We start from the raw sequence: 57312 nt of genomic DNA, 5'->3' as shown, positions 1-57312 counted from the left end.
GCTGGGACGCGACGGTCAGGAGCGGGATCGACACGGCCGGGATCCCGGCGATCGCGACGGGCGTGGTCATCCCGAGGGTCGCGGCGCGCACGGCGTCGACGCGCGCGCCGTCCGACGTGCGCATGGGCGCCGGCCCCGGCACGGTCGGCAGGAGCAGCTGCGCGTCGGCGACGAGGGCGTCGATGCGCTCCTTGAGCAGCGCGATCGCCGCTCGCGCGACCCGCTCGTCCTCCGGCGTGACCTCCGACGCGGCGCGGAACCGCGCGGCGACCGCGGCGCCCAGCGCACCCGGGTGTTCCCGGATCCACTCGCCGTTGTTCCGCCACGCCTCGGCGCCCTGGACGACGCGGAACGGCTCCTGGTACTCGGCGAGGGCGCCGATTGACACCCGCTCGACGGGCGCGTCAAGCGCCTCCAGGAAGCGCTCGAACGCCTCCCGCGTGGCCGGCTCGGCGGCGTCAAGCGCCTCGAGGGGGACAACGAAGCGGCGGGGCAGGTCGGCACCCGAGGCGCCGTACACGCGCTCGGTCGAGTCGGACCCGTCGTACGACAGGCACCAGTCGGCGACCCGCTGCAAGGTGTCGCCGTCTCGCGTGATCCAGCCGACCGTGTCGAACGACTGCGCGAGCGGGAGGAGCCCCTGGCGCGGCACGAGGCCGTGCGTCGTGCGGAGGCCCCAGAGCCCCTGATACGACGCGGGGACCCGCACTGATCCGGCAGTGTCGGTCGCGAGCCCGATGTCGGCCTGTCCGGTGGCGACGGCGCTCGCGGGGCCCGACGAGGATCCGCCAGGGAGCGCGCCCGGGAGCGCGCCGTTCGGGGGCGTGCCGTAGTGCGGGTTGTCGCCCGCGATCGAGTACGCGAACTCGTCGGTGCGCGCGATGCCGCGCAGGGACGCCCCCGCGCGCAGCAGGTCGCTGATGGCCGAGGCGGTGCGCGGCTCGGGCGCGACGGAGTCGACGTAGGTGGGGTTGCCCGCGCCGATGCGGTAGCCCTTCAGGGCGAACAGGTCCTTGACGGCGACCGTGCGGCCGGCGAGCGGGCCGTCCCAGGATCCCTGGAACAGCGGGTCTCCGACGGTGCGCCACATCGCGCGGTCGAAGGGACGCGGGCGGCCCGACACGTGGGCCGCGGCGATCCGCCACCCCTCGCCCGTACGCCGCCACAGCTGCGTCTGCAGGCCGCGGCCGCCGATGAGGAACCGCGACACGGACACGACGAGCGCCTGGTCGTCGCCGAGCGGGCGGTACTCGATCCGCTCGATCTCGCGTGCGGCGACGCCGCCGCGCAGCCCGCGGAACGCGCTGATCGCGTCGTGCCCGACGAGCAGGCCCGCGTCGTCGCCGCGCAGCGTGTCGGGCGCGTCGATGAACCAGCGGTCGAGCTCGTCGAGGTCGTTCGCGAGGATCGCCCGCTCGTAGGCGAGGAGCGCCTCGAGCAGCTCGGCGGGGACGGTGTCCGCCCCCGGGATCGTGTCGGTCATGCGAAGTCGGCCTCTCGGATGCGGGCGTGAACGCCGCAGGTGATGTCGACCACCTGCGAGATGTCGAAGTCGGCGGCGGCCGACAGGTAGGCGTAGGCGAGGTGTTCGTCCATCCCCCAGCGCGCCTGGAGGAGGTCGAGCGCTGCGCGGACGGCCTTCTTCATCGCCTCGCGCAGGTCGGGGTCCAGCCCCGTGGGCACGAGGAACTCCGGCGTACGCACGAGCGGGCCCGCGACCTCGCCGAACTCGCGCAGCGCCTCCTCACGCGGCACGACGTCGAACGTGAGCGTCGCGCGCAGCGACGCCTCGAGCGCCGTCAGCGCCACCTCGCCGTCGCCCTGCGCGAAGTGCGGATCCCCGACGTACGCGAGCGCCCCGTCGACCTGCACGGGGAGGAAGAGCTCCGTGCCCTCCACGAGCAGGCGGATGTCGATGTTCCCGCCGTACTCGGCCGGCGGGACGGAGTGCGGGCGCTCGTCGCGGGCCGGCGCGACGCCCATCGTCCCGAGGAACGGCGCGAGCGTGAAGGCGACGTCGCGCGGCCCGCCCTCCGTGCGCGGCAGGGTGCCGACGAGGGATCCGCCCCGTTCTTCGACCGCGGCGAACACGCTGACCGTCTCGCCCGACCGCGGCAGCACGCCGGGCAGCGCGCCCTTGCCGTGGCGGTTGCTCACGACGCCGTAGGGCACGCGCGGCACGAGGCGATCCACGCGGATCCGGAGGAGATCGCCGGGCCGGGCGCCCTCGACCCGGATGGGGCCCGTGACGACGTGCGGTCCGTCGGCGGCCGCGTCGCGCGGGCTCGTCGCCGCGATCTGCCGCGCGTCCTCGAGGACGGCGGCGGCCGGGACGCCGTGGCCGGCGAAGAAGGCGGCCGGGTCCTGCCCCTGATCCGGCAGGATCCCCTCGTGGCTGACGGTGTCGATGACGACCTGGTCGCCGGCCGCGATCGTGAGGACGGGCGCGTCGGCGCGGCTCGGCAGGCGACCCCAGAGGACGTGCTCGGGGCGCGCGCTGAGGTAGGTCGCGCCGTCGGGAACGCCCGCGTCGGGCTGGAGGATCTCGAGGCCGGCGAAGTCCGGCGCGCCCGCCGACGTGCCGAAGCGGTTGCGCGCCAGGGCGTCGGAGGTCATCGGGCGTCCGTCCCGGTCATGAGGCCCGTGCCGAGCTCGAGGACGCCCTCGAGCTCGCCGTCGCCGTCGTGCGGGAACACCTCGCGCCCGGCGCGGGCGGCGAGGCCCGCGCCGCGCGTGTAGACGCGCTCCCCCGCGAGGTAGGTCTCCTCGACCACGCCCGCGAGCTCGGCCCCGAGCCACGGCGAGGTGCGGTTGCGGTAGGCGAGGTCGTCGGCCTCGAGGGTGCGGGTGGCCTCGGGGTCGAACACGACGAGGTGCGCGGGAGCGCCGCGGACGATCTCGCCGCGCGCGAGGCGCACGATCCGGGCGGGGCCCGTCGTGAACAGGGGGAGGATCCGCTCGAGCGCGATGCCGCGGCGACGCGCCTCGGTCCACACGGCGGCGAGGCCGGTCTGCAGCCCCGCGATGCCGCCCCAGGCCGCGCCGAGGTCGGAGACGTTCTTCATGTCGAGCGTGGCGGGCGAGTGGTCGCTCACGATCGCGTCGATCGTGCCGTCGAGCACGCCCTCCCACAGCGCGTCCTGGTTCGCGGCGTCGCGGATGGGCGGGCAGCACTTGAAGCGCCCCTCCCCGTCGGGGACGCGCGCGGCATCGAGCGCGAGGTAGTGCGGGCACGTCTCGATCGTGATCCGCACGCCCTCGGCCCGCGCGGAGCGAACGAGGGCCAGCGTCTCCGCGGCCGACACGTGCACGATGTGGGCGCGCGCGCCCGTGCGGCGGGCCGCCTCGATCACGAGGCGCACCGCCTCGACCTCGGCCGCCGGCGGGCGCGACGCGACGAAATCGGCGAACACGGGGCCCGCGGCCTCGCCCAGGTGCTCGGCGAGCTCGGCGTGCGCGATGAGCAGACCGTCGACCGCGGCCAGTTCGGCGAGCGCGCGCTCGAGCTCGTCCGCGGAGAGGTGCCCGAACTCGTCGATGCCGCTCGGGGCCAGGAAGCACTTCACGCCGACGACACCCGCGTCGAGGAGCGCCGCGAGGGATCCGAGGTTCTCGGGCACGGCCCCGCCCCAGTAGGCCACGTCGACGGCCAGCTGGCCCGCGGCCGCCTCGCGCTTCGCAGCGAGCGCCGCGGGCGTCGTCGTCACCGGGACGGAGTTCAGCGGCATCTCGACGAGGGTCGTCACGCCTCCCGCCGCGGCGGCGGCCGTTCCCGTGGAGAAGCCCTCCCAGGACGTGCGGCCGGGCTCATTGAGGTGGACGTGCGAGTCGACGAGCCCGGGCAAGAGGACGTGCCGGTCGTCGACGACCACCTCGGCGTGCGGATCGAAGCGGCCGATCCCCGTGATCCGCCCGTCCGTGATGCGCACGGTCGCGGGCCGGAAGGAGTCGCCGACGAACGTGCGTCGGGCGGCGACCGAGGTCGAGGTGGGTGTATCTGGGCTCACGACCCCCACGGTACTTGGCGCGTGTGACGAACAAGAGACGGCGGGCGCGCCCCCGCCGCAACACCCGCGAAACGCGCCGCGGCATAGCCTGGACCCATGCTCCTCGACGACTTCCACCGGCTCCCCGCCGCCGAGGCGCGGGAAATCGTGCGCGTGTGGGCCGATGTCCCGGGCTGGGCCGACGCCCTCGTCGCGGGGCGGCCGTACGCCGACGTCGCCGCGCTCGCCCGCCGCGCCGACGAGCTCGCCGGCGCCTGGACCGAGGCCGACCTCGACGGCGCGCTGGCGCACCACCCGCGCATCGGGGACCGCGTGCCGTCCGCCGGCGCAAACGCCGACCACTCGCGCCGCGAGCAGTCGGCGATGCGGGACGCCGCGAGCGACGTGGCCCGGCGGATCGCCGAGGGCAACGCCGCGTACGAGGAGCGCTTCGGCCGCGTCTTCCTCATCCGCGCGGCGGGCCGCTCGCCCGAGCAGATCCTCGCCGAGTTCGAGCGCCGCCTGGGCAACGACGCGGACGCCGAGTGGCGCGAGGCCGCCGGCCAGCTCTCCCAGATCGCCCAGCTCCGCCTCGAGGAAGCGCTGGACGATGACGCGACCCCGGAGGCGCCCTGACATGCCCCACCTCACGACCCACGTGCTCGACGCGGCGAGCGGATCCCCCGCCCCGGGGATCCCGCTCACGCTCACCGCACCGGACGGATCCGTCCTCGCTCGCGCCGAGACCGACGCCGACGGGCGCGCCGGCCTCGGGCCGGACGTGCTCGCCCCCGGCGACTACACGCTGCGCTTCGACACGCGCGGCTACTTCGATGCCCGCGGCACCGCGGCGTTCTACCCGTTCGTGTCGGTCACCTTCACGGTCGCGGACGAGCGGCACTACCACGTGCCGATCCTCCTCAGCCCGTTCGCCTATTCGACCTACCGGGGAAGCTAGATGAAGATCATCGTCATCGGCGCGGGCATCGGAGGCACGAGCGCCGCGATCGCGCTCCAGCGCCTCGGGCACGACGTCACGATCTACGACCGGATCCGCGAGAACAAGCCGGTCGGCGCGGCCCTGTCGCTCTGGCCGAACGGCGTGAAGGTCCTCAACTGGCTCGGGCTCGCCGACGAGATCGCCGCGCTCGGCGGGCGCATGGACAAGATGGCCTACCTCGACGGCCGCACCGGCGAGACCATGACGCAGTTCAGCCTGGACCCCGTGACGGAGCTCACGGGTCAGCGGCCCTACCCCGTCGCGCGCGCCGAGCTCCAGCAGCTGCTCATGGACCGGTTCGGCATGGATCGCATCCGCCTCGGCATGACGATGGTCGGCATCGACCAGGACGACGACGGCGCCACGGTCACCTTCGCCGACGGGACGACCGCCACGGCCGACGTCGTCATCGCCGCCGACGGCGCGAACTCCCGCGCCCGCGCCTACGTGACGGGCGAGGACCACGCGCGCCGCTACTCCGGATACACCAACTTCAACGGGCTCGTCCCCGTCGACGAACGCGTCGGGCCCGCCGACCAGTGGACCACCTACGTCGCGGACGGCAAGCGCGTCGCCGTCATGCCCGTCGCGGGGAACCGGTTCTACTTCTTCGTCGACGTCCCGCAGCCCGCGGGCACGCCCTACGACCGCGCGGACGGCACGGCGCCCCTCGAGGCCGCGTTCGCGGGCTGGGCCCCGGGGGTCGCCGCGCTCCTCGAGGCGATCGACCCCGCCACGAGCCTCAACCGCGTCGAGATCTGGGATCTGGATCCGTTCCACACCTGGGCGCGCGGGCGGGTGGCCATCCTCGGTGACGCCGCGCACAACACGACGCCCGACATCGGCCAGGGCGCCTGCTCGGCGCTCGAGGACGCGTTCGTCCTGGGTCTCATGTTCGCGACCCACCACCTCAGCCCCGCCGACACCCTGAGCCGCTACGCGAAGGCGCGCTCGGAGCGCGCCGGCGAGCTCGTGCTGCGGGCGCGCAAGCGCGCGACCGAGACCCACGGCTTCGAGCCCGGCGTCACGGAGGCCTGGTACGACGGACTCCGCACCGAGACGGGCGAGAACATCCTCCGCGGGCTGGTCGGAAACGTCACCGGCAGCCCCACCTCGTTCGGGCTCTGAGAGCGAGGCGGCCCGGGGCCCGCACGCCATGGCGTGCGGGCCCCGGGCCGTCCGAGCGGGCAGGTCAGCGCGCGATGCCCGCGCGGCGCTTGTTGTAAATGTCGAACGCGACCGCGAGCAGGAGCACGAGGCCCTTGACGATCTGCTGCGCCGACTGCGGCACGCCCATGAGCGACATGCCGTTCGACATGACCGCCATGACGAGGCCACCGACGAGGGCGCCGGTCACCCGGCCGATGCCGCCCGTCGTCGAGGCGCCGCCGATGAAGCAGGCCGCGATGACGTCGAGCTCGAACATGTTTCCCATGCCGGGCTGCGCGCCGTTCGAGCGGGCGGAGAAGACCGCGGCCGCGACGCCCGTGAGCATGCCCATGTTCACGAAGATCCAGAAGTTCATCTTCACGACGTTCACGCCGCTGAGCTTGGCCGCGGCCAGGTTGCCGCCGACCGCGTAAACGCGGCGGCCGAACACGGTGCGGTTCGTCACGACCTGGTAGGCGAGAATCAGCACGCCCAGGATGATGAGGACGATCGGGAAGCCGCGGTTGTACGCGAGCGCGAAGGCGAAGGCGATGACGACCGCCGCCACGACGACGAGCTTGATGACGAACAGGGGCAGCGACTCGACCTGCTGCAGGTAGGCGACGCGCGCGCGGCGGTCCCGGACCTGCATCGTGACGAAGCCCGCGACCGCGAGCACGCCGATGAGCATCGTGAAGATGTCGAGGGTCTGCGGCTGCGCGAGCAGCCCGGATCCCTGTCCGATCACGATCTCGCCGAAGACGCCGTTGACGAAGCCCGAGGCCACGTCCTGGTAGGCGTGCGGGAACGGCGACAGCGACACGTTCTCGAGCACGGTCCAGGTCAGGCCGCGGAACAGCAGCATGCCCGCGAGGGTGACGATGAACGCCGGGATCCCGACGACCGCGACCCAGAAGCCCTGCCACACGCCGACGACGATGCCGGTGGCGATCGCCGCGATGACGCCGACCCACCAGGGCATGCCCAGGCGGATGACGAGCACGGCCGACACCGCCGCGGCGAACGCGAGCACGGATCCGACCGACAGGTCGATGTGCCCCGCGACGATCACGAGGATCATGCCGAGCGCCATGATGAGGATGTGCGCGTTCTGCAGCACGAGGTTCGTGACGTTCTCGGGCGCGAGCAGCGTCCCGTTCGTCAGGATCGTGAAGAGGATGATGATCGCGACGAACGCGATGTAGATGCCGGAGGTGCGCAGGTTCCGCGTGAGGAGGTCCTTCGCCTCGACGAAGACGTTGTTCATGCCGCGGCCTCCGTGCCGGTGTTCTCGATGGTCATGAGGGTCATGAGCTTCTCCTGCGTCGCGTCCGCGACGTTCATCTGGCCGGTGATGCGGCCGTACGCGAGGGTGTAAATGCGGTCGGCGATGCCGAGCAGCTCGGGCAGCTCGCTCGACACGACGATGACCGCCTTGCCCTCGGCGGCGAGGGCCTGAATGATCTCGTAGATCTCGTACTTGGCACCGACGTCGATCCCGCGCGTCGGCTCGTCGAGGATCAGCACGTCGGGATCCGTGAACAGCCACTTCGACAGCACGACCTTCTGCTGGTTGCCGCCGGAGAGGTTGCCAACGTTCTGCATGACCGTCGGCGTCTTGATGTTGAGGTCCTTGCGGTACTGCTCGCTGACACGGATCTCCTCGTTGGCGTTGACGAGAGAGAGTTTGTTGCTCAGCTTCTCGAGCGCGGCCGAGGTGATGTTCGTGCGGATGTCCGTGACGAGGTTGAGGCCGTAGTGCTTCCGGTCTTCCGACACGTAGGCCAGGCCGTTCCGGATCGCGTCGGGCACGGTGCGGGTGGAGATCTCCTCGCCCCGCAGCTTCACGGATCCGCTGATATCGCGGCCGTACGAGCGCCCGAAGATGCTCATCATGAACTCGGTGCGCCCCGCGCCCATGAGGCCCGCGATACCCACGATCTCCCCCGCCCGGACCGAGATCGAGGCGTTGTCGACGACGACGCGGCCCGCCTGCGCGGGGTGATACACGGTCCAGTTGTCGACGCGGAAGACCTCCTCGCCGATCTGCGGCGTGCGCTCGGGGAAGCGGTTGTCGAGCGACCGCCCCACCATGGCCCGGATGATCCGGTCCTGCGAGGCGTCCGGCGCGTGCATGTCGATCGTCTCGATCGACTCGCCGTCGCGGATCACCGTCGTCTTGTCGGAGACCGCCTCGATCTCGCCGAGCTTGTGGCTGATGATGATCGAGGTGATGCCCTCGTCGCGCAGCGAGCGCAGGAGACCGAGCAGGTGCTCGGAATCGTTGTCGTTAAGCGCCGCCGTGGGCTCGTCGAGGATGAGGAGCTTCACGTCCTTCGTCATCGCCTTGGCGATCTCGATCAGCTGCTGCTTGCCGACGCCCAGCTGGCCGACGAGCGTCGTCGGGTTCTCGTGGAGGCCGACGCGCTCCATGTACTTCGCGGCCTCGTGGTTCGTGCGGTTCCAGTCGACGAGACCGCGGGTGCGGCGCTCGTTGCCGAGGAAGATGTTCTCGGCGATCGACAGGTCCGGCACGAGCGCCAGCTCCTGGTGGATGATGACGATGCCGATGCGCTCCGAGTCGCGGATCGACCCGAACTGCACGGTCTCGTTGTCGAACCGGATGTCGCCGCCGTACGTGCCATGCGGGTAGACGCCCGACAGCACCTTCATGAGCGTGGACTTTCCGGCGCCGTTCTCGCCGCAGATCGCGTGGATCGCGCCGCGCTCGACCTCCAGGTCGACGCCCTTGAGCACCTTGACGCCGGGGAAGTCCTTCGTGATGCCGCGCATCTCGAGGATGACTTCGGACATGGTGTCCCCTTCAATGTGTGTGGGGATGGGCGCCCACGCACGGCGGGCGCCCATCCTGCCGCCTGGTGTCGTTACTCCGCGACGCCCGCGGCGATCTCGTCCTCGGTCCAGTAGTCCGTGTCGATGAGGAGCTCCTGGATGTCATCCGCCGTGACGATGTCCGACTCGAGCAGGAACGACGGGACGACCTTGGTGCCGTTGTCGTACGTGTCGGTGTCGTTCGCCTCCGGCTCCTCGCCCGAGGCGTAGGAGGACGCGGCGTCGACGGCCTGCGTGGCGAGCTTGCGGGTGTCCTTGAAGATCGTGGCGTACTGCACGCCGCGGTCGATCATGGACACCGACGCGATCTCGGCGTCCTGGCCGGAGACGACCGGCAGGCCGTCCTCGATCGTGTCGCCGTAGCCGGCGTTCTGCAGCGCCGTGATGATGCCGCGCGAGATGCCGTCGTAGGGCGAGAGCACGCCGTCGAGCTGGCCGGATCCGCCGCCGTAGGTCGACGTGAGCAGGTCCTCCATGCGCTTCTGGGCCGTCGCCTGGTCCCAGCGCAGCGTCGCGACCTGGTCGAGCTCGTCCTGCCCGGATCCGATCGTCAGGCGACCGTCCTCCAGGTACGGGGCGAGCGTGTCCATCGCGCCGCCGAAGAAGAAGCCCGTGTTGTTGTCGTCGGGCGAGCCGGCGAACACCTCGATGATCTTCTCCTCGTCGAGGCCCGTGTCCTCGTAGTTCTCGTCGAGGTAGCCGAGGCCGCGCAGGAGCGACTGCGCCTGCTGGACGCCGACCTGGTAGTTGTCGAACGTGACGTAGAAGTCGACGGCCTCGGTGCCGTTGATGAGGCGGTCGTAGGCGATGATCGGGATCCCCTTGTCGGCGGCCGACTCGAGCTGGCTGGCGAGGGCCGTGCCGTCGATCGACGCGACGATGAGGATGTCCGCACCGTTCGTGATCATCTGCTCGATCTGCTGCTGCTGGGTGGGGATGTCGTCGTTGGCGAACTGGAGGTCGACCTCGTAGCCGGCCTCCTCGAGCTGCGACTCGACGGCGTCGCCGTCGGCGATCCACCGCTCGCTCGTCTCGGTCGGCATCGCGACGCCGACGCGGATGTCTTCCGCCGCCGCCTCGCCGCCCGAGCCCTCGGATCCGCCATCGCTCGCGCAGCTCGCGAGGCCGAGGCCGAGTGCCATGGCGCCCGCGACGCCGACTGCTCTCAGGACAGTGCGCTTCATTGCTGTGTCTCTCTTCGTTGAGTGTCGGAGCGCTCCCACGCCAGGCACATCGGGATGTGCCGCGCGCCGGGACCGCATCGTGCCCGGCGGAGGTCCGCCGCACGTGAGTGTGGGGCTGGCGCCCGCCCCGTCCTCGGGGTGTGGGCGACCGGTGAACCTGACCGCTGACAGGAAGAATACATATTGCGGGGCCTGCGGACAAATAGTTTTCGCCTACCATCAGGTCACGGTGTGGCAACGACTTCGCCGCCCGCACGAACCACCGGCGTCGTCCGCGATTCAGAGAGGAACGCCCCGTCCATGCCCGCACCGGTCCTCAGCATGTCGCGGATCACGAAGCGCTTCCGGGGCGTGACGGCCCTCGACGACGTGTCGCTCGACGTGCTCCCGGGCGAGGTGCACGCGATCTGCGGCGAGAACGGCGCGGGCAAGTCGACGCTCATGAACGTGCTGAGCGGCGTGCACCCGGCCGGGTCGTACGAGGGCGCGATCCGCCTGGCCGGCGAGGACGTCGCGTTCCGGTCCGTCGCCGACAGCGAGGCCGCCGGGGTCGTGATCATCCACCAGGAGCTCGCGCTCAGCCCCTACCTCTCGATCTCCGAGAACATCCACCTCGGCAACGAGCTGCACCGCCGGGGGTTCCTCGACCGCCGGGCCGAGGCCGAGCACACGGCCGAGCTGCTTCGGCGCGTGGGGCTCGACGAGAATCCCGCGACGCCCGCCGGGGAGCTCGGCATCGGCGCGCAGCAGCTCGTCGAGATCGCGAAGGCCCTCGCCAAGGACGTGCGCGTGCTCATCCTCGACGAGCCGACCGCGGCGCTCAACGACGCCGACTCCGACCGCCTCCTGGGCCTCGTCGACGAGCTGCGGTCCTCCGGGGTGACCGCGATCCTCATCTCCCACAAGCTGCGCGAGGTGATGCGCGTCGCCGACCGGATCACGGTGCTGCGCGACGGGGCGACGATCGACACGATGGACGCGGCGGATCCCGCCACGAGCGAGGCGCGCATCATCCGCGCGATGGTCGGCCGCGACCTCGACAGTCTCTTCCCCCCGCGGGATCCGGACATCCGCGAGGAGGTCCTGCGCGTCGAGCGCTGGCGCGTGCACCACCCCTCGGATCCGCGGCGCGTCGTCGTCGACGACGTCGATCTGTCCGTGCGGGCGGGCGAGATCGTCGGGCTCGCGGGCCTCATGGGCGCGGGGCGCACGGAGCTCGCCATGAGCATCTTCGGGCGCTCGTACGGCGCCGACATCTCGGGGCACGCGTTCGTGCGCGGCGAGGAGGTCGACATCAGCACACCGGCGCGGGCGATCGCGCACGGCATCGCCTACGCCACAGAGGATCGCCGCGCCTACGGCCTGAACCTCGCGGCCGACATCCAGACGAACATCTCCTCCGCCGCGCTCGAGCGCCTCGCGCGCTTCGGCATCGTCGACCGGCTCGGCGAGCGCAAGGTCGCCGACGCCTACCGCGACAAGATGAACATCAAGGCGCCGAGCGTGGCGAGCGGCACGGCGGGCCTCTCGGGCGGCAACCAGCAGAAGGTCGTGCTCGCGAAGTGGATGTTCACGAACCCCGACGTTCTCTTCCTCGACGAGCCCACGCGCGGCATCGACGTGGGCGCGAAGTACGAGATCTACGGGATCATCAATCAGCTCGCGGCGCAGGGCAAGGCGATCGTCGTCATCTCGTCGGAGCTGCCCGAGGTACTCGGCCTCTGCGACCGGATCTACGCGCTCGCGCGGGGGCGCGTGACGGGCGAGGTGCGGCGCGAGGACGCGTCGCAGGAGACCCTCATGCGCTTCATGACGGCGACGGCGTGAGGGACGAAGCGATGACGAGGGTCCCCGAGACGACAGGGCGCGGCCCGGCCGCGCGCGCCGCCGTGCGGACGACGAACGAGGAGGTCCGGCAGCAGAACCTGGCGACGGTGCTCGGGCTCGTCCGCGCCGAGGGCCCGCTCTCGCGCTCGCACATCGGATCCGCGACCGGCCTGAACCGCTCGACCGTCACGGCGCTCGTGACCGAGCTCCTCGAGCTCGCCCTCGTGCGCGAGGCCGACACGGCGCCGACGGGCCGCGTGGGCCGCCCCTCCCTCGGCGTCGCGGCCGACGACACCGTCGCCGCCCTCAGCATCCGGGCCGAGCCCGACGCCGTCTCGGTCGCGCTCGTCGGGCTCGGCGGCGCGGTCCACTCGCAGCTCAAGCACGACCTCGCGAGCGCGCCGAGCCCCCGGCGCTTCGCCCAGGTCGCGGCGTCCCTCGTCGACGCCATGCGGGCCGACATCGAGCGCCACTACCGACTCGTTGGGGCTGGCCTCGCGGTTCCCGGCCTCGTCGACGCGACCGGATCCGTCCTCGTCGCCCCGCCCCTGGGCTGGCGCCGGGAGGCGGTCGCCTCGCGGCTCTCGTCCGCGCTCGGCACGCCGGTCGCCGCCGGCAACGACGCGTCGGTGGGGGCGATGGCGGAAGCCCGGTTCGGGATCGCGCGCGGCACGGAAAACCTGCTCTACCTCAGCGGATCCGCGCACGGCGTCGGCGGCGGCCTCATCATGGACGGCACCCTCGTGCGGGGCACGTCGGGGTTCGCGGGCGAGCTCGGCCACACGGTCGTCGATCCCCGCGGCCGCCCGTGCGCCTGCGGGCGGCGCGGCTGCCTGACCGTCGAAGTAAACCCGGAGCCGCTGCTCGGCCTCCTCGGGCGGCGCAAGCTCGACGAGGACGACCTCGACATCGAGCTCGGGGTCTCGCGCAACGCCCGCGTCCGGGCCGAGCTCGAGCGCCAGGTCGAGGTGCTCTCGCTCGCCCTGACGAACTTCGTCAACGCGTTCGCGCCCGAGAAGGTCGTCCTCGCCGGATACCTCGGGGTGCTGCTCGCCGCCAGTCGCGAGCGCCTGTCGGAGGCCGTGCGCGTGCACCCCGTCGGGTCCGACGGGCGGGCGATCCGGCTCGAGCGCGCGCAGATGCGCTCGCGCCTCATGCAGATCGGGCCCGCGGAGCTCGCCTTCGCGCGACTCCTCGCGGATCCGGCCGGCCGCGCCCCGCGGGCCTGACGCCCTACTGCTTCGTCGTGCGCTCCACGCGCCCGGATCCGCGGGCCGGGGTTCGTCAGTGCGCGCCGGGTTCCGGCTCGGGGTCGGGGACGACGACGTGCGCCGCGACCGGGTTGCCGTCGGCGTCGACGGTCTCGAGAGCCGCCCCGTCCTTGCCGAGGATCTGCACGGGGATCAACCCCGTTCCCGTGGCGTCGGGGTGCACGAGGGCGGCGGCCGCCGGCCCGCGCAGCCCGTCGTACGTCGGCAGCGCCGGGTCCTTCCCGTATCGGGAGCTCGCGCCGCCGAGCAGGAGGTTGAGGAGGATCGCGCTGATCGCGCCCGCCGAGATGCCCGAGTCGAAGATGAGCTGGAACCATGTGGGCATCTGGTGGTAAATGTTCGGCGACACGGTCGGGAGCAGCGCGATCCCGACCGACAGCGCGACGATGAGGATGTTGCGGTTGTCGAAGCGCACCTTCGTGAGCGTCCGGATCCCGCTGGCCGCCACCATGCCGAACAGGGCGATCCCCGCGCCGCCGAGGACTGCGCGCGGCACGCCCTCCACGACCGCCGACACCTTCGGCAGCAGGCCGAGGATCACGAGGATCACGCCCGCCATCGTCGCGACGAACCGCGAACGCACCCCCGTCAGCGAGACGAGCCCGACGTTCTGCGCGAACGCCGTGTAGGGGAACGTGTTGAACACGCCGCCGAGCATCGTGCCGAGCCCGTCGGCCCGCAGGCCGTCGGCGAGCTGGCGGCGCGTGACGGGCTTGTCGACGATCTCGCCCACGGCGATCATGTCGCCCGTCGTCTCGGTCATAATCACGACGCCGACAATGAGCATCGACAGGATCGGCACGATCTCGAAGGTCGGCACGCCGAAGTGGAACGGGGTCACGACCGCGAACCACGCCGCCTCCCCCACCCCGGAAAAGTCGGTCATTCCCGGCACGAACGCGGCGATGATCGTCCCGATCACGAGGCCGAGGAGCACGGAGACGCGGGCGAGGGCAGGCGGTGCGAAGCGCTCGATGAGGACGATGAGCGCGAGCGTACCCGCCGCGAAGGCCAGCTGCAGGCCCGAGGCGGATCCGTCGGCGGATCCGTCCACGATCCACCCGGCCGCGACGCTCATGAGCGACAGGCCGATGATGAGGATGACGGTGCCCGTCACGATCGGCGGGAAGAAGCGCAGGAGCTGCGCGAAAAAGGGCGCGACGAGGACCATGAACAGACCGCACGCAATCGTGGCGCCGAACACGGCCGTGATCGGATAGCTCTGCCCGATCGCGACCATGGGCCCGACGGCGGCGAAGGTGACACCCTGCATGAGCGGCAGCCGCACGCCGAAGCGCCAGAAGCCGATGGACTGCACGATCGTCGCGATTCCCGCGATGAACAGGTCGGCGCTGATGAGGAACGCCAGGTCCTCCCCGGAGAACCCGAACGCACCGCCCACGATCAGCGGCACCGCGACGGCGCCCGCGTACATCGCGAGCACGTGCTGCAGCCCGAGCGGGAACAGCCGCGCGAACGGGGGAATCGTGTCGACGCCGTTGGCGCCCGTGCGGGTGGAGCTCATGCCGCGACGCTAATCGCGCCGCGTTGCGCGCGTGTTTCCGCGCGCGAACGGATCCGCGCCCCGCGTCAGGCGGTGAACAGGGCGTGCACGTCGTCGCCCGCGTGCGCGCGACCGCCGAGGCCGTCGAGCTCGAGAACGACGGCGGATCCGGCGGTCTCGGCCCCGAGGTCGGCGATGATCTGGCGGGCCGCCGCGATCGTGCCGCCGGTCGCGAGCACGTCGTCGACGAGGAGGACACGCGCGCCGGGCTGCAGCACGCCGGGCGCCTCGATCGTCGCCGTGCCGTACTCGAGCGCGTAGGAGACGGCCGCCGCGGGCTTCGGGAGCTTGCCGGCCTTACGGATCGGCAGCATGCCCACGCCCTCCGCCGCCGCGATGAAGCCCGCGATCAGGAAGCCGCGCGCCTCGATGCCGCCGACGATGTCGAACCGGCCGCGGAACGGCTCGGCGAGGGCCTCGCCCACCGCGCGCAGCGCGGCGGCGTCGGCGAACAGCGGCGACAGGTCGCGGAACAGCACGCCGGGCTCGGGGTAATCGGGCGTCGTGGCGATGAGCGATTCGGCGCGGGCGAGATCGGGGGAGGTCACGGCCACGAGCGTACCGGGCGGCGCTGGGAGATGCGGAGCCCGCCGGATCCGCCCGGCGCGGGCGGTCGCGGGCCCGGCGCCCCTACCCTGGAGGCATGAGCGATCACCTGCAGGCCGACGCCGACCCCGAACGCTGGGTGCCCCTGCGCGGATCCGGCCTCGGCAGCGGGCGCCGCCGCCGCGCCGCCGTGCGCATGCTCATGACGACGGCGGGGATCGCGCAGGGGCAGCCCGGATCGGGCCTCATGAGCTTCATCGCCGGCCGCGTCGTCAAGGCCGGCCTCAAGAACGCGGACGGCCGCTACCTCGCGTGGTCCTGGAAGGAGGACGCGCACGCGCTCGCCGCGCTCGCGCAGGTCCAGGCGCTCACGCCGCAGGTGCGCACGGCCCGGGCGATGATGCCCATGGAGTACGACGACACCGAGGACTTCTCGAACCCGCACCTCGGATCCGGCGAGAAGCTCGTCATGGACGCGCCCACGCGCCCTGGCACCCCGCCGTTCGCGATGTACACCTGGGACACCGGCACGCACCTCGTCACCCTGCAGGCCGTCAGCCCCGACCGCGAGCGCTTCCTCACCTTCCTGCCGCACATCGACGCGCTCGCCCGCACGGTCCGCTTCGTCGAGGACCTCGAGGTCGGCGAGTCGAACGTGCTGCGCCTGCCGCCGGCCTAACGCGTCACAGTCCGTCACAGACGGCGCCACCGTGGGCGAGACGGGCTTACCGTCGATCGCATGTCCCCGCTTCTCGCCGCCGCCCTCGTGATCGGGGTGCTCGCCGTGGCCGCGCTCGCCGGCGCGTGGATCCGGCGCCGCGATGGCCGCGCCCGCGCCACCGACGCCCGGGCGATCACGCCCGACATGCTCGCGGCGGATCCCGGATCCTTCGGGGATCGCGCCACCCTCGTGCAGTTCAGCACCGAGATGTGCGCGCGGTGCCCCGGCACCCGACGCCTGCTCGGCCAGCTCGCGAGCGAGACCGACGGCGTGGGCTACGTCGACGTGGACCTCACCCACCGCACCGACATCGCCCGCGCCTTCGACGTGCTCCAGACCCCGACCGTGCTCGTGCTCGACGCCGCGGGCATCCAGCGCACCCGCATCGGCGGCGCGCCCCGCCGCGAGGACGTTCTCGCCTCCCTCCCCGCCGCCGGAGAGCCCGCCCGTGTCTGAGCGCGGCCTCGACCCGCGCGGCCCGCGCTTCGCCGCGGGCATCACGACCGTGCTCCTCGTCGTGGCGCTCTTCCTCGCGCTGAGCGGCACCGCCGCGGCCCCCGCGGGGACGACGACGCTCGCGGAGCGCGCGGCGGATCCCGGGTTCCTCCTCCTCGCGGTGATCGCGGCGCTGTTCCTGTGGGGCGTCGCGTCGCCGGCGACCGCGCCGTGGGGCGTGCTGTTCCGCCGCGTGATCGCGCCGCGGCTGACGCCGCCTGCCGAGCGCGAGGATCCGCGCCCTCCGCGGTTCGCGCAGGGCGTCGGCCTCGCCGTCACGGTGGTGGGCATCGTGCTGCACCTCGCGGGCGTCCCGTGGGCGCTGCCGATCGCCGCCGCCGCGGCGCTGGTCGCGGCCTTCCTCAACGTGGCCTTCGGCGTCTGTCTCGGCTGCATGATGTACCTCGGCCTCGCGCGCCTGCGCGGCTGATCAGCGCGCCGGGCGCAGCCACACCGTCGCGAGCGGCGGCACCGTGATCTCCGCGTGCGCGGGGAAGCCGTACCACTCCCCGCCCACGGCGTCCACGCCGCCGAGGTTTCCCATGCCGCTGCCGGCATAGGCCTCGGCGTCGGTGTTTACGACCTCGTCCCAGCGCCCGGCGTGCGGGAGGCCGACGCGGTAGCCCGTGCGGGGCACCGCCGAGAAGTTCGACACGCATACCAGGGCGGATCCGTCCGGCGCGGTGCGGAGGAAGACGAACACGTTGCTCGCCGCGTCGTCCGCGTCGATCCACCGGAACGACGCGGGGTGCGCGTCCCCCGCCCAGAGCGCCGGGGTGTCCCGGTAGGCGCGGTTGAGGTCGCGGATCGCGGCATGCACGCCGCGGTGCTCGGGGTGGTCCAGGAGCCACCAGTCGAGCTCGCGCGACTCGGCCCACTCGGCGTCCTGCGCGAACTCCCCGCCCATGAAGAGCAGCTGCTTGCCGGGGTGCGCCCACATGAAGGCGAAGAACGCCCGGAGCGTCGCGAGCTGCCGCCACCGGTCCCCCGGCACCCGGCGGAGGAGGGATCCCTTGCCGTGCACGACCTCGTCGTGCGACAGCGGCAGCACGTAGTGCTCGCTCCACGCGTAGGACGAGGCGAACGTCATCTCGTGGTGATGATGCGAGCGGTGCACGGGATCCCGCGAGACGTACTCGAGCGAGTCGTGCATCCACCCCATGTTCCACTTGAAGCCGAAGCCCAGCCCGCCCGTGTCGGTCGGGCGGGTCACGCCGGGCCACGCGGTGGACTCCTCCGCGATCATGACGATCCCCGGCACCCGGCGGTAGGCCGTCGCGTTCGTCTCCTGCAACAGCGCCACGGCCTCGAGGTTCTCGCGCCCGCCGTGCACGTTGGGCGTCCATTCGCCCTCCTCGCGCGCGTAGTCGAGGTAGAGCATCGAGGCGACGCCGTCGACCCGCAGGCCGTCGGCGTGGAACTCCTCGAGCCAGTACAGCGCGTTGGCGTAGAGGAAGTTGCGCACCTCGCGGTGGCCGAAGTCGAAGATGTGGGATCCCCACTGCCGGTGCCAGCCGCGCTGCGGGTTCGGGTCCTCGTACAGGGGCTGGCCGTCGAACAGCGACAGGGCCCACGGGTCCGTCGCGAAGTGCCCCGGCACCCAGTCGAGGATGACGCCGATGCCCGCCTGGTGCAGGCGGTCGACGAGCAGACGGAAGCCGTCCGGATCCCCGAACCGGCTGTCCGGCGCGTAGTACCCCGTCACGTGGTAGCCCCAGGATCCGCCGAACGGGTGCTGCATGACGGGCATGAACTCGACGTGCGTGAAGCCGAGGTCGGCCACGTACGCGACGAACTCGTCGGCGAGGTCGGCGTAGCTGCGGCCGCGGCGCCACGAGCCGAGGTGGACCTCGTAGATCGACATCGGCTCGTCGAGCAGGCGGCGCTCCTGGCGATCCGTCATCCACTCCGCGTCGCCCCACGCGTACGCCGAGTCGTGCACGATGCTCGCGGTGGCCGGGGGGCGCTCCGCGAACCGGGCGAGCGGATCCGCCTTCTCGTGCCACGCGCCATCGGCCTGGAGGATCGCGAACTTGTAGTGCGCGCCGGCGCCCACCCCGGGGACGAAGAGCTCCCACACCCCGGACGTGCCGAGCTGGCGCATCGGGTGCTCGCGGCCGTCCCACGCGTTGAAATCGGCCTTCACCCGCACGCCCCGGGCGCGCGGGGCCCAGACGGCGAAGGACACCCCGGTGACGTCGGGGTTCCGGCCGAGCCCGTCGAAGGTGCGCACGCGGGCGCCGAGCACGCGCCACAGGTGCTCGTGGCGCCCCTCACCGATGAGGTGCAGGTCGACCTCGCCGACCGACGGCAGGAAGCGATAGGGGTCGTCGGCCGTGTGCGCGAGACCGTCGGCGTAGGTCGTCACCAGGCGGTAGTCGGGCACCTCGTCGGTCTCGACGACGCCCGCCCACACGCCGAATCCCTCGTGGAGGAGCGGCACCTCGCCGCCCGCGTACCGCACCGCGACGGAGTCGGCCAGCGGGCGCAGCGCGCGCACCGTCACGCCGTCGGCCGACGGGTGAGCGCCGAGCACGGCGTGCGGATCCCCGTGGCGGCCGTCCGCGATCATCTCGAGGACCTCGGCGGGAAGGGGGCGGGGGCGAGGGGTCATGCGGTCTCCTCCTCGTGGCCGAGGCGCGCGATCGCCTCGAGCGGAATGGCGATCCAGGTCGGCCGGTTGCGCGCCTCGTAGACCGCCTCGTACACGGCCTTGTCGGCGACGTAGGCGTCAACGAGGAGGGCGTCGGCGGCGCCGGGGGTGCCCGCCTCCTCGGCGTACGCGGCGAGGAACGCGGCGCGCGCGGTGGCGGCCCAGGCCGCGCACTGCGCGGCCGCCTCCTCGCCGTCGGTTCCCTCGCCGGGGCTCAGGCGCACGACGCCCGGCGCGTAGTCGAAGGAGCGCAGCATGCCGGCGACGTCGCGCCAGGCGCTGTCGGGGCGAAGGCGATCGACGAGCGGGCGGGCCGGCTCCCCCTCGAAGTCCACGATCCGCCACCCGCGGGAGGTGCGGAGGCTCTGGCCGAGGTGGAGGTCGCCGTGCACGCGCTGCACGCGGAGTCCGGAAAGCTCCGCGACGCGCGCGAAGAGCCCGCGGATCCGCGGGGCGTGCGCGTCGAGCTCGGGGACGGCGAGGATCGCCTCGTCGAGGCGCTGCCGCATCGCGTCCGCGAGCGCCACGGCCGCCTCGGGGCCGCGCTCCTCGGCGCCGAACGCCTCCGCGAGGCGCGCGTGGATCCGGGCGACCGCGCGGCCGAGCTCGGCGGCCTCACCCGCATAGGCGGCCGGGTCGCCGCCGGGCTCCGCGATCATCGCGCGCACGCTCGACATCGCCAGCTCGAAGCCGTCGGTGGCCGTGCGCAGGTACTCCTGGATCATCCCGAGCCGCAGCGGTACCCCCGCGCCGCGCGAGGTGATCCAGCCGTACAGGGGTGCGACGTCGTCGCTGCCGGCCGCCGTGAGGGCGCGGTGGATCTCGATGTCCGGGTTCTCCCCCGGGGTGACGGTGCGGAAGAGTTTCATGATCGCCTGGTCGCCGAAGCGGACCGACGAGTTCGACTGCTCCCCCGTCAGCGGCGCGGCCGCCCCTGCGTCCGCCAGCTCCTCCGGATCCGCGCGAAAGAAGCGCATCCCCGGCACGTCGGCCGGGTGCTCGGGGGTCGCCGAGGCGAAGGCGTCAAGCCACAGCGCCATGGCCTCGCGGTCGTGCACGGCGTCGTAGACCCACCCCTCGTGCCCCGACACGAGCGCGTGCTCGACGCGCGCGACCGCCTCCGCGTACCAGGACAGCGGCACCTGATACACCTCGGATCCGCCGGCCGCGTCGTCGTACGCGACCGTCACGAGATGCACGGCCACGACCGGGGAGCCCCCGACGCCGGCGAGGCGGGCGATCTCGCGCACGGAAGCGACGCGGAAGTCGCGCCCCTTGCCCGCGAACCACCTCGTCCGCGGCAGGTAGGCCGCGAACTCCTCCGGCGCCGGCGACCTCACAGCAGGCCGCCCTCGGATCCCGTCGGCGGTGCCTGCATGCGGAACCACAGGAACGCGTGCCCCCCGAGCGTGAGGAAGTACGGCAGCTCGCCGACGGCGGGGAACGGGACCCCGCCGAGGATCTCGACCGGCACGAGGCCCTGGAATCGACGCAGGTCCAGCTCGACCGGCTGCGGGAACTGCGAGAGGTTGTTGACGCAGAGGACGATCTCGGTCGTGCCGTCGCCCTTCTCGTGCTCCCGCGAGAAAGACAGCACCGAGGGGTTCGAGCCGCCGAGGTCGTTGAACCCGCCGAGGCCGAACGCCGGGTGCCGGCGACGCGCGCTCATCATGTGGCGCGTCCAGTTCAGCAGGCTCGAGTGGTTGTCCTGCTGCGCCTCGACGTTGACCGACTGGTAGCCGTAGACGGGGTCCTGCACGAGCGGCAGGGCGAGCTTGCCGGGCGTCGCGCGCGAGAACCCCGCGTTGCGGTCGCTCGACCACTGCATGGGGGTGCGCACCCCGTCGCGGTCGCCGAGCCAGATGTTGTCGCCCATCCCGATCTCGTCTCCGTAGTAGAGCACGGGCGATCCGGGCAGGCTCAACAGCAGGGCCGTGAACAGCTCGATCTGGTCGATATCGCCGTCGAGGAGCGGGGCGAGCCGGCGACGGATCCCGATGTTCGCCTTCATGCGCGGATCCTTCGCGTACTCCGACCACATGTAGTCGCGATCCTCCTCCGTGACCATCTCGAGCGTCAGCTCGTCGTGGTTGCGGAGGAACACGCCCCACTGGCACCCGGAGGGGATCGACGGCGTCTCGGCGAGGATCTCGCTGATCGGGAAGCGCGACTCGCGCCGCACCGCCATGAAGATGCGCGGCATGACGGGAAAGTGGAAGCACATGTGGCACTCGTCGCCACCCGTCTCCGGATCCCCGAAGTAGTCCACGACATCGGCGGGCCACTGGTTCGCCTCCGCGAGCAGGACCCGGCCCGGGTATTCCGCGTCGACGATCCGCCGGATCTTCTTGAGGAAATCGTGGGTCTCGGGGAGGTTCTCGCCGTTCGTGCCCGGGCGCTCGAACAGGTACGGCACGGCGTCGAGGCGGAAACCGTCGAGCCCCATGTCGAGCCAGAACCGCATCGCGTCGATGACGGCCTCGCCCACCGCGGGGTTGTCGTAGTTCAGGTCGGGCTGGTGGTGGAAGAAGCGATGCCAGAAGTACTGCCCGCGCACCGGATCCCAGGTCCAGTTGCTCGGCTCGGTGTCGACGAAAATGATCCGCGCGTCCTCGTAGAGCTCGTCCGTGTCGCTCCACACGTAGAAGTCGCCGTAGGGGCCGTCGGGATCCGCGCGCGACGCCTGGAACCACGGGTGCTCGTCGCTCGTGTGGTTGACGACGAAGTCGATGATGACGCGGATCCCGCGCTCGTGGGCCGCCGCGATGAACGCCCGGACGTCGTCGGTCGAGCCGACGGCGGGGTGCACCCCGGTGAAGTCAGACACGTCGTATCCCCCGTCGCGCAGCGGCGAGGGGAAGAACGGCGGCAGCCAGACGCAGTCGATGCCGAGCCACTGGAGGTAGTCGAGCTTCTCGGTCAGGCCGCGGAAATCGCCCTGGCCATCCCCGTCGCTGTCGTGGAACGAGCGCACCAGCACCTCGTAGAACACGGCCGTCTTGAACCACTCCGGCTCGGATGCCGCGCCCGGGGTATCCGGGAACGGCTCGTCGGAGATGACGGGGATCGAGGTCGTCAGGGGGAAGGAATCCGAGCTCATGCGGCGCTCCTCACGGTGAGAACATGGGCGACCTCGCGGCCGGGATCGAGCACGACGTCGTTGTGCTCACCCCACCACCAGTCCGCACCGGTGAGGTGCTCGTGCACGGCGAAGCGCTCGGGGAGGCCGAGCGCCTGCCAGTCGAGGTGCACGGTCGTGGCGCGCGCGCCGTGCGGGTCGAGGTTCAGCACGACGATGACGGTGCCGTCGCCGTGGCCCTTCGTGAACACGAGGACGTGGTCGTCGTCGGACCAGTGCACGCGCAGGTCGCGGAGGCCCCGCAGCGCGGGGATCTCGCGGCGCAGCGCGTTCAGGCGCGCGATGAAGGGCGCGATCGTGCGGCCCGCCGTGGCCGCGCCGTCCCAGTCGCGGATCCGGATCTGGAACTTCTCGCTGTCGAGGTACTCCTCGGATCCGGGCCGCACCGCGACGTGCTCGCAGAGCTCGAAGCCCGCGTACATGCCCCAGGTCGGCGACGCGAGCGCGGCCAGCGCGGCGCGGATCCGGAAGGCGGCGGGGCCGCCGTCCTGCAGGAACGCGTGCAGGATGTCGGGCGTGTTCGGCCAGAACGCGGGGCGCAGGAGGTGGTCGGACGCGGTCGCGACCTCGCGGAGGTAGTCCTCGATCTCGCCCTTCTGGGTCCGCCAGGTGAAGTACGTGTACGACTGGTGGAACCCGGCCGCGCCGAGCGCGTGCATCATCGCGGGGCGCGTGAAGGCCTCGCTGAGGAAGACCACGTCGGGATCCGTCTCGCGGATCCGCCGGAGCAACCACTCCCAGAACGCGACCGGCTTGGTGTGCGGGTTGTCGACGCGAAAGATGCGGATCCCGCGCGCGATCCAGAACCGCAGGATCCGCTCGGCCTCGGCGAAGATGCCGGCGGGGTCGTTGTCGAAGTTGATCGGGTAGATGTCCTGGTACTTCTTCGGCGGGTTCTCGGCGTAGGCGATCGTGCCGTCGGCGCGCGTCGTGAAGAACTCGGGGTGCTCCGACACCCACGGGTGGTCCGGAGCCGCTTGCAGCGCGAAGTCCATCGCGACCTCGAGCCCCAGCGACGTCGCCTTCTTCACGAACGCGTCGAAGTCCTTCAGCGTGCCGAGGTCGGGGTGGATCGCGTCGTGGCCACCGTGGCGCGATCCGATCGCCCACGGGGATCCCACGTCGTCGGGTGCCGGGTCGAGCGTGTTGTTCGCGCCCTTGCGGTGCACCTCGCCGATCGGGTGCACGGGCGGCAGATACAGCACGTCGAAGCCCATCTCCACGACACGCGGGAGGCTCTTCTGGGCCGTGCGGAAGGTGCCGCTTTCCACCCGGCCGCCTGCTCCCACCCGGGCGCCCTCGCTGCGGGGGAAGAACTCGTACCAGGCGCCGACGAGCGCGCGCTCGCGGTCGACCTGCAGCGGAAAGGGCCCCGCGACGGTGAGGAGGTCGCGCAGCGGCTGGTCACGGAACGCCCGGCGCACCTCGGGCGAGGTGAGGGCGGCGAGCCGGGCCTCGGCGGGCCGCGCCTCGTCGACCGCGGCGGCGCGGGCGGCGGCGAGCGCGTCGGACGGGCCGTACTCCGCGGCCACCCGGTCGAGGAGGATCCGCGCCTCGAGGAACATCAGCTCGACGTCGATGCCCGCGCGGATCTTGATCTCGGCGTCGTGCAGCCAGGTCGCGAGCGGATCCGCGTACGCCCGCACCTCGAACGCCGCGTCCCCCGGGGCGCCGGTCGTCACCCACGCCTCGTAGCGGTCCGTGCCACGCGCGATCTCGCGCATCCGCACGGGCGTGGCGCGGGACCCGTCCGGGCCGATCAGGACGACCTCGGCGCCGAGCCGGTCGTGGCCCTCGCGGAAGACGGTCGCGCGGATCGGCTGCGCCTCGCCCTCGGCCGCCTTCGCCGGCCTCGCCCCCTCGTGGACCAGGGGATGAACATCGACGATGGGGATGCGGCCGACCATGCAGTCACCGTAGACTGGCGGCACGCGGGGCGAAAGGGGCGGGCGCGAAGGGTTCACGCGCGCTTAACGTGGCGTGCGTTTTCACCCCCGCCCCGACCTCCCCCCACGGCGCCCGCAAACACAACGCAGTCAATTTTCGGCCGCGTGCCCGGCGATCGGCGGAATCCGGATTCGGACACCGACTTGTGACGGCGTTGCGTCGGGGGGGTGGTGACGGCGGATGACGGCCGCACGAGATAACTTGCACAGTGTTGTGCACATTATTATGCTGGCGGCATGACTTCTCCCCGCCGGCGCGACGCCGTCGCCAACCGCGAGGCGCTCCTCGAGGCCGCCGCCCGCGTCCTCCGGACCGCGCCCGACGCCTCGATCGACGCGATCGCGGCCGAGGCCGGTCTCAGCCGGCGCGCAATCTACGGCCACTTCCCGTCCCGCGACGCGCTCGTGTCCGAGCTGCTTGCCCGGGGCACCGAGCGCGTCTCCGCGGCGGTCGCGGACCTCGCGGATCCGGATCCGGCGCGCCTGGTCGCACGGCTCGGCTTCGCGCTCTGGCGCGAGGTCGCGCACGTCCGGCTCGTCGCGCGCTCGCTCGTGACGGGGCCGTGGGAGGCCGACGTCGCGGCGGGCATGGCGCCCGTGCGCCGCTCGCTGCGCGAGGCCCTGGCGCGCGGGCGGGACGCCGGCGTGTTCCGCCGCGACGTCGATGTCGACGTCACGGCGCGCCTCATCGAGGAGACCGCGATCGCGGTTCTGGACGTCGCCGTCGACGGCGCGCTCGGCGATGACGAGGCGGCCCGCCTCGTCGCCGTCAGCGCCCTCGGCCTCGCCGGGCTCGGGGCCGAGCAGGCGGCCGCCGTGGCGGAGGACGCACGCGCGGCCGATCGCGGGGAGATCGCATGATCCTCGCGGCCGAGGCCGTCGCGAAGGGCCCGCTCGAGCACACCTCGCTCGTCGTCCGCGCGGGCGAGGTCGCGCTCGTCGCGGTCCCGGGCGGGCAGCGCCCCACGCTGCTCGGCCTCGTGCTGTCCGGGCGCATGTCGCCCGCCCAGGGCGCCGTCACGCTCGACGGGGCCGCGGATCCGCGCGCCCTCCGCCGCCGCGTCGCACTCGTCGACAGCCCCGAGGCCTCCGCGCCGCACGACGGGATCCGGCTCGGCGCGGTGGTGCGCGAGGAGCTCGTCTTCGCCGGCATCCGCCGCCCGCGCCGGGCCGCCCCTCGCCTCCTCGCCGACGAGGGCCTGTCCCCGCGCGCGCGGCTCGGCGACCTCGCGCCCGCCGAGCGCACCCGCGTCCTCGCCCGCACTGCCGCCGCGCGCGCGGGCGTCGACGCGCTCGTGTTCGTCTCCCCCGAGCGCCACGGCGGCGACGCGGCCGCCTGGCTCGACACGGCGCACGCATGGGCCGCGCGCCGATACGCTGTCGTCGTGATCGCGTCGGCCGCCGCGGTCCGCCAGGCGGAAGAAGGCGAGCGGGCATGAGGCGGATCCAGACCCTCGTCGCGACCGAGCTGCGGCGCCTGACGGCCTCACCCATGGCGACCCTGGCGCTCGTCGCCCTCATGATCGTGCCCGTCATCTACGCGGGGCTCTACCTGTGGGGAAACGACGACCCATACGGGCGCCTCGAGGAGGTGCCGGCCGCGCTCGTGGTCACCGACGAGGGCGTGACAAGGGACGGGGAAACGACCAACTACGGCGCGGAGGTCCGCGACCAGCTCGTCGAGGACGGCGCCCTGGAATGGCACGTGACGGGCGCGGACGAGGCCGCCGACGGGTTGCGCGCGGGCACCTACGACTTCGTCGTCACCTTCGGGCCCGACTTCTCGCGCCACCTCGCCTCGATTGACGACGACGACCCCGTGCAGGCCGAGGTGGAGCTCACGACCAACGACGCCAACAGCTACCTCGCCGGGACGATCGCCGACACCGTCACGGAGACCGTCCGCGCGGGCCTCGCCCGCGAGGTCGGCGAGGAGTCCGCCCGGACGCTCCTCGACAGCGTCGCGACGATCCGCGCGGGCCTCGTGGACGCCGCCGACGGCGCGGGCGAGGTGGCGGACGGCGCGGCGACCGCGGCGAGCGGCGCTACGGCCCTGGCCGACGGATCCCAGACGGCGCGGACCGGCGCCGACGACCTCGCGGCGGGCCTCGCGGAGCTGCGGGATGGATCCGCCGACCTGCCCGAGCAGACCGCGTCGCTCGCGGACGGCGCGCGCCAGGTCGCCGACGGCAACGCCCAGCTCGAGGACGCGGTGACGCCCGCAGCCGAGGCGATAGACGACGCGGTCTCGGACCTCCCGAGCGAGGCCGAGCTGCGGAGCGACCTCGAGGAGGCGGGCCTCGCGAGCGACGAGATCGATCGCGTGCTCGAGCTCGTCTCGCCCCTCCACGACGACATCGAGGCCGCCAACACCGACGTGCAGGCGGCCGCGGCCGCGGTCGCGCAGCTCGCCGACGGGTCGGGCGCGGTCGCCGACGGCGCGTCCCGGCTCGCGGACGGCGTCCCCGACCTCGCGAGCGGCATCGCCGAGGCCGCGACCGGATCCGAGACCCTCGCCAGCGGCGTGACCTCGCTCGCCAACGGATCCGCCGACCTCGCCGACGGGCTGGGCGACCTGGACGCGGGCTCGGCCGAGCTCGCGGACGGGCTCGCCGACGCCACCCAGGACATCCCCGACCAGACGGCCGAGGAGCGCCAGACCGCCGCGCGCATGGTCGCGGATCCGGTCTCCGTCTCGGAGGACGCCACGAGCGCCGCGTCGTCCTACGGCGCCGGCATGGCGCCGTTCTTCATCAGCCTCGCGGCCTGGATCGGGATCTACGCGCTGTTCCTCATCGTGAAGCCGTACTCGGCGCGCGCCGTGACGGCCCTGCGCCGGCCGCTCGCGATCACCCTCGGGGCCTGGGCCACGCCGGCGCTCCTCGGGATCGCGCAGATGCTCGCCGTCTTCGCGATCGTGCGGTTCGCGCTCGGCTACGACGTCGCCCAGCCCGCCGCGATGCTCGCCTTCCTCGCGCTGACGTCGGCGACGTTCGCGGCGATCGTCCTCGCCCTCAACGTCCTCCTCGGCAGCGTCGGGCAGTTCCTCGGCCTCATCCTCATGGTGCTCCAGCTCGTGACGGCGGGCGGCACGTTCCCGTATCAGACCCTGCCGGCGCCGCTCCGGATCCTCCACGAGGCGCTCCCCATGAGCCACGCGGTCGACGGGATCCGCCAGCTCATGTACGGCGGGGATGCGGGCCGCGCCTGGGCCGCGGCGGCCTTCCTGGGGGTCTGGCTCGCGGCGGCACTCGGCGTCACGCTCGCCGCGCTCTGGCGCATGACGCGCACCCGCACGCTGCGCGACCTGCGCCCGTCGCTCATCGGGTAACCCCTGCCCCCCGACACAACGCAGTCAATTTTTCGCGCGGCGGGCCGCGATCCGTGGCGCCTCGTCGCGGGGACCGAAAATTGTCTGCGTTGTGTTTCCCCGGCGAACCGGCCGGCACCCGCTCGCCGCCGATGACTGCGTGTGAACCCCGCGTGAAAACCTCGCGCCGCGTGGGGTCCGCGGTCTACTCTCGGCGCTATGCGCGCCATTCGACGCTTCACCGTCCGCCCCGTCCTCCCCGAGCCCCTCGCCGCCCTCGGCGCGCTGGCGGCGAACCTGCGCTGGTCCTGGGACCCCGCGACGCAGGACATCTTCGCCGAGGTCTCGCCCGAGGTCTGGGAGCGCCGGAAGGATCCCGTCCGGGTCCTCAGCGACGTCCCCGCCGCGCGGTGGGGGGAGCTTGAGCGCGACGAGGGCTTCCTCGCCCGGCTCGCGTCGGCGGCGACGGGCCTCGAGGCCTACCTCACCGAGGACCGCTGGTACCAGCGCGCGTGCCCGGACGGGCCCGCCCAGGTCGCGTACTTCTCCCCGGAGTTCGGCATCGCCGCCGCGCTGCCCCAGTACTCCGGCGGGCTGGGGATCCTCGCGGGCGACCACCTGAAGGCCGCGAGCGACCTGGGCGTGCCGATCGTCGGCGTGGGCCTGTTCTACGCCCACGGCTACTTCAAGCAGTCGCTCTCCCGCGACGGCTGGCAGGTCGAGTCCTACCCCGTGCTCGACCCGAACGAGCTGCCCGTCCGGCCGCTCCGCGAGGCCGACGGCACCCCGGCGACGATCTCGATCGACATGCCCGGCGGGCCCGCCCTGATCGCGAAGATCTGGGTCGCGCACGTGGGGCGCGTCCCGCTGCTCATGCTCGACACGGACCTCGAGGGCAACCCGGACCACTACGTCGCGGTCACCGATCGCCTCTACGGCGGCGGCGGCGAGCACCGCCTGCGCCAGGAGATCCTGCTGGGCGTGGGCGGGGTGCGGGCGCTGCGGGCGTTCAGCCGCATCACGGGCGCGCCGGTCCCCGAGGTGCACCACACGAACGAGGGCCACGCGGGGTTCCAGGGCCTGGAGCGGATCCGCGAGCTCACGGATCCCTCCGGGGCCGGGCTGAGCGTCGACGAGGCGCTCGCGATGAACCGGGCCTCGACGATCTTCACGACGCACACGCCCGTGCCCGCCGGCATCGACCGCTTCGACCGCACCCTCATCGAGCAGTACTTCGCGACCGAGGGCGGCGCGACGCCCGGTGTCCCCGCCGAGCGCGTCCTCGCCCTCGGCGCCGAGAGCTACGACGGCGGCGATCCGGGCGTGTTCAACATGGCCGTGCTCGGCTTCCGGCTCGGCCAGCGCGCGAACGGGGTGAGCGAGCTGCACGGCCACGTCAGCCGCGACATGTTCCACGGCCTGTGGCCCGCGTTCGACGAGGCGGAGGTGCCGATCGGATCCATCACGAACGGCGTGCACGCGCCGACCTGGGTCGCGCGCGAGCTGCGCGAGCTCGTCACGGCGCTCGGCGCCGACGCCGACGGCGATCCGGAGGAGTTCGCCCGGTCACTCGAGGGCGCCGACTTCGCGCGGGTCTGGGAGATCAAGCGCGTCCTCCGCGAGCGCCTCGTGCTCGACGCGCGCCGCCGGGTCCGGCGCGCGTGGCAGAAGCGCGGCGCGGCGGAGGCGGAGCTCGGCTGGATCGACGACGCCCTCGACCCCGACGTGCTCACGATCGGCTTCGCGCGGCGCGTGCCCTCGTACAAGCGCCTGACGCTGATGCTCCGGGATCCGGCGCGCCTCAAGGCGTTGCTGACGGATCCGGAGCGCCCCATCCAGCTCGTCATCGCCGGCAAGGCCCACCCGAACGACGACGGCGGCAAGAAGCTCATCCAGGACATGGTGCGCTTTGCGGACGACCCCGAGGTGCGCCACCGCATCGTGTTCCTCCCCAACTACGACATCGCCATGGCGCAGCCGCTCTACCCGGGCTGCGACGTGTGGCTCAACAACCCGCTGCGCCCCTACGAGGCGTGCGGCACGAGCGGCATGAAGGCCGCGCTCAACGGCGGCCTGAACCTGTCGATCCTCGACGGCTGGTGGGACGAGTGGTTCGACGGCGAGAACGGCTGGGCGATCCCGTCGGCCGACGGGCTGCCGGATCCGTCCGCGCGCGACGACCTCGAGGCCCAGGCCCTCTACGAGATCCTCGAGCGCGAGGTCGTGCCGCGGTTCTACGACCGCGACGAGCGGGGCCTCCCGGCGCGCTGGCTCGAGATGATGCGGCACACGATCGAGTCGCTCGGCCCGAAGGTGCTCGCCACGCGCATGGTGCGCGATTACGTCACGGCGCTGTACCTGCCCGCGGCCGCCAGCACGCGCGCGCTCGGATCCGACTACGCGGGCGCCCGCGACCTCGCCGCGTGGGAGGAGCGCGTGGGCGCGGGGTGGGGATCCGTGCGGGTCGAACACGTCGAGTCGGCCGGGGCGGGCGACGTCGCCGAGGTCGGGGCCGCGCTCTCCGTGCGCGCCTTCGTCGGCCTGGGCGAACTGGCGCCGAGCGACGTCGCGGTGCAGCTCGTCCACGGCCGCGCCCGCGGCGACGACGAGATCGCCGACGCCCAGGTGACGACGCTCGCGGTGTCCGAGTCGTACGAGGGCGGGCGGTTCTGCTTCACGGGGACCCACACGCTGGAGCGGCCGGGCCCCTTCGGGTACACCGTGCGCATCGTCCCCGCGCACGCCCACCTCACGAGCCCGGCCGAGACCGGCCTCGTGGCCTTCGCCGACGCGCCCGAGGTGCCGGAGGGGTAGCCCCTCAGGCCGCCCGCGCCACGACGATGCACCGGGCCGTGATCGTGTCAGCCTGACCGACGACCGCGGACGAGCCGAGGGGGATCCGCGGATCCGTCGACAGCACGACCTCGCCCTCCGGCATGAACTCGGCGACCGCCGAGGCGACCTCGACGTCCTCGTCGGCCGCGTTGATCCAGACGATGAACGAGCGGTCGATGACCTGTTCGCCGCGCAGGCCCGGCTCGCGCAGCGGCCCGCCGGAGAGGAAGAAGCCGAGGGTGCGGAGGCCCGGATCCGCCCAGTCCTCCTCCGTCATCCGCCGCCCCGCGGGGTGCAGCCACGCGAGGTCGTCCGGGCCACCCTCGAGCGTCGGCTCGCCCTGGAACCAGTGCCGCTGCCGCAGCACGGGGTGGTCGCGCCGCAGCTGCAGGGCGCGTCGGGTCTGCTCGTAGACGTCGAGCCATGCGTCGTCGGCAGACCAGTCGACCCAGCTGATCTCGTTGTCCTGGCAGTACGCGTTGTTGTTGCCGCCCTGCGTGCGCCCGCGCTCGTCGCCGGCCGTGATCATGGGGACCCCGTTCGACAGGGCGAGGGTCACCATGATGTTCGCCGCCTGTCGGCGCCGGACCGCGACGATCTGCTCGTCGTCCGTCTCCCCCTCGACGCCGTGGTTGTTCGAGCGGTTGTCGTCGGATCCGTCGCGGTTGTCCTCGCCGTTTTCCTCGTTGTGCTTGTGCGCGTAGCTCACGAGATCGCGCACCGTGAAGCCGTCGTGCGCCGTGACGAAGTTCACCCCCGCGTACGCCCAGCGCCCGTCGTCGCGGTACAGGTCCGAGGATCCGGCCACGCGCGTGGCCACCTCCGACATGTTGCCCTCCCCGCGCCAGAGGTCGCGGATAGCGCCGCGGTACTGGTCGTTCCACTCGACCCACGGCGCCGGCATCTGCCCGACGAGGTACCCGTCCATCGACGCGTCCCACGGCTCCGCGATGAGCTTGACGTGACGCAGGACCGGATCCTGATCCACCGCCGTGAGGAAAGAGCACGCCATGTCGATGTCGTACCCCGTGCGGGTGAGCGCGCTCGTCAGGTCGAACCGGAACCCGTCGACGTGCATCTCGTTGACCCAGTACCGGAGCGAGTCCATGATGAGGCGCAGCATCATCGGCTCCGAGGTGTCGACGGTATTGCCGCAGCCCGTGACGTCCCAGTAGCTGTCGTCGAACGCGTCGTCGGAGTGCGGCACGATGCGCTTGTACGCGCCGCGATCGTCGAGCCCGCGAAACGACAGGACGGGGCCCGCGGATCCCGCCTCGGCCGTGTGGTTGTAGACGACGTCGAGGATCACCTCGAGGCCGGCGGCGTGGAAGGCCCGCACCATGTCCTTGAATTCGGCGACCTGGCCGCCCCGGTCGCCGCGCGAGGAGTACGCGCCGTGCGGCGAGAAGAACGCCGCCGTGTTGTACCCCCAGTAGTTCGTCGCGCCGCGCTCGAGCAGGGCCGGCTCCGAGAAGAACTGCTGCGTCGGCAGCAGCTCGACGGCCGTGACCCCGAGGTCCTTGAGGTAGTCGATGACGTGGGGGTGGGCGAGCCCAGAGTAGGTGCCGCGGATCTCCTCCGGCACGCGGTCGTGCAGCTGCGTGAAACCCTTCACGTGCAACTCGTAGACGACGGTGTCGCGCCACGCCGTCTTGGGCTGCTCGTCGTCGCCCCAGTCGTAGGAGCGATCCACGACAACGCTGCGCGCGGTCACGGGGGCCGAGTCGTCGTCGTTGCGGGCGCCGTGATCGTCCCACTCGTGCGCGAACAGCGGCTGTTCCGGGACGATCTCGCCGCTCGTGGCGTGGGCGTACGGATCCAGGAGCAGCTTGTGGATGTTGAACCGGTACCCGTTCTCGGGATCCCACGGCCCGTCCGCCCGGAATCCATAGAGCTGGCCCGGCTCGACCCCAGGCAGGGCCCCGTGCCAGATGCCGAGGTCCTTCTCCGAGAGCGGGACGCGCCGCTCGGCGCCGGACTCGTCGAACAGGCAGACCCACACGCCCGTCGCGTCGGGCGCGTAGACGGCGAAGTTCGTCGCCTCGGGGTGCCAGGACGCGCCGAGCGGCCAGTTGCGTCCGGGCCAGACGGCGGTGGTCTCGCCGACGTGATTCCAGGTCTTCGGGCTCATGGCCACATCATGCACGGTCCGGGCCGAACGAGGCGGCCCGGACGCGAGGAATTCTCGAAGCCGTCACACGGGGGCCTCAGTCCTGACGCGGGGGCCGCCACAGCACGACGTCGGTCTGGCGGCGGATGCGGGTTGTGCCCGTCAGCGTGACGACGCCGCCCGCCGCGTTCGTCGCGAACACACGGGCGCCGGGGCGCGTGGCGCGCTCCTCCCGGAGCTCGCTCGCGAGGGTCCGCACCTCGTCGCGCAGCGCCTGCACCTCGTTCTCGAGGTCGAGCATGCGCTGGATGACGGCAAGCGGCACGCCCTCGGCCGACAGCCGCTGGACCTCGCGCAGCTGCGCGATGTCGATCGCGGAGTACCGACGGGATCCGCCGCGCGTGCGGCCCGGGACGACGAGGCCGATCCGGTCGTACTGCCGGAGAGTCTGCGGATGCATGCCCGACAGCTCGCTCGCGGCCGCGATCGGGAAGATCGGGTCGCTCGGGCTCACGCCGTCTGGCAGCTGCATGTCACGTTCCTTCGCGGTCTCGTCGTCTCACTCTGGCAAATGCCGGGGCCGGATCAGTGGAACAGGCCCGCGCGCGGGTTTTCGCCCGACTCGAGGTCGCGGAAGCGCTCGAGCGCCTCGCGCTGCGCGTCGGAGAGGTGCGTCGGGACGGCGATCTCCAGCTCGGCGAGGAGGTCGCCCGTGCCCTTGGCGGTCGCGATCCCGCGGCCCTTGACGCGCAGTATGCGGCCGGACGGCGTGCCGGGTGCGACGCGCAGGCGCACGGGCTCACCCTCGAGGGTCGGCACCTCGATCGTCGCGCCGAGCACGGCCTCGGTGAAGGTCACGGGCACGGTGAGCCGGAGGTTCCGGCCGTCGCGCGTGAAGACGCGATGCGGGCGCACCGACACCTCGACGACGATGTCGCCGTTCTCGCCGCCGTTCGCCGACGGGCGGCCGCGACCGCGCAGCCGGATCTTCTGCCCGTCGCCTACGCCCGCGGGGATCTTCACCTTGAACGGCTTGCCGTCCTCGCCGCGCAGCGAGATCGTCTCGCCCTTCGCGGCCGTCGTGAAGTCGATGGTCGTGCGGGCGCGCACGTCGGCGCCCTTCTGGGGGCCGCCGAAGCCGCCGCCGTACCCGCCGAAGCCGCCGCGCGGCCCCCCGCCGGTCGAGGCGTTGAACATCGAGAAGATGTCGTCGAAGTCGGGATTACCGCCCCCGCCGCGCGAGAAGCGGCTGAAGACGTCCTCAAAGCCGCCGGCGCCGGATCCGCCCGCCGTGAAGCGCGCCCCGGATCCCATCGCCCGCAGCTCGTCGTACTCCTTGCGCTGCTCCGGGTCGGAGAGCACCGAGTACGCCTCGCTGATCTCCTTGAATTTCGCCTCGGCCGCCTGGTCTCCGGGGTTGGAGTCCGGGTGGTACGTGCGGGCGAGCTTGCGGTAAACCTTCTTCAGCTCGGCCTCGCCGACGTCCTTCGAGACGCCCAGGACGGTGTAGAAGTCCTTATCGAACCAGTCCTGACTGGCCATGTGCATCCTCCTGCTCGTGTGGCGGCGGCGCGGACCCTCGTGGATCCGCGCCGCCGCCGGGGAGAAATTCGCTCCTACTCGGCGGGAACCGCGACGACGACCTTGGCCGGCCGCAGCTCGACGTCGCCCAGGCGGTACCCCACCTCGACGACCTCGAGAACGGTCGAACCGGTCGCGCCCGGGGTGGGCTGCTGGAAGACGGCCTCGTGGCGCTGCGGGTCGAACTCCTCGCCCGCCTCGCCGTAGGCGACGACGCCCGTGCGCTCGGCGACGCCGCGCATCTTCTCGGCCACGAGCGCGAACGCCGTGCCCTCCTCCAGGTCGCCGTGCTTGGCGGCGCGGTCGAGGTCGTCGAGCACGCTCAGCATGCCCTTGGCGACCTCGCCCTTCGCGCGGTCGATGTCGACCTGGCGCTGCTCCTCGGTGCGGCGACGGTAGTTGGCGTACTCCGCCTGGATCCGCTTGAGGTCGTGCAGGAGCTGCGTCTCGTAGTCGCTCTTCTCCTGCTCCGCCGCCTCGTCGGTCTGCTCGGCGTCGAGGATCTCGTCGACCGTCAGGCCGTCGTCCTCCGTCGACTGGTCGCCAGCGGGTGCGCCCTCGGCGGGGGCAGCGTCTGCCCCCGCCTCGGCGTCCGGCTGGACCTGGTCGTCGCCGTTCGGCTCGATCGGGTCCTTGTCCGTCATTACTTGTTCTTCTCGTCCTCGTCGTCGACGACCTCGGCGTCAATGACGTCCTCGTCGTCCGAGGATCCGTCGGCCGGGGCCTCCTGCGCGCCCTCGGGAGCCTCCTGCTGCGCCTGCGCGTAGAGCGCCTCGCCCAGCTTCGTCTGGCTCTCGTTGAGCTTGTCGAACGCCGCCTTCACGGCGTCGTCGTCCTCGCCCGCGAGCGCGGTCTTGAGGGCCTCGACGTCGGTCTTCACCTCGGTCTTGACGTCCTCGGGCAGCTTGTCGTCGTTCTCCTCGATGAGCTTCTCGATCGAGTAGGACAGCGTCTCCGCCTGGTTGCGGACGTCGGCGGCCTCGCGGCGCTTCTTGTCCTCCTCCGCGTGCTCCTCGGCCTCGCGGACCATGCGGTCGATGTCCTCCTTGGCGAGCGAGGATCCGCCCGTGATGGTCATCGACTGCTCCTTGCCCGTGCCCTTGTCCTTCGCCGAGACGTGAACGATGCCGTTCGCGTCGATGTCGAACGTGACCTCGACCTGCGGCAGGCCGCGGGGCGCGGGGGCGATGCCCGTGAGCTCGAAGGTGCCGAGCGGCTTGTTGTCGCGGGTGAACTCGCGCTCGCCCTGGAAGACCTGGATCGCGACCGAGGGCTGGTTGTCCTCCGCCGTCGTGAAGGTCTCGCTGCGCTTGGTCGGGATGGCCGTGTTGCGCTCGATGAGCTTCGTCATGATGCCGCCCTTGGTCTCGATGCCGAGGGACAGGGGCGTGACGTCAATGAGCAGGACGTCCTTGCGCTCGCCCTTCAGCACGCCGGCCTGGAGGGCGGCGCCGACGGCGACGACCTCGTCCGGGTTGACGCCCTTGTTGGCCTCCTTGCCCGTCTCGCGCTTGACGAGCTCGCTCACGGCGGGCATGCGGGTGGATCCGCCGACGAGGACGACGTGGGCGATGTCGCTCAGCTTGACGCCCGCCTCACGGATGACGTCGTCGAAGGGCTTCTTCGTGCGCTCGAGGAGGTCCTTGGTAAGGTCCTCGAACTTGGCCCGCGTGAGGGTCTCGGACAGCGACGCCGGGCCCTGCTCGGTGAGCGAGAGGTACGGGAGGCTGATCGTCGTCGAGGCCGAGCTCGAGAGCTCCTTCTTGGCCTGCTCGGCGGCCTCCTTGAGGCGCTGCAGCGCGATCTTGTCGCCCGAGACGTCGACGCCCGAGGTGTTCTTGAACTGCGTGATCAGCCAGTCGACGATCCGCTGGTCCCAGTCGTCGCCACCGAGGCGGTTGTCGCCGGCGGTGGCGCGGACCTGGATCGTGGAGAAGTCGTCGTCCTTGCCCACCTCGAGCAGCGAGACGTCGAACGTGCCGCCACCGAGGTCGAAGACGAGGATGAGCTCGTCCTCCTGGCCCTTGTCCAGGCCGTAGGCGAGGGCCGCCGCGGTCGGCTCGTTGACGATGCGCAGGACGTTCAGGCCCGCGATCTCGCCGGCCTCCTTCGTGGCCTGACGCTCGGCGTCGTTGAAGTAGGCGGGGACCGTGATGACGGCGTCGGTCACGGTGTCGCCGAGGTACTGCTCGGCGTCGCGCTTGAGCTTCATGAGGATGCGCGCCGAGATCTCCTGCGGCGTGTACTTCTTATCCTCGACCGTGAAGGTCCAGTCGGTGCCCATGTGGCGCTTGACCGACGCGATCGTGTGGTCGACGTTGGTGACGGCCTGACGCTTGGCGGTCTCGCCGACGAGCACCTCGCCGTCCTTCGCGAAGGCGACGACCGACGGGGTCGTGCGCATGCCCTCGGCGTTGGCGATGACCTTCGGCTCGCCACCCTCGAGGACGGACACGACCGAGTTGGTGGTTCCGAGGTCGATTCCCACAGCACGTGCCATGTTGTTGCTCCGTTTCGTTGAGGAAGCCTGCTCGCGAGAGTTGAGTCGCGATGGCTCAAGCGTAGAACACCTCTCGCGGGAAGTCAAGAAACTTGATATGACTCGACTAAAGTTTCGTCTTGTGCGGCGCGCACGGGATCCCCCACCCGTCACCCGCACGCGATATCGTTCGCGCATGCCGAACGACGACCGCCCCGGCCCCGCGCACCCACCGGCCGCCGCCGACAGCGCCGCCCTCCCCGTTCTCGGCCTGCAGGCGCAACTCGGCGACCGGCCCGCGAAGCGGTCGGCCGTCTTCGCGTGGGCCCTGTGGGACTGGGGCCTGCAGCCGTTCAACACGGTCATCGTGACCTTCATCTTCACGGCGCTCTACCTCACGACCGACGCGTTCCTGCCGCCCGAGGTGCACGCGCTCGCCGACGGGGATCCGGCGAAGGATCAGGCGCTTGCGGGCCTGTCGAGCGGCCTCGGCCTGGGCACGACGATCGCGGGCCTCCTGATCCTCGCCGTCGCGCCCGTCCTCGGGCAGCAGGCCGACGCGCAGGGCAAGCAGAAGCTCTGGCTCGGCATCGGCACGGGCGGCACGATCGCGTGCATGCTCGGGCTGTGGTTCGCCGAGCCCGCGCCGACCTTCTTCGGCCTGGGCGTCGCGCTCATCGCGGCCGGCACCGTGTTCAACGAGATCGGCAGCGTCAACAGCAATGCGCTGCTCGTGAGCATCGCCTCGCCGCACAACGTCGGGCGGATCTCGGGACTCGGGTGGGGCTTCGGCTATCTCGGCGGGATCCTCGCGCTCGTGCTCGTCGTGGTGTTCTACGTCAGCGATTGGTTCGGCCTCCCGGAGGACGGAGGCCTGCCGTTCCGGCTCATCGCCGTCGGGTGTGCGCTGTGGGGCCTCCTCTTCACGCTCCCCGTGTTCTTCGCCGTGCCCGAGCCCGCCCCGCTCGGCAAGCCCGAGCGGCGGGTCAACTTCTTCCGCAGCTACGCGCTGCTCGTCCGCGACGTCGTCGGACTGTACCGCTCCCCGGCCACGCGCAACACCTTCTGGTTCCTGCTCGCGAGTAGCGTCTTCCGCGACGGCCTGAGCGGCGTGTTCACGTTCGGAGCCATCATCGCGGCGCAGGTGTTCGGCTTCGGCTTCATCGAGCTCGTCATCTTCGGCATCGCGGCCAACCTCATCGCGGGCGTCTCGACGCTCATCGCCGGGCGGTGGGACGACCGGTTCGGGCCCAAGGCCGTCATCGTCACCGCCCTCGCCGCGATGGTCGTCTCCGGCCTCGTCGTGTTCGCCTTCGCCGACGGCGGCGCCGTCGTGTTCTGGGTGTTCGGGCTCGCGCTGTGCGCCTGCGTGGGGCCGGCGCAGTCGGCCGGCCGCTCCTTCCTCGCCCGGGTGACGCCGGCGGGGCGCGAGGGCGAGATCTTCGGGCTCTACGCGACCACGGGCCGCGCCGCGAGCTGGATGTCCTCGCTCCTGTGGACCGTCCTCATCGCGCTCACGGGCGCGACGATCTTCGGCGTGCTGGGCATCGTGATCGTCCTTGCGATCGGCCTCGCCCTGCTCTTGCCCGTCCGCGCCGCGCGCTGACCGGCGCGCTGACAGACTGGGGCCCATGTCCCGACGCATCGCCTTCCTCGACATCGACGGCACCATCATCGATCACGCCGGCGGGATCCCCGAGAGCACGGTGCGCGCGGTACGGAGCGCCCGCGCGGCGGGTCACTTCGTCTATCTCGCGAGTGGGCGCACGCCCAGCGAGGTCGAGCGGCGCCTCGTCGACATCGGCTTCGACGGCGCCATCCTCGGCGCCGGCGCGTACGCGTGGATCGGGACGCTGTGGGACGCGGGCGGCTGGCGCGTCGAACGCCTCATGGATCCGGCGCACGTCGCGCGCATGACCGCCGCGTTCCGCGAGGTCGGCGCCGACTACGTCCTGCAGGGGCGCGAGGGCGTGTGGGCGACGCGGCGCGCGTTCGCGCGGCTCGAGTCCGCGCTCGCGGCCGAGGGGCGGCTCAGCGACGCGACGCGCGAGGCGCTCCTCGACCACGTGGCGATCACGGAGGATCCGCCCCACGACGGCATTGCGAAGTCCGTGTTCTCGAGCGACGACCTCGGCTGCTACGCGGCCGTGACCGCGCGCCTCGGCGCCGATTTCAGCGTCATCACGGGAACCATGCCGGGGCTCGGCACCGCCGGCGGCGAGGTCTCCCCCGCCGGCGTGACGAAGGGATCCACGATGCGGCGCGTGCTCGCGGAGCTCGGCATGACGGAGCGCGACGCGATCGCGATCGGCGACAACAACAACGACCTCGACATGCTCGAGGCGGCGGGGGTCGGCGTGGCGATGGGGAACGCGACGCCCGAGGCGCGCGCCGCGGCCGACGAGGTCACCACCGCCGTGGATGAGGACGGCATCGCGACGGCCTTCGCGCGCCACGGGCTCATCGCGCCGTAACCGCGGAAACCCGGGCTGCGCTCCCCCGATCGCGGCCCGGGCCCCACTTCCGCCGGTACATCGGAGAAGGCGCGTGCGCCGCTCCGGGATCCGACTCCTCCAGGCTATCGACCGGCTCGGCGATATGCCGATGCGTCCCGGACACATTCACCCGAGGCTCACCCGTCGTTCACTCCGCGCCACCCCGTGCCAGACTGGGGGCATCGGCCGGGCAGGGGGAGCGACATGACGGGTACGGACCGACTCGCGCGCCCACGCCTCGTCGCGCTCTGGGACCGGGTCGCGGTCGGCGCGACCGTCCTCGTGACCGCGCAGCACCGGAGCGGGATCGCCTCGAGCCTGCGCGAGTGGGCCGACGGCCGCGGGCTCTCGCTCGTGCGCTGGTCCTCCAACCGGCAGGGTGTCCCGGCCGGGACACCCGACGCCGACGTCGTGCTGCTCGAGCTCGAGGGGATGCGCGATGAGCACGCCCACGCGACCCTCGCGGTCCGGGAGCGATGGCCCGACGCGACCCTCATCGCCGTCTCCTCGACGCAGTGGCCGCCCCTGCTCCTGCAGGAGGGCGTGCGACCCGAGCGTGTGTTCTCCGGATCCCTCTTCGGGTTCACGGCCGACGAAGCGATCGACCGCGCGGCCCAGCTCGGCGTGACGCTCACGTGGGATGGCGCGACGGCGCTGCTCGCGCGGGTCGGCACCCACGCGGGATTCGTCGACGGCGTCCTGCGCGCGGCCGCGCGGCGCGGCGCTCTCGACGACGCCGCGATCGCCGAGGGCTGCGGGGAGGCGACCGCCTACTTCGCGAGCGCCGCCGCGGCGGGCGTGTATCGCCCCAACGGGTGGCAGGCGGTGCTGCTGTCGGCCCGCATCGGGCCCATGCCCCGGCGCACCCTCCTCGCGGTGTGGGGCCGGGACGAGGTCGTGCGGGCGGCGCTCGACAACATCCTGCAGTCCGGGTTCTTCACGGAGGATCTCGACAGCGACACGATCGCGCTCCGCCCCGACATCCGCGCCGCCGTCGAGCGCCGCATCGAGAGCGAGGCGCGATCCGACGAGGTCGACGGCCTCGTCGCGGCGCTCGCGTCGGGGCTTCTCGACGAGGGGCGCACGGACGATGGGTGGGGCATCGTCGCCGGCCTCCCGCGCGCCCGCACGACGCTGTTGCGCCGCCACTGGTGGCGCCTCGGGGAACTCGACGTTGGCCTCGCGCGCCCCTGGCTCGAGGAGGCCGTCCGGATCCAGGAGGATCCCGAACTCCGCGTCGCGCTCGCGCGCGCGCTCGTCGACGTCACGAGCGCCGGACACTCCGGGCGGGTGCCAGCCGCGGCGCAGCGCGACGCACAGCGCTTGCTCGACGAGGCGTCGTGGAGGTCGCCCGACGAGGCGGTCACCGTCGTCATCGACACGCTGCGCGCCACGCTCCTGCGGCAGGAGGGGCGATACGCCGAGGCCCTCGCGGCGCACGAAGAGCTCGCGGACGGGCGCGCGTCGGCCGGATCCGGCCCGTCTGCCGTCCTCTCTCACGCCAGCGCGCTCGTGCAGGCGGCGCTCAGCGCGCTCGACGCGGGGCGGCCGGACATCGCCGCCGAGCGCCTCTCGGCCGGCGCGGCGATCGCGCACGCGGCGGGCGTGGAGCGCCTCGCGAGCTACGCCCACGAGATCCGCCTCGTCGTGACGGCGATGAACGAGCCCATCGCGCCGTCGTACCAGACCCTCATCGACAACCTCGTGGGCGCGCGCGTCGAGGCGCTCCCGCTGCGCGAGCTCGTGGCCGTGTGGAGCGCGCTCTACGCCGCCGACGCCGCCGCGCTGCACCGCGCGCTCGGGGACGCGGACTCCCCGGCGTTCGACGACCCCCTCGCCCTGCGCCTGCTCTCAGCCGTGATGCGCGCGCTCGCGCACGGACTCCTCGGCACCTCGGCCGTCGCCCTCCGCGAGCTGGAACTCCTCACGGCGGACATCGGATCCGCCGAGATCTCTCCCGCGCACCGCGCGCAGATCCTCTGGGCGCACACCGAGGCGCTGCTCCACGTCGGCGCGGCCGACCGGATGATCGAGGAGCTCCAGGCGGCGCCGGAGGAGGTCGCGACCGCGCTGCCGATGGACATCCTCTTCGCGCGCGCACACCTGAGCCGCGGCGAGCCCGAGCGCGTGATCGCAGGGCTGAGCGGATCCGCCGAGGCGTACGGCCCCGGGATCCTCGCGATCTGGGTGCGGGTGCTGCTCTTCCTCGCGTATCGCCAGATCGGAACCGAGGCCTCACAGGAGATCGCGCGCCAGCACCTCGGGACCGCGATCGTCGCCGCCTCGCGCGCGCGGCCCGTGCTCCCGTTCGCCCTCCAGGGGCACGCGAGCCTCATGGCCGTCATCCACCAGGCCGAGCAACTCTCGCTGGACGCCGGCGGACAGCGTCTGGTCGCGGACCTCGTCCGCATGCGGGACGGGCTCCAGATCGCGTCGGGGGCGAACCTCGCCCTCAGCGAGCGTGAGCGCGCCGTGCTCGCGCGCATGGGATCCGCGGAGTCGACGAAGCACCTCGCGCAGCTCCTGCACGTCTCGCCCAACACTGTCAAGACGCAGCTGCGCTCGATCTACCGCAAGCTCGGCGTCTCCTCCTGGGCCGACGCCCGCGACACGGCCCGCCGCCTGGGCCTCGACGAGGCCGCGCGCACAGACTAGAGGTCGACGGATCCGCGAATCGTCGATGCCCTCGTCGTCGCCCGCGAATCCTCACCGACCGCTCAAGCGCTCGAGCGCCTCGGCGATCCAGTCGGCGAGCACGTCGTCGGGCGGATCCGTCAGGGCCGCGAATGGCGCGGAGCGGCCGCCGGGCATCGTGAGCCGGTGCGCGCCGCGCGTGAGCGCGACGTCGAGCGCGGCCCCGCCGCCGACGGGGAAGAACGCCTCGTCCCCCGAGACGCCGACCGCGATGCGGCCGTTCACGCAGAACGCGAGGCTGCCCATCATGCGCCGCTCCTCGACCGGCTCGCCGATGATCGCGCGCACGCGGTCGGCGAGATCGGGGTTGTAGGCCATGGCCACGAGCCTAAGGGTGTCACCGGAGGCACGCCGCGGCCGCGCCCGGGAATCCGGACGCGGCCGCGGCGGGGCGGGTTACTCGATGCCCGCCGACACCTCGACCGTCATCGTGCCGGCCTTCCAGTCGGCGTCCGTGACCTCGATCGTCGTGCCCGTGCCGCCGACGATGACGGACCCCTGCGGGTTTTGCTCGTCGTAGTAGGCGTAGGGATCGGAGTCGTCGAACGTCGAGACCGGCTTCTGCTTCTTCAGCGACAGGCGCGTCATACCGTCCGCCGTCTCGCGGTGGAGCGACAGCTTGTCCGTCTTGTCGAGCCCGAAGGTGGCGTCGTACGCCTGGATCCGGTTGCGCGCGATCGTGCCGTCGGACCAGGTCAGCGCGCCCGCGCGCGCGTCGACCGGCAGCGCCTGCCCGCCGCCCGGGTGCGCGGAGGTGTTGTTGTCGTCGTACCGGTCGCTCACGTACCAGACGAGCAGGCCATCCTGGTAGGCGAAGTGCTCGACCGTGTTCGGTGCGGTCTCGGCCCAGCCGAAGTTGTACGGCCCGGTGCGCAGGCCCTCGTCGTAGCCGCCGTACACGCGGTTCTCCGCGATGTAGTAGTGGCTGAAGGTCTCCGCGTACGAGCCGCCGTCGACCTGGACGAACCCGTCGAGGATCCACGTTTCGTCGCCCTCGAAGCCCGTCGCCGGGCCGCCCGTGATGGCGATGTCGTCGACCTTCAAGCCTGGCTCGGCCACGGCCGCGTCGGTGACGTACCGGAAGCGCACCTCGGCCGACGCGCCGGCGTACGCCGAGAGGTCGGCCGTCAGGGGCGCCCAGCCGCCGGAGGATCCGGTGATGCCGAACCCGAGGTTCGACCCGTTCGGGTCGGTCGAGGTCGAGTCGCTCGTGGCGAGCTGCTCCCATGTGGCGCCGCCGTCGGTCGAGATCTCGGCGTAGGCGTAGTCCCAGTCGGCCTCGATCTCGTAGTTGACCTGCGCCTCGAGGGTCGCGCCGGCGGCCACGTCGAACGCAGGGCTCGTCACCGTGACGTCGAGGTTGTTCCCGCTACCGGAGTAGGCATAACCCTCGCCGGTCGCGGCCTCCCCGACCTCGACGCGCTCCTCGCCGTCGGGCAGGTTGACGATGACGGCCTGCGCGTCGTTCGTCGCGTGGAAAGACGGGCCGAGATCGACCGTGGCGTCGCCGCCGACCTCGACGGTCTCGTAGTCGAGCCAGCCGAGGAACAGCTTCTCGGTCGCGCCCATGTGGTTCGGCGTCGTGCCGATCGCGCCGTCTCCGTGGCCGAGCCACGAGCCCGAGCTCATGAGGGTCCAGAATCCCGTCCCGTTGTCCCCGCCGTTTGTGTCGTAGTAGTCCGGCAGGCCGAGGTCGTGGCCGAACTCGTGCGCGAACACGCCCAGGCCGCCGTTCTCGGGCTCGGTCGTGTAGTCGCGGATCCAGATGTCGCTGTCGCCGATCCGGACGCCGCCGGCCTTGGCGTAGTCGGCCGGGCCGTCGGTGCCGAGGCCCGCCTGGTTCGCCGCCCAGCGGTGCGACCAGATCGCCCACTCGGGCGCGCCCGCCTCCTCGCCCTCGCCGGCGTGGATCGCCTGGAAGTGGTCGATGTAGCCGTCGGGCTCGTTCGTGATGCCGTCGCCGTCCAGGTCGTAGCGGTCCCACACGTCGAACGACTGCAGGTACTCCGTGATCTCGTCGGGCGTCTTGCCCTGCGCGAGCTGGTCGTCGTACCAGGCGTCGGCCGAGTCCTGGATGAAGCGCGTCATGTCGGCCTGCGACTCGGTCTGGCCGTAGGAGGCCTCCGAGTACGGCACCGTCACCCAGTCGGACACGTCGCCCTGCAGGTCGAAGCGCCCCGAGGACATCTCGTCGTAGACGCCCGCGAACGACTCGCCACCCTGGTCGGCGAGGCCCGTGAAGAACATCTCCTCGTAGTGCTCGGAGGAGAAGTCCTCCTCCCAGTAGGTCGAGTTGTCGCCGGCCTCGGGCGCGGGGATCTCGTTGTGCAGCGGTCCGGCCGCCGGGGCGTCGGGGAAGCGCTCGTCCGGGGTATCGCCGAACTCGACGAGGATCGAGAAGAGCTCGGCCGTCTCCTGCGTGCCGTACTCGACCCAGTTGTCCGGCGCGATCTTGACCGCGCGCGTGGCGCGGTTACCGGATCCGCGGGTCTGGACGGACGCCTCGCCGGTCGCCACCAGCTCGGCGGCGAGCTGCTTCTCGGCGGTGCGCTTTTCCGCGAGCGGGTCGGGCCGATTGTCCTCGGCGGGGGCGGTGTCGGGCTCGGCCGCCGGGTCGACGCCCGGCGCGGCCGATGCGGCCGTGGGCACGAGGACGGCGCTCGACAGCAGGATCGCCGCTGTCCCGAGCGCGAGGGTGATGCGTGACTTCACAGTTCCTCCGGATGCTCGACGCCGACCACGGTGATCGGCGCGAAACCGCGCCCGGCGACGGCCGTGAACGGCCCCCCTCGAAGCGCGGTAGGCAGAACTCTGTCAGGATCCTCGGACATTCCGAGCTGTGACACGCCTGAGCAAAAGCATTGAGCGAGGTGTCCGGGAAGTGTGAATATGCCCAGGAACTACCCGGGTAGTTGGGCGAAAAGCGGCTCTTCGCAGTTGAGGGTGTATCCAGCGTCGGTCGAACCAGCCGCGAGGCAGCCGCTGCAGGTGCCGGACGATGCGGGTGCTGCAGCTCGGCGTCGGCGAGGTGGCTCACCATGCCCGACAGGAACGCCGCCCCGAAGCTGACGAAGAGCGCGGCCACCGCGACGACGACGATCGTCCACATCCGGCCGGCGTCGACCTCACCGCCCGCCAGTGCGGGCAGCAGGGTGCGCGCAAGCTCCACGATCGCGATGAAAGGGATGACGCCGCTGATCGCGCCGATCACGCTCAAGGCGATGATGCCAGCAAGGCTGCGGCGCACCGGGGCGAAGAACGACTCCTGCGTCGTCGGGCCGCCGTTTCGTTCCACATCCATCGCGACTCCCTCGCACCGTAGAAAGCGACCGCTCGTAGAGTGAACGGTGTTCTCATCTCCGCCGCGAGCCTACAAGTAAGGTGACCCTTACTTCAACCCATCGCGGCGGCCCGCGGACGCGGAGTGAGCAGAAGCGGGCACGAAGGCACCGAACGCAAGCCGTCCACCCCCATTGCGGAGTGCACTCATTAATGAGTATGATCCACTTCAGAAGGAGGAACGGATGTCCGCTACGAACGCAGTCAGTCGAAGGTCGAGGTCGATGGAGGCCAAGCAGCGGCGGATCTCCGAGGCGGCAGCCGAACTGTTCGACGCCGAGGGCTTCAGCGCCGTGACCACCCAGCAGATCTCGGACCGGGCAGACGTGGCCGCAGGCACTCTGTTCCGGTACGCCGCTTCGAAGAGCGAGTTGCTGTTGATGGTCTACAACTCCAAGCTCGACGAGGCGCTTCGCGAGGGCCTGGAGCGCGCCGAATCGGTCAGCGACCCGGTCGAGGCCGTGGTCGCGTTGGTCGAGCCGCTCGTGACACGGGCGAGCGAGTCGCCGGAGAACGCGGCCACCTACCAGCGCGAGCTGCTCTTCGGGTCGCCGTCCGAGAGATTCCGGCTCGAGGGCCTCGCTCACGTGCAGGCCTTCGAGGAAGCACTCGCCGCGCGCCTGGTCGACAGCGACCGAGGACGCGGGGTGACCGACGACCACGACGCCGCACGCGTCGCGAGCAGCTCCGTCTTCGCCGTGGTCCATCTCGCAATCGCTCGTTTGTACACTGGCGCCCACCGCGGACACGATCTGCGAGACGACCTCCGCCACCAGATCGCGCAGATCGTGCGGGGGCTGGCGGCGACCCGCGAGGCAACCGGCGAACGTCGACCATGACAACCACACAGAACCGGAAATGAAGGAGAGCAGAATGAGCAGCATCCACAAGGTCACAGTCCTCGGCACCGGCGTCCTGGGATCGCAGATCGCGTTCCAGACGGCGTTCAGCGGTTTCGACGTCGTCGCCTACGACATCAGTGACGAGATTCTCGAGAAGGCGAAGTCACGTTTCTCGTCACTGGCAGAGACCTACAAGCAGGACGGCGTCGCCGGGGCCGCCGAGGGGAAGGCGGAGAAGGCGCTCGAGAACCTGACGTATTCCTCCGACCTGGCAGACGCCGTCAAGGACGCGGATCTGGTGATCGAGGCGATCCCCGAGGTCTTGAAGCTGAAGCAGGAGACCTACGAGAAGCTCGCCGAGGTGGCGCCGGAGAAGACGATCTTCGCGACCAATTCCTCGACGCTGCTGCCCAGCGACATGAAGGACTTCACCGGCCGGCCGCAGAAGTTCCTCGCTCTGCACTTCGCCAATCAGGTCTGGAAGTTCAACACCGGAGAGGTGATGGGAACGGACGAGACCGACCCCGCCGTCTTCGATGAGATCGTCGACTTCGCGGCCGAGATCGGCATGGTGCCGATTCCGATCCACAAGGAGAAGGCAGGTTACGTCCTGAACTCTCTCCTGGTGCCCTTCCTGAACGCCGCAGCCGAGCTCGCCGCCGGCGGATACGCGGAGCCGCATGACGTCGACAAGGTCTGGCGCATCGCGACCGGCGCCCCCATGGGGCCGTTCCAGATCTACGACGTCATCGGGCTGACCACGCCGTACAACATCCTGTCGCACGGCAGCCCGGAGGCTCAGAAGATCGCCGCCTGGTTGAAGGAGAACTACATCGACAAGGGCAAGCTCGGCATCTCGACGGGTCACGGCTTCTACGACTACGAGTGACCAAGGAACAGAGAAGGAAGAAAAAGATGCGTTATACGAGCGGGAATTACGAAGCGTTCGCGCGGCCCCGCAAGCCGGCGGGTGTCGATGAGAAGTCGGCCTGGTTCGTCGGATCAGGGCTCGCGTCCCTATCCGGTGCCGCGTTCCTCATCCGCGACGGCCAGATGCCCGGGAACAAGATCACCATTCTCGAGGAGCTGAAGCTGCCCGGTGGCGCGCTCGACGGCATCAAGGAGCCGAAGAAGGGATTCGTGATCCGCGGCGGCCGCGAGATGGAGGACCATTTCGAGTGCCTGTGGGACCTGTTCCGCTCGATCCCGTCCCTCGAGGTAGAAGGAGCGAGCGTCCTGGACGAGTTCTACTGGCTCAACAAGGACGACCCGAACTACTCCCTGCAGCGCGCCACGATCGACCGAGGCCAGGACGCACACACCGACGGCAAGTTCGGCCTGAGCGAGAAGGCGCAGAAGGACATCGTCAAAGTCTTCCTCGCCACTCGCGAGGAGATGGAGAACAAGCGGATCGACGAGGTGTTCGGCAAGGACTTCCTCGAGAGCAACTTCTGGCTCTACTGGCGGACGATGTTCGCCTTCGAGGAGTGGCACTCCGCACTGGAGATGAAGCTGTACCTTCACCGGTTCATCCACCACATCGGCGGCCTGCCCGATTTCTCGGCGTTGAAGTTCACCAAGTACAACCAGTACGAGTCCCTCGTCCTGCCCCTGTACACGTGGCTGCTCGACCAGGGCGTGACGTTCCACTTCTCCACGCAGGTCACGGATGTCGACTTCGACATCTCCGCCGACGGTGCGCGCAAGCAGGCCACGCGTCTGCACTGGGTCTCGGGGCCGGAGGGAGCACCGGGAGACGGCGTCGACCTGTCGGAGAACGACCTGCTGTTCATGACGATCGGATCGCTGACGGAGAACTCGAACGAGGGAGACCAGCACACCCCCGCACGTCTGGACGAGGGCCCCGCACCCGCCTGGGACCTGTGGCGGCGGATCGCGCAGAAGGACCCCGCGTTCGGGCGTCCGGGAGTCTTCGCCGACCACATCCCGCAGACGAAATGGGAGTCGGCCACCGTCACCACCCTAGACGCGCGGATCCCGGCGTACATCGAGAAGATCGCCAAGCGCGACCCCTTCAGCGGGAAGGTGGTCACGGGAGGTATCGTCACCGCGCGGGACTCCCGCTGGCTCCTGTCATGGACCGTCAACCGGCAGCCCCACTTCAAGCAGCAGAAGCCCGACGAGATCGTGGTGTGGGTTTACGCCCTGTTCTCCGACGTGCCCGGGGACTACACGGGAAAGACCATTCAGGAGTCCACCGGTGAGGAGATCGCGCAGGAGTGGCTCTATCATCTCGGCGTCCCCGTCGAGGAGATCCCCGAGCTCGCGGCCAATGCTGCGAAGACCGTTCCGGTGATGATGCCCTACGTGACCGCGTTCTTCATGCCGCGGCAGGCCGGAGACCGCCCGGATGTCGTCCCGGAAGGATCGGTGAACTTCGCCTTCATCGGGCAGTTCGCCGAGTCCAAGGAGCGCGACTGCATCTTCACGACGGAGTACTCGGTGCGCACGCCGATGGAGGCCGTCTACACCCTGCTGGACATCGAACGCGGCGTGCCCGAGGTCTTCAACTCCACGTACGACGTGCGGAAGCTGCTCTCGGCGACCAGCCGGCTGCGCGACGGCGAGGAGGTGCATCTCCCCGGCGGCCTTATCGCCCGGAAGCTGCTTCACAACAAGGTGGACGACACGGAGATCGGTGCACTCCTCAGCGAGTACGGCCTGATCGCCGATCACAGCGACCACTGATGGTCTCCTGATCCCTGGGAAAGGGGAGATCGGAGCCGGCAGAGCCGGTCCCGATCTCCCCTTTTTCGGCTCATCGCGAATGAGAGTGTAGGAGCGGTCTGAATCCGCCGGCTTCGAGGAGCGATCTGGCGACGTAGTGCGTGAGGTTCCGGAAGCCGAGGGCGGAACCGCGAAGGTGCTCGAGCCGGCCGTTGATGGCCTCCGTTGGGCCGTTGCTCGTTCCGGGGCGGTCGAAGAACGCGAGGATGTCCGCGGCGCGCTGCTTCAGTGTGCGGCCGAGGCGACGGACCTCTTTGAGCAGCGCGGGGACGCCGTTGCTGACAGAGTCGATCACCGCCCGCATCATCTCCTTCGCCGTGTTCTTGTCGGGTTCGCGGTAGGCGGCGACGATGCGCCAGGTCGCTCCGACCTCGACGTGCTCCTCGGCGGCGAACACCGCGTCGAGCCGCGCGGTCTGCTCCTCGGTGAGGAAGCTCGCGCCGGTGTGGAGGGTGCGGCGGACCCCGTAGAGCGGGTCGCCGGCGTGACCGCGGTGCCCGAGGGTGTCTTGTTGGACGCGCTGCCTGGTCCGGTCGAGCGCGTCGCCGGCGAGGCGGACGACGTGGAACGGGTCCATCACCGGGACCGCGTCGCGGAGCTCTTCGGCCGCGGCGGTCTTGAACCCGGAGAACCCGTCCATCGCGACCACCTCGATCCGGCTCGACCACTCCGCAGGCCGGGCGGCGAGCCACTCCTTGAACACCTGCTTCGAGCGGCCCTCGACCATGTCCAGCAGCCTGGCCGGGCCCGTCTTGTTCCTCGTGGGGGTGAGGTCGATGATCACGGTCACGTACTTCTCGCCAAACCGTGTGTGACGCCAGACGTGCTCGTCGACACCGATCGTGGTGACCCCGTCGAACCTCGCCGGGTCGTCGATCAGGCGACGCTTGCCTTCGGCGATGATCGCGGTGTTCGCGGTATGCCACGACACCCCGAGCCCTGCTGCGGCGCGGGAGACGGTGAGGTGGTCGACCACGATCGCCGTGAGTGCCCGCCCGATCCCGCCGCGGGAGATCTTCTCCCTCGGCGCCGCCGCCTTCGACGTGTCCTGCCGCCAGGTCCGGCGGCAGTGCGTGCACCGGTAGCGGCGCACCCGGACCAGCAGCGTCGTCGGCCGATGCCCGAACGGCTCATGCGCCAGCGGCCGCGTCACCGTGTCACGCGGCACGCCCTCCGCGCCGCACTTCCGACACCACGGGTCGTCCTCGACGACGCGGCACTCCAGCACCGCCCGATCAGGCTCGAGCAGCTGCCCGACGGCTTCGAGGCCGAGCTCGTCGAGACGGCAGAACGTGGTCAGGTCAGGGGTCGCGAACGTAGGGTGGTGCAAGTCGAGGTCTTCCGGCGGATGGTGAGCGTGAGAACTTCCATCCTGGAAGACCTCGACGCCTATCCGCGAACCAGCCGGCGGTCCCGGGCTACACCCTCAACTGCGAAGAGCCCGAAAAGCGCTCAGCCGCCGAGGGAACCCGCGTCCGTGGTCGACACGTCGCTGCGGTGGAACCGCAGGTGCGACCGGCTCGCGGTGGGCCCGCGCTGGCCCTGGTAGCGGTTGCCGTACGACCCGTAGGCCTTCTCGGCGGGCGAGGACAGCCGGAAGAAGCACAGCTGCCCGATCTTCATGCCCGGCCACAGCTTGATCGGCAGCGTCGCCACGTTCGACAGCTCGAGCGTGACATGCCCCGAGAAGCCGGGGTCGATGAAGCCGGCCGTGGAGTGGGTGAGGAGGCCGAGCCGGCCGAGGGAGCTCTTCCCCTCGAGCCGCGCGGCCACGTCGTCCGGCAGGGTGACGGCCTCGAAGGTGCTCGCGAGCACGAACTCGCCGGGGTGCAGGACGAACGCCTCGTCGGGCTCGACCTCCACCAGGTGCGTGAGGTCGGGCTGGTCCTCCGCCGGGTCGATGAAGGGGTACTTGTGGTTGCTGAAGAGGCGGAAGTACCGGTCGATCCGCACGTCGACGCTCGACGGCTGGACCATCGCGCGGTCCAGGGGGTCGAGGGCGATGCGCCCGGCGTCGAGTTCGGCGGCGATGTCGCGGTCAGAGAGCAGCACGTCCCCACTCTAGGACGTGCGCGCCGCCGGAAAACCGCGGGCGGACCCGCTTACGCCGCGGCGATCTGCCGACGCACCTCGTCGATCGTGGCCATGACGGAGACGACCTCGTCGTGCGGATGCACCGGCGACTCGAGGAAGCCGCGTTCCACGTACGAGGCGAACGCCGTCGCCTGGTAGCCCAGGCCGTCATGCGGGGTGGCGAAGGTCTCGTCGCGCCAGGTCGTCTCCTCCTCCTGTCCGAGCGCGCCAGAGACGAGGCGCAGCCCCGACTGCCCGAAGAAGGGGCTGAGGACCTCAAGGCGGCCGCCTGAGCCGTGGATCGAAGCCTCGACGGGGAGGGAGGCGAGCAGGGACGTCGACAGGACGGCCTGCGCACCCGACGGCGTCGAGAGGAGCACGTTCGCGCTCGCGTCGACGCCCGTCTCGGCCGTGCGCCCCATCGCGCGTACGGCGTCGGGCGGGCCGAGCACCGACGACGCGAACGACACCGGGTACACGCCCGCGTCGAGCATCGCCCCGCCCCCGAGCTCCGGGTTCCAGAGGCGGTGGGCCGGATCCATCGGCATCGCGAACCCGAAGTCGGCGCGCACCAGGGAGACGTCGCCGAGCACGCCGCTCTCGAGGATCTGGCGGATGACGTCGGCCTGCGGCAGGTAGCGCGTCCACATGGCCTCCGCGACCAGGACACCCGCCTCGCGCCCGGCCGCAAGGATCTCGTCAGCCTCGGCGGCCGACATGGCGATGGGCTTTTCGATGAGGACGTGCTTGCCGGCGGCGATCGCCTGGAGGGCCTGGGCGCGGTGCAGCGGGTGCGGGGTCGCGACGTAGACAACGTCGACGCCCTCATCCGCCACGAGCTCCGCGACGCTCGCGTGCACGCGGTCGATGCCGTGCTCCGCCGCGAAGGCGCGCGTCTTCTCCGCGTCGCGCGCCGTCACGGCCACGGCGCGCTGGGCGGTGTGCGCGTGCATGGCCCCGACGAAGCGGTCGGCGATGCCCGTGCCGATCACGCCCCACCGCAGCGCGGGGACGGAGGCAGTATCGATGATGCGGGCGGCGGGGATCTGGGGGGCCATGGGGCGCTCTCGACGACGGCGTGCGGGGAGGATCCGAACGGTGCGTTCGCCCCTCGCGCGACGGTATCGGTGCGGCGCGCCGCCGCGCAACCGCGGCGAGACCGCCCCGCTTTGGCGGAGACGCGGGCGCCGGGGTAAGCTCAAGGAACCTGGTCTGAGGCCGGGTACGGGGCTGTAGTTCAATGGTAGAACTTCTGCTTCCCAAGCAGACAGCGCGGGTTCGATTCCCGTCAGCCCCTCCGTTGGGGTGTTCGCGAAACTCGGCGAATCTATTCGCGAAACTCGAGGGCACCCAGACGACACGACACGGGCGCCGGATGCAATCGCATCCGGCGCCCGTTCGTTCGCGTCGATCGGTCACTCAGGTATCGACGCTCGCAGCCGCCAGACGCTGCTGACGCTCGACGGTCTTCCGGTAGTGGTTCAGCTGCTGCCGCAGGGTGGCCCTGCGGGTCTTGGACGGGCGAAGGTGTGCGGGCATGTGCTCGTGTTCACGCTCGGCAAGGAATGCGTCGATCTTCAACAGGTTCGCCGCGACGACGCCGACCGCGGCGAGCAGGAACTTCGATGCGCGGCCTCGCATCCGGTAGTCGGCCGGGTTGTCGAGCTTCATGCCCTTCGCGCCCTTGATGTACGCGTTGAAACTCTCGACGACGTTGCGTCGCCCGTAGTGCTTCGCCCATTCGGCGGTCCCGTAGGCGTAGGTCTGGCCATACTTGAGTGCCTTGCCATTGCTCGCGTCGCGCGGGATGGTCATCGAGGTTCGGTTGTTGCAGATGTCGCCCGGCGCGTGCGGCGGGTTCAGGATGGGCAACTTGCCGCGTCCCTTCGGCTCGTGCGGCTTGTGATCGCACCACACGGTGGCGCTCCTCCCAACCGCAGGGCACATCATCGTGGTGCTTCCGTTGGGGTTCCTGCCCTGTTTGCGGCGCAGTGCGAACTTCTTGCGCATCTCGAACCTCTCCGTGAAGTCGATGTCGGGGATAGGCTCCCCGGCCTCGGCTGACCTATCAGCGCGCTCGCGCGCTTCCGCCCACTCGCGACCGAGATTGACGAGTTCTTCCGGCATCGCAGGGCAGAACCAGGTTCCGTCGACCATGATCGCTCCGCCGTGCTGCGCCTGGATGCCGAGTTGGTCCTTGCGATAGTCCATAACGACTCGGATGCCCGCGTCGTAGAGATACCCCTGCAGCACGTCTTCCTTCGAACCGGGCAGGTAGGCGCGATCTGCTCCGACCACGGCGATGTCGTGACCGCGTGACCTGACGTTCTCGAACACAGCGCGCGCGTGGTCGTTGATCGCGACGCCGGGGCGGTGATGAGCGACGCCGAGCGTGAGGATCGGCGCCTCGCGAGTCCTGTCGGGGTCCGGGTGCATGCCGACGAGCAGGTCGAGTTCGTAGCCGTGCGTCACCTTGCTCAGTGGAAGCTTTCCGTCATCGAAGTGGTCTTCACGCTCGCGCGCGTAGAACGACGCCTCCGGTTCGCTCGACAGCTTGTCGTCGGGGCCGAGCAGCTTCTTGCGCGCCTTCCCGATCCCTCGCGCGAACACCCGCAGCACCGTCGCGTCATACGCCACGGCATACGCCGACGGCCGATACGCCTCGGGAACTTCGTAGAGGGATGCATCGATCAGCAGGTTCGCGAAGCGGGTGAGGCGCTCGGCCCGCACCGCTGTATGCGGGTCACGCTCCGTCACTCGTCGGGCTTCTTCATACTCGGCGACTGTCGGCCTCCGATGGGTCGGAACTTTCGGGAACGGGTCGATCGCGTCGACAAATCCATCCCACGAGCGGCGAACCCGTTCGTACCACTGGCCCGGTGAGGCCACATCGTCGCGGCGGATGCCGAGCCGCATCCGCTGGTCATCGGAAAGCCTCGTGATTACGGCGGCCACCTGCTTGATGTGGGGTGGCGTGCCCTGAAGGTGCAGCACGATGATGATCGCGACGACAACTGCCGGGTGAAGGGTACGCGGGCGACCGCCGCCTCGCAGTCCCTGCGCCCGTCGATAGTCGGCGATCCACTCGTCGACTACGTCATGCATCCCCGTCCGCAGGACGAGTCGAATAGCCAGATCGAGCTCATCGTCAGCAATCGTGCGCCCCTCGCTGAGCAGGCCGCGACTCATGCCTGTGCCTCGCGGTGCTCGGCCCCACGGAGCATATGTTCCGCGTGCTCTGGCGGCACCGGGTCGACGTACGGGAGGAAGCGCCGAAGTGAGTCGGCCGACCTGAGTCCCGACGCGGCGAGGAGGACGGGAACGGAGGTGCACGCGTTGAGTTGCGTGATCACCCAGGTCGCGCGCAGGCGCTGAAGGTTCGGCACGATGTCCCCGATGGCGTGCTCGACGATCTGGGCGACCGACCACGGCGTCGAGATCAACGCTCCGCTGGGCGCACTCGCGAGCAGCGACATCTCGGCCGACCACCCAGACAGCACCGGGATGACCCGCGCGCGATTCCCACGGACGCGGACCCGGTAATTCCCGTCGCCGTCGGTGATGATGTCGTCGACGCGCGCCGCGAGCACCTCCGACTTGGTGAGTCCCGCGCCGGCGGCGAGCGTGACGAGCGCGGTGCAACGCACTCGGTAGCGTTCGGGTTGCAGAAGCGCCCAGGTCCGCATCGCCGCGATCTCGTCGGTCGCGTAGGGGCAGGCGGGCTGCGCCGACGTCGCGCCCGAAGCACGGTCCACTTCGTACGGAAGACCGGCGATCGCACGCAGCACCTTCCTCTCGCGTTCCGCTGTCGAGCGAATCGCGGCACGCGGTCGCACCGAATCGACGTAGTAGTCGATGAGGTCAGGATTCAGCGCGTCGGCGTCAAGCGACGCCACGGACGTGCGATGCACCCACGCGGCGTATGCGGCGAGGATCCCCAACGCGTGCTGAACGGAGAGAGGCCGGCGCCCTTCCGCGTACGGGCGGACAGTGCGCCGCACGAAGTCGGCGACGACGTCCCACTCGGGAATGGACGATGGCTGAAAAGAGTCGATGCTGCGGTTCACGCCGCGTACATGCGCGGGTCTACGCACTCGCGCGCCCGTATTGCCCTGACATCGCACTGAGTTCCGCGAATTCGATCCGCACTGTGCGACCAGACCGCACATTCTGCGAGGATCGCGACATGACACAAGCGACGGCGCCGCGCGACATGCTCGCCGACCCCGAGTACTTCGGGTCACTGCGCCGCGAAGCGATTCGTCCGCGCGAGCTTCACTCGGCGACTGAAGCCTCGCGTTGGCAGGCGGCGCAGCTGCAGCACGGCGTCTCGTTCCTCGTACAGCGAGAGCTGAAGCAGCGAAGCCTCTCCAAGGCGTGGTTGGCGGCCAAGGTCGGTTGGCGACGCGAACGACTCTCTCGACTGCTCCGCGGACACGCATTCGCGTCGACGGCCGATCTGTTCCTTCTGATCGGAACCATGCGCCTGAGTTGGCAACAGGCGGCACTCGCTGTGGATCCGGACGTTCGCGTCGAGAAGCTCCGCCGAGATCGGTTGTTGCGCGAATACCTGCGCGAAGAGCTCGCCCTGGTCGAGGAACGGATCGTGAGGCGCGAACGGTGACGTGCGCCTCAGACACGCGCGGAGACAAAGGCGGGTGACATCGGTGGGACGAGGTACTTCTCGTATCTGACGAATGCGTCGAGCGACCGCACCCCTGCCGCCGCGATCAACTCGTGCATCGGCGTTCCCTCGACGAGGCGATCGACGATCCACGACGCGCGCATACGCTGCGTCGTCACGACCGTCGCGCCGTCAGCGCGTCGCACGATGTCGACGACCGTGTTCTTCGAGTAGGGGACCCCGGGACGGAAAAGGGTGTCGACCGACGCGACCGCAGTGGACGCAAGACTCGCAAGCTCGCCTTGCCACTCGGCCGCCACTGGCACGAGCCGCGCGCGAGGGCCATTGATCCGGACGAGGTTGCCGCCCTGCCCGACATCGGCAGCGGTGACGTCACTGAGTTCTCGAGTCAGCAGACCCGCACCGAATCCGAGCGCGAGCAACGCTCGGAGCGAGGTCTTCATCGCCGACTTGCCCTGTAGCTCTACCCACGTCCGCAGGCCCGCACGTTCCTGCCTCGTGTATGGCGTGGTGCTCGACGAGGCGGACAGCGGAGGCAACTCGGACGCTCGATCGACCGCACCGAGCGCTTCGCCGACACGAAGCAGAATCGAGCGGCGACGTCCCTTCGTCGACGGCGTCGCCGGTGCCATGTCCGCAACCGATGCGCCGATCATCTCGCGCGAGAACACTGCTTGCGTGCCCGAAAGCGGACCCGTCTGTGCCCGAACCCACGCGACGTGATGAGCGACAGCGGTCAGCAACGAGGCTCTCGAGTACGGCAGTGCAGGAGCGGCCTCGTCAACGTTCTCCGTGACGAACGCCTCGATGGGCGCCCACCGGCGCGGGTCGATCGTCGGACGGTAGGTCGCGTCGGGCACAGCAGGGTCGAGCACCCGACGAGCGTATGAAGTTGCCCGCAGAAGCGCTTGCACTTCCTGCACACGCTCGGGGCCGCGCATGTGCAGGACATGTACGCCACACTCACCGCCTTCGCCCCCGTCGCCTACAAGTGCCCCGCTATCGTCACGCCCGACGAGCACGTCTCGGTGCGGTTGTACTTCGCCGCCGCCTCGCCACACCTGCGCGATCGGCTTCGACGGGAAGCTCGCTGGCTCGCCAGCTACGAGGAGGTTGTTCGTAGTTGCGACGATCCCTCGGGCGTTGCGCCTCGCCTTCGGTCGTGGATCAAGAACCAGCGCCGCGCGAAGCTCTGCGACCTCCAGCTCGCGCTCCTCGAGGAACTGCCGCGCTGGGCCTGGCAACCACGCGACAACGCCTGGCACAAGCACGCGGACGAGCTCGACGAGTTCATCAGCGCACACGGGCGAGCTCCCCGCATTCGGTCAGTCGACCCCGCGGAGCGGTCGCTCGGCATGTGGCTCGGGCGACAACGGCGCCGACTGGGGCGCGGGCAGCTCGATTCTGCGCGAGCGAAGCGACTGTCGCGCCTCCTGAGGTCGATGTGACGTTGGCGCGCGTCCTCGTCGGCCGCCAGCATATCCCCACCGATAGCATCGGATCGATGGCACCCGTGCAGCCCGACGACCCCCGTCGACACGCACGGATGCTCGAATGTCAGTGGTTCCTGATGGGATCGCACGTGTGAGAACGGAACACGCATGGTGAGGCTCAACCTGAAGGCCGTCGAAGAGCGGGTCAAGCCGCTCGGCGGGCGCGACGCGTACGACCGCGAGTTCATCTTCGACCTGCTCCTCGCCTACGGAAAGCCGCGAAGCAACGTCACGCGCCTTCGCAACGGCTCGCGCAACTGTCCCGCGTCAAGTAGTTGGCAGGATTTCTTCTCTTTCAAAGGTGGGGATGGTGGGGTCGGCCAAGCCCAGGTGC

The 57312-nt window shown here is 71.0% G+C and carries 47 protein-coding genes and 1 tRNA gene (1 of these 48 only partly in view); 23 read left to right on the top strand and 25 right to left on the bottom strand.

Going from position 1 to position 57312, the window contains the following annotated elements; translation table 11 throughout:
* The 3 genes in view from GJQ66_RS06630 to allB are tightly spaced (each overlapping or abutting the next) and all read right to left on the bottom strand, a layout consistent with a single transcriptional unit that may run on beyond the window.
* Window positions 1-1483: the 5' portion of an AtzH-like domain-containing protein gene (locus tag GJQ66_RS06630; RefSeq protein WP_155048578.1), read on the bottom strand. It extends 104 nt beyond the left edge of the window; 1483 of the gene's 1587 nt are visible here — the first part of the coding sequence; its start codon is at window positions 1481-1483; its stop codon lies off the left edge, out of view.
* Window positions 1480-2616, bottom strand: a complete 1137-nt coding sequence (locus GJQ66_RS06625; protein ID WP_155048577.1) for an acetamidase/formamidase family protein — start codon at window positions 2614-2616, stop codon at window positions 1480-1482. Before GJQ66_RS06625 ends, GJQ66_RS06630 begins: the two co-directional genes overlap by 4 nt.
* A complete protein-coding gene (gene allB, locus GJQ66_RS06620; protein WP_368732748.1) occupies window positions 2613-4007 on the bottom strand; it encodes an allantoinase AllB in 1395 nt (464 codons plus the stop codon). The genes GJQ66_RS06625 and allB overlap by 4 nt, the downstream gene beginning before the upstream one ends.
* Before the next feature lie 96 nt (window positions 4008-4103).
* Here allB and uraD point away from each other — a divergent pair, with 96 nt between their 5' ends.
* Genes uraD through hpxO form a run of 3 tightly spaced genes read left to right on the top strand, consistent with a single transcriptional unit; the run spans window position 4104 to window position 6114 of the window.
* The gene (gene uraD, locus GJQ66_RS06615) at window positions 4104-4622 is read left to right on the top strand and encodes a 2-oxo-4-hydroxy-4-carboxy-5-ureidoimidazoline decarboxylase (RefSeq protein WP_155048576.1); all 519 of its coding nucleotides are present in this window, start codon (window positions 4104-4106) and stop codon (window positions 4620-4622) included.
* Between the two features lies 1 nt (window position 4623).
* Window positions 4624-4944, top strand: coding sequence for a hydroxyisourate hydrolase (gene uraH / locus GJQ66_RS06610; protein ID WP_155048575.1), 321 nt, complete (start codon window positions 4624-4626; stop codon window positions 4942-4944).
* Entirely contained in the window at window positions 4945-6114 is a 1170-nt protein-coding gene (gene hpxO / locus GJQ66_RS06605) for an FAD-dependent urate hydroxylase HpxO (protein ID WP_155048574.1), read from the top strand.
* 64 nt (window positions 6115-6178) lie between these two features.
* On the opposite strand, the gene mmsB is transcribed toward hpxO, so the two are convergent.
* From mmsB to chvE, 3 genes are all read right to left on the bottom strand, one after another.
* A complete protein-coding gene (gene mmsB, locus GJQ66_RS06600) occupies window positions 6179-7402 on the bottom strand; it encodes a multiple monosaccharide ABC transporter permease (RefSeq protein ID WP_155048573.1) in 1224 nt (407 codons plus the stop codon).
* Window positions 7399-8949, bottom strand: coding sequence for a multiple monosaccharide ABC transporter ATP-binding protein (mmsA, locus tag GJQ66_RS06595; protein ID WP_155048572.1), 1551 nt, complete (start codon window positions 8947-8949; stop codon window positions 7399-7401). The genes mmsB and mmsA overlap by 4 nt, the downstream gene beginning before the upstream one ends.
* 71 nt (window positions 8950-9020) lie before the next feature.
* The gene (gene chvE, locus GJQ66_RS06590; RefSeq protein WP_155048571.1) at window positions 9021-10172 is read right to left on the bottom strand and encodes a multiple monosaccharide ABC transporter substrate-binding protein; all 1152 of its coding nucleotides are present in this window, start codon (window positions 10170-10172) and stop codon (window positions 9021-9023) included.
* A 300-nt stretch (window positions 10173-10472) separates the two neighbouring features.
* Here chvE and GJQ66_RS06585 point away from each other — a divergent pair, with 300 nt between their 5' ends.
* Window positions 10473-11999: a sugar ABC transporter ATP-binding protein gene (locus GJQ66_RS06585; protein WP_155048570.1), complete on the top strand. Its 1527-nt coding sequence runs from the start codon at window positions 10473-10475 to the stop codon at window positions 11997-11999.
* Window positions 12000-12010: 11 nt separating this feature from the next.
* A complete protein-coding gene (locus GJQ66_RS06580) occupies window positions 12011-13228 on the top strand; it encodes an ROK family transcriptional regulator (protein WP_155048569.1) in 1218 nt (405 codons plus the stop codon).
* Window positions 13229-13283: 55 nt separating this feature from the next.
* Here GJQ66_RS06580 and GJQ66_RS06575 read toward each other — a convergent pair whose 3' ends face one another.
* Together GJQ66_RS06575 and GJQ66_RS06570 are read right to left on the bottom strand one after the other, a co-directional pair.
* Window positions 13284-14795, bottom strand: a complete 1512-nt coding sequence (locus tag GJQ66_RS06575; RefSeq protein ID WP_155048568.1) for a nucleobase:cation symporter-2 family protein — start codon at window positions 14793-14795, stop codon at window positions 13284-13286.
* Window positions 14796-14860: 65 nt separating this feature from the next.
* Window positions 14861-15382: an adenine phosphoribosyltransferase gene (locus GJQ66_RS06570; RefSeq protein WP_338100722.1), complete on the bottom strand. Its 522-nt coding sequence runs from the start codon at window positions 15380-15382 to the stop codon at window positions 14861-14863.
* A gap of 95 nt (window positions 15383-15477) precedes the next feature.
* On the opposite strand from GJQ66_RS06570, the gene GJQ66_RS06565 reads away from it, so the two are divergent.
* Genes GJQ66_RS06565 through GJQ66_RS06555 form a run of 3 tightly spaced genes read left to right on the top strand, consistent with a single transcriptional unit; the run spans window position 15478 to window position 17026 of the window.
* Entirely contained in the window at window positions 15478-16059 is a 582-nt protein-coding gene (locus tag GJQ66_RS06565; protein ID WP_155048567.1) for a hypothetical protein, read from the top strand.
* Window positions 16060-16119: 60 nt separating this feature from the next.
* Window positions 16120-16557 (top strand): thioredoxin family protein, encoded by a 438-nt coding sequence (locus GJQ66_RS06560; RefSeq protein ID WP_155048566.1) that lies wholly within the window; start codon window positions 16120-16122, stop codon window positions 16555-16557.
* Window positions 16550-17026, top strand: coding sequence for a DUF4395 domain-containing protein (locus GJQ66_RS06555; RefSeq protein WP_368732747.1), 477 nt, complete (start codon window positions 16550-16552; stop codon window positions 17024-17026). Before GJQ66_RS06560 ends, GJQ66_RS06555 begins: the two co-directional genes overlap by 8 nt.
* On the opposite strand, the gene glgB is transcribed toward GJQ66_RS06555, so the two are convergent.
* From glgB to GJQ66_RS06535, 4 genes are read right to left on the bottom strand one after another with little or no spacing between them, the layout of a single operon-like run.
* On the bottom strand, window positions 17027-19210 hold the full coding sequence (glgB, locus tag GJQ66_RS06550; RefSeq protein WP_155048565.1) for a 1,4-alpha-glucan branching protein GlgB: 2184 nt from the start codon (window positions 19208-19210) through the stop codon (window positions 17027-17029).
* Window positions 19207-20589: an aminoglycoside phosphotransferase gene (locus GJQ66_RS06545; RefSeq protein ID WP_368732746.1), complete on the bottom strand. Its 1383-nt coding sequence runs from the start codon at window positions 20587-20589 to the stop codon at window positions 19207-19209. The genes glgB and GJQ66_RS06545 overlap by 4 nt, the downstream gene beginning before the upstream one ends.
* Window positions 20586-22349, bottom strand: a complete 1764-nt coding sequence (treS, locus tag GJQ66_RS06540; protein WP_155048564.1) for a maltose alpha-D-glucosyltransferase — start codon at window positions 22347-22349, stop codon at window positions 20586-20588. Before treS ends, GJQ66_RS06545 begins: the two co-directional genes overlap by 4 nt.
* Window positions 22346-24295: a maltotransferase domain-containing protein gene (locus GJQ66_RS06535; protein ID WP_155048563.1), complete on the bottom strand. Its 1950-nt coding sequence runs from the start codon at window positions 24293-24295 to the stop codon at window positions 22346-22348. Before GJQ66_RS06535 ends, treS begins: the two co-directional genes overlap by 4 nt.
* Before the next feature lie 276 nt (window positions 24296-24571).
* Between GJQ66_RS06535 and GJQ66_RS06530 the strand changes: the two genes are divergently transcribed.
* The 4 genes from GJQ66_RS06530 to glgP all read left to right on the top strand — a co-directional run bounded on the left by GJQ66_RS06530 (window position 24572) and on the right by glgP (window position 30458).
* Entirely contained in the window at window positions 24572-25195 is a 624-nt protein-coding gene (locus GJQ66_RS06530) for a TetR/AcrR family transcriptional regulator (protein WP_155048562.1), read from the top strand.
* A complete protein-coding gene (locus tag GJQ66_RS06525; protein WP_155048561.1) occupies window positions 25192-25773 on the top strand; it encodes a hypothetical protein in 582 nt (193 codons plus the stop codon). The genes GJQ66_RS06530 and GJQ66_RS06525 overlap by 4 nt, the downstream gene beginning before the upstream one ends.
* Window positions 25770-27665: a YhgE/Pip domain-containing protein gene (locus GJQ66_RS06520; RefSeq protein ID WP_155048560.1), complete on the top strand. Its 1896-nt coding sequence runs from the start codon at window positions 25770-25772 to the stop codon at window positions 27663-27665. The genes GJQ66_RS06525 and GJQ66_RS06520 overlap by 4 nt, the downstream gene beginning before the upstream one ends.
* Before the next feature lie 198 nt (window positions 27666-27863).
* The gene (gene glgP, locus GJQ66_RS06515; protein WP_155048559.1) at window positions 27864-30458 is read left to right on the top strand and encodes an alpha-glucan family phosphorylase; all 2595 of its coding nucleotides are present in this window, start codon (window positions 27864-27866) and stop codon (window positions 30456-30458) included.
* Between the two features lie 4 nt (window positions 30459-30462).
* Here glgP and glgX read toward each other — a convergent pair whose 3' ends face one another.
* From glgX to dnaK, 5 genes are all read right to left on the bottom strand, one after another.
* On the bottom strand, window positions 30463-32610 hold the full coding sequence (gene glgX / locus GJQ66_RS06510) for a glycogen debranching protein GlgX (protein WP_155048558.1): 2148 nt from the start codon (window positions 32608-32610) through the stop codon (window positions 30463-30465).
* 76 nt (window positions 32611-32686) lie between these two features.
* A complete protein-coding gene (locus tag GJQ66_RS06505) occupies window positions 32687-33121 on the bottom strand; it encodes a heat shock protein transcriptional repressor HspR (protein WP_155048557.1) in 435 nt (144 codons plus the stop codon).
* A gap of 53 nt (window positions 33122-33174) precedes the next feature.
* Entirely contained in the window at window positions 33175-34131 is a 957-nt protein-coding gene (locus GJQ66_RS06500; RefSeq protein ID WP_155048556.1) for a DnaJ C-terminal domain-containing protein, read from the bottom strand.
* Window positions 34132-34205: 74 nt separating this feature from the next.
* The gene (locus tag GJQ66_RS06495) at window positions 34206-34814 is read right to left on the bottom strand and encodes a nucleotide exchange factor GrpE (protein WP_155048555.1); all 609 of its coding nucleotides are present in this window, start codon (window positions 34812-34814) and stop codon (window positions 34206-34208) included.
* A complete protein-coding gene (gene dnaK / locus GJQ66_RS06490; RefSeq protein WP_155048554.1) occupies window positions 34814-36670 on the bottom strand; it encodes a molecular chaperone DnaK in 1857 nt (618 codons plus the stop codon). Before dnaK ends, GJQ66_RS06495 begins: the two co-directional genes overlap by 1 nt.
* Before the next feature lie 175 nt (window positions 36671-36845).
* On the opposite strand from dnaK, the gene GJQ66_RS06485 reads away from it, so the two are divergent.
* The 3 genes from GJQ66_RS06485 (at window position 36846) to GJQ66_RS06475 (ending at window position 41799) form a co-directional block, all read left to right on the top strand.
* Complete coding sequence (locus GJQ66_RS06485) at window positions 36846-38255, top strand: MFS transporter (protein ID WP_155048553.1); 1410 nt, start codon at window positions 36846-36848, stop codon at window positions 38253-38255.
* A gap of 25 nt (window positions 38256-38280) precedes the next feature.
* Complete coding sequence (locus tag GJQ66_RS06480) at window positions 38281-39123, top strand: HAD-IIB family hydrolase (protein WP_155048552.1); 843 nt, start codon at window positions 38281-38283, stop codon at window positions 39121-39123.
* A 225-nt stretch (window positions 39124-39348) separates the two neighbouring features.
* Window positions 39349-41799 (top strand): LuxR C-terminal-related transcriptional regulator, encoded by a 2451-nt coding sequence (locus tag GJQ66_RS06475; RefSeq protein WP_155048551.1) that lies wholly within the window; start codon window positions 39349-39351, stop codon window positions 41797-41799.
* Window positions 41800-41850: 51 nt separating this feature from the next.
* Here the strand turns inward: GJQ66_RS06475 and GJQ66_RS06470 are convergent, their stop codons facing one another.
* Both GJQ66_RS06470 and GJQ66_RS06465 read right to left on the bottom strand, forming a co-directional pair.
* The gene (locus GJQ66_RS06470; protein WP_155048550.1) at window positions 41851-42156 is read right to left on the bottom strand and encodes a hypothetical protein; all 306 of its coding nucleotides are present in this window, start codon (window positions 42154-42156) and stop codon (window positions 41851-41853) included.
* A 78-nt stretch (window positions 42157-42234) separates the two neighbouring features.
* Window positions 42235-44550, bottom strand: a complete 2316-nt coding sequence (locus GJQ66_RS06465) for an immune inhibitor A domain-containing protein (RefSeq protein WP_368732745.1) — start codon at window positions 44548-44550, stop codon at window positions 42235-42237.
* A 286-nt stretch (window positions 44551-44836) separates the two neighbouring features.
* On the opposite strand from GJQ66_RS06465, the gene GJQ66_RS14085 reads away from it, so the two are divergent.
* From GJQ66_RS14085 to GJQ66_RS06445, 4 genes are all read left to right on the top strand, one after another.
* The gene (locus GJQ66_RS14085) at window positions 44837-45160 is read left to right on the top strand and encodes a hypothetical protein (RefSeq protein WP_196215826.1); all 324 of its coding nucleotides are present in this window, start codon (window positions 44837-44839) and stop codon (window positions 45158-45160) included.
* A gap of 241 nt (window positions 45161-45401) precedes the next feature.
* Window positions 45402-46016 carry a TetR/AcrR family transcriptional regulator gene (locus tag GJQ66_RS06455; protein WP_084603825.1) on the top strand — a complete coding sequence of 205 codons (615 nt, stop codon included), beginning with the start codon at window positions 45402-45404 and terminating at the stop codon, window positions 46014-46016.
* Window positions 46017-46050: 34 nt separating this feature from the next.
* Window positions 46051-46908 carry a 3-hydroxyacyl-CoA dehydrogenase gene (locus GJQ66_RS06450; protein WP_155048549.1) on the top strand — a complete coding sequence of 286 codons (858 nt, stop codon included), beginning with the start codon at window positions 46051-46053 and terminating at the stop codon, window positions 46906-46908.
* A 26-nt stretch (window positions 46909-46934) separates the two neighbouring features.
* Window positions 46935-48728, top strand: coding sequence for an oleate hydratase (locus GJQ66_RS06445; RefSeq protein WP_155048548.1), 1794 nt, complete (start codon window positions 46935-46937; stop codon window positions 48726-48728).
* A gap of 70 nt (window positions 48729-48798) precedes the next feature.
* Here the strand turns inward: GJQ66_RS06445 and GJQ66_RS06440 are convergent, their stop codons facing one another.
* The 3 genes from GJQ66_RS06440 to GJQ66_RS06430 all read right to left on the bottom strand — a co-directional run bounded on the left by GJQ66_RS06440 (window position 48799) and on the right by GJQ66_RS06430 (window position 51898).
* Window positions 48799-50097, bottom strand: coding sequence for an ISL3 family transposase (locus tag GJQ66_RS06440; protein ID WP_155048547.1), 1299 nt, complete (start codon window positions 50095-50097; stop codon window positions 48799-48801).
* A 122-nt stretch (window positions 50098-50219) separates the two neighbouring features.
* Window positions 50220-50819 carry a dCTP deaminase gene (dcd, locus tag GJQ66_RS06435; RefSeq protein ID WP_368732744.1) on the bottom strand — a complete coding sequence of 200 codons (600 nt, stop codon included), beginning with the start codon at window positions 50817-50819 and terminating at the stop codon, window positions 50220-50222.
* A 50-nt stretch (window positions 50820-50869) separates the two neighbouring features.
* Entirely contained in the window at window positions 50870-51898 is a 1029-nt protein-coding gene (locus tag GJQ66_RS06430) for a Gfo/Idh/MocA family protein (RefSeq protein ID WP_155048546.1), read from the bottom strand.
* Between the two features lie 168 nt (window positions 51899-52066).
* Here GJQ66_RS06430 and GJQ66_RS06425 point away from each other — a divergent pair.
* Window positions 52067-52137: transfer RNA gene (locus tag GJQ66_RS06425), tRNA-Gly, on the top strand.
* Window positions 52138-52259: 122 nt separating this feature from the next.
* Here the strand turns inward: GJQ66_RS06425 and GJQ66_RS06420 are convergent.
* Both GJQ66_RS06420 and GJQ66_RS06415 read right to left on the bottom strand, forming a co-directional pair.
* Complete coding sequence (locus GJQ66_RS06420) at window positions 52260-54029, bottom strand: hypothetical protein (RefSeq protein ID WP_155048545.1); 1770 nt, start codon at window positions 54027-54029, stop codon at window positions 52260-52262.
* On the bottom strand, window positions 54026-54907 hold the full coding sequence (locus GJQ66_RS06415) for a hypothetical protein (protein WP_155048544.1): 882 nt from the start codon (window positions 54905-54907) through the stop codon (window positions 54026-54028). Before GJQ66_RS06415 ends, GJQ66_RS06420 begins: the two co-directional genes overlap by 4 nt.
* Window positions 54908-55026: 119 nt before the next feature.
* On the opposite strand from GJQ66_RS06415, the gene GJQ66_RS06410 reads away from it, so the two are divergent.
* Window positions 55027-55464, top strand: coding sequence for a hypothetical protein (locus GJQ66_RS06410; protein WP_155048543.1), 438 nt, complete (start codon window positions 55027-55029; stop codon window positions 55462-55464).
* Between the two features lie 8 nt (window positions 55465-55472).
* On the opposite strand, the gene GJQ66_RS06405 is transcribed toward GJQ66_RS06410, so the two are convergent.
* Window positions 55473-56360 (bottom strand): hypothetical protein, encoded by an 888-nt coding sequence (locus GJQ66_RS06405; protein ID WP_155048542.1) that lies wholly within the window; start codon window positions 56358-56360, stop codon window positions 55473-55475.
* A 75-nt stretch (window positions 56361-56435) separates the two neighbouring features.
* Between GJQ66_RS06405 and GJQ66_RS06400 the strand changes: the two genes are divergently transcribed.
* Window positions 56436-56933, top strand: coding sequence for a Helicase associated domain protein (locus tag GJQ66_RS06400; protein WP_155048541.1), 498 nt, complete (start codon window positions 56436-56438; stop codon window positions 56931-56933).
* 153 nt (window positions 56934-57086) lie between these two features.
* The coding region (locus GJQ66_RS06395) for a hypothetical protein (protein ID WP_230379392.1) at window positions 57087-57312 on the top strand (226 nt) is incomplete at its 3' end.

The organism is Microbacterium sp. ZXX196 (assembly GCF_009709595.1).
GTDB lineage: Bacteria > Actinomycetota > Actinomycetes > Actinomycetales > Microbacteriaceae > Microbacterium > Microbacterium excoecariae.
Note: the sequence above shows the minus strand (reverse complement) of the source record. Positions and strands in the feature narration are given on the sequence as shown.

What these genes read in the sequence shown, in the direction of transcription:
- GJQ66_RS06625 (WP_155048577.1), bottom strand. Translation starts at nt 2,616, where the DNA reads ATGACCTCCGACGCCCTGGCGCGCAACCGCTTCGGCACGTCGGCGGGC.
- uraD (WP_155048576.1), top strand. Translation starts at nt 4,104, where the DNA reads ATGCTCCTCGACGACTTCCACCGGCTCCCCGCCGCCGAGGCGCGGGAA.
- uraH (WP_155048575.1), top strand. Translation starts at nt 4,624, where the DNA reads ATGCCCCACCTCACGACCCACGTGCTCGACGCGGCGAGCGGATCCCCC.
- hpxO (WP_155048574.1), top strand. Translation starts at nt 4,945, where the DNA reads ATGAAGATCATCGTCATCGGCGCGGGCATCGGAGGCACGAGCGCCGCG.
- mmsB (WP_155048573.1), bottom strand. Translation starts at nt 7,402, where the DNA reads ATGAACAACGTCTTCGTCGAGGCGAAGGACCTCCTCACGCGGAACCTG.
- mmsA (WP_155048572.1), bottom strand. Translation starts at nt 8,949, where the DNA reads ATGTCCGAAGTCATCCTCGAGATGCGCGGCATCACGAAGGACTTCCCC.
- chvE (WP_155048571.1), bottom strand. Translation starts at nt 10,172, where the DNA reads ATGAAGCGCACTGTCCTGAGAGCAGTCGGCGTCGCGGGCGCCATGGCA.
- GJQ66_RS06585 (WP_155048570.1), top strand. Translation starts at nt 10,473, where the DNA reads ATGCCCGCACCGGTCCTCAGCATGTCGCGGATCACGAAGCGCTTCCGG.
- GJQ66_RS06580 (WP_155048569.1), top strand. Translation starts at nt 12,011, where the DNA reads ATGACGAGGGTCCCCGAGACGACAGGGCGCGGCCCGGCCGCGCGCGCC.
- GJQ66_RS06575 (WP_155048568.1), bottom strand. Translation starts at nt 14,795, where the DNA reads ATGAGCTCCACCCGCACGGGCGCCAACGGCGTCGACACGATTCCCCCG.
- GJQ66_RS06565 (WP_155048567.1), top strand. Translation starts at nt 15,478, where the DNA reads ATGAGCGATCACCTGCAGGCCGACGCCGACCCCGAACGCTGGGTGCCC.
- GJQ66_RS06560 (WP_155048566.1), top strand. Translation starts at nt 16,120, where the DNA reads ATGTCCCCGCTTCTCGCCGCCGCCCTCGTGATCGGGGTGCTCGCCGTG.
- glgB (WP_155048565.1), bottom strand. Translation starts at nt 19,210, where the DNA reads ATGACCCCTCGCCCCCGCCCCCTTCCCGCCGAGGTCCTCGAGATGATC.
- treS (WP_155048564.1), bottom strand. Translation starts at nt 22,349, where the DNA reads ATGAGCTCGGATTCCTTCCCCCTGACGACCTCGATCCCCGTCATCTCC.
- GJQ66_RS06535 (WP_155048563.1), bottom strand. Translation starts at nt 24,295, where the DNA reads ATGGTCGGCCGCATCCCCATCGTCGATGTTCATCCCCTGGTCCACGAG.
- GJQ66_RS06530 (WP_155048562.1), top strand. Translation starts at nt 24,572, where the DNA reads ATGACTTCTCCCCGCCGGCGCGACGCCGTCGCCAACCGCGAGGCGCTC.
- GJQ66_RS06525 (WP_155048561.1), top strand. Translation starts at nt 25,192, where the DNA reads ATGATCCTCGCGGCCGAGGCCGTCGCGAAGGGCCCGCTCGAGCACACC.
- GJQ66_RS06520 (WP_155048560.1), top strand. Translation starts at nt 25,770, where the DNA reads ATGAGGCGGATCCAGACCCTCGTCGCGACCGAGCTGCGGCGCCTGACG.
- glgP (WP_155048559.1), top strand. Translation starts at nt 27,864, where the DNA reads ATGCGCGCCATTCGACGCTTCACCGTCCGCCCCGTCCTCCCCGAGCCC.
- glgX (WP_155048558.1), bottom strand. Translation starts at nt 32,610, where the DNA reads ATGAGCCCGAAGACCTGGAATCACGTCGGCGAGACCACCGCCGTCTGG.
- GJQ66_RS06505 (WP_155048557.1), bottom strand. Translation starts at nt 33,121, where the DNA reads ATGCAGCTGCCAGACGGCGTGAGCCCGAGCGACCCGATCTTCCCGATC.
- GJQ66_RS06500 (WP_155048556.1), bottom strand. Translation starts at nt 34,131, where the DNA reads ATGGCCAGTCAGGACTGGTTCGATAAGGACTTCTACACCGTCCTGGGC.
- GJQ66_RS06495 (WP_155048555.1), bottom strand. Translation starts at nt 34,814, where the DNA reads ATGACGGACAAGGACCCGATCGAGCCGAACGGCGACGACCAGGTCCAG.
- dnaK (WP_155048554.1), bottom strand. Translation starts at nt 36,670, where the DNA reads ATGGCACGTGCTGTGGGAATCGACCTCGGAACCACCAACTCGGTCGTG.
- GJQ66_RS06485 (WP_155048553.1), top strand. Translation starts at nt 36,846, where the DNA reads ATGCCGAACGACGACCGCCCCGGCCCCGCGCACCCACCGGCCGCCGCC.
- GJQ66_RS06480 (WP_155048552.1), top strand. Translation starts at nt 38,281, where the DNA reads ATGTCCCGACGCATCGCCTTCCTCGACATCGACGGCACCATCATCGAT.
- GJQ66_RS06475 (WP_155048551.1), top strand. Translation starts at nt 39,349, where the DNA reads ATGACGGGTACGGACCGACTCGCGCGCCCACGCCTCGTCGCGCTCTGG.
- GJQ66_RS06470 (WP_155048550.1), bottom strand. Translation starts at nt 42,156, where the DNA reads ATGGCCTACAACCCCGATCTCGCCGACCGCGTGCGCGCGATCATCGGC.
- GJQ66_RS14085 (WP_196215826.1), top strand. Translation starts at nt 44,837, where the DNA reads ATGCGGGTGCTGCAGCTCGGCGTCGGCGAGGTGGCTCACCATGCCCGA.
- GJQ66_RS06455 (WP_084603825.1), top strand. Translation starts at nt 45,402, where the DNA reads ATGGAGGCCAAGCAGCGGCGGATCTCCGAGGCGGCAGCCGAACTGTTC.
- GJQ66_RS06450 (WP_155048549.1), top strand. Translation starts at nt 46,051, where the DNA reads ATGAGCAGCATCCACAAGGTCACAGTCCTCGGCACCGGCGTCCTGGGA.
- GJQ66_RS06445 (WP_155048548.1), top strand. Translation starts at nt 46,935, where the DNA reads ATGCGTTATACGAGCGGGAATTACGAAGCGTTCGCGCGGCCCCGCAAG.
- GJQ66_RS06430 (WP_155048546.1), bottom strand. Translation starts at nt 51,898, where the DNA reads ATGGCCCCCCAGATCCCCGCCGCCCGCATCATCGATACTGCCTCCGTC.
- GJQ66_RS06420 (WP_155048545.1), bottom strand. Translation starts at nt 54,029, where the DNA reads ATGAGTCGCGGCCTGCTCAGCGAGGGGCGCACGATTGCTGACGATGAG.
- GJQ66_RS06410 (WP_155048543.1), top strand. Translation starts at nt 55,027, where the DNA reads ATGACACAAGCGACGGCGCCGCGCGACATGCTCGCCGACCCCGAGTAC.
- GJQ66_RS06400 (WP_155048541.1), top strand. Translation starts at nt 56,436, where the DNA reads ATGTACGCCACACTCACCGCCTTCGCCCCCGTCGCCTACAAGTGCCCC.